At 72.4% G+C, this 56,769-nt stretch carries 50 protein-coding genes and 1 riboswitch (2 of these 51 only partly in view); of the genes, 10 read left to right on the top strand and 40 right to left on the bottom strand.

Translation table 11 applies throughout. From position 1 onward, the window contains the following. Nucleotides 1–61, top strand: the 3' portion of a protein-coding gene (locus tag ACFYQQ_RS36615) for a hypothetical protein (RefSeq protein WP_355790887.1). Its footprint begins 377 nt before the window's first position; 61 of the gene's 438 nt are visible here — the last part of the coding sequence; its start codon lies off the left edge, out of view; it ends in the stop codon at nt 59–61. 1 nt (nt 62) lies between these two features. On the opposite strand, the gene ACFYQQ_RS36620 is transcribed toward ACFYQQ_RS36615, so the two are convergent. The 3 genes from ACFYQQ_RS36620 to ACFYQQ_RS36630 all read right to left on the bottom strand — a co-directional run bounded on the left by ACFYQQ_RS36620 (nt 63) and on the right by ACFYQQ_RS36630 (nt 3,938). Continuing rightward, the gene (locus ACFYQQ_RS36620) at nt 63–1,154 is read right to left on the bottom strand and encodes a phosphotransferase family protein (RefSeq protein WP_355790890.1); all 1,092 of its coding nucleotides are present in this window, start codon (nt 1,152–1,154) and stop codon (nt 63–65) included. 13 nt (nt 1,155–1,167) lie between these two features. Further along, a complete protein-coding gene (locus ACFYQQ_RS36625; RefSeq protein ID WP_355790893.1) occupies nt 1,168–2,298 on the bottom strand; it encodes a hypothetical protein in 1,131 nt (376 codons plus the stop codon). Nucleotides 2,299–2,765: 467 nt separating this feature from the next. Beyond that, nucleotides 2,766–3,938 (bottom strand): acyl-CoA dehydrogenase family protein, encoded by a 1,173-nt coding sequence (locus tag ACFYQQ_RS36630; RefSeq protein WP_356166441.1) that lies wholly within the window; start codon nt 3,936–3,938, stop codon nt 2,766–2,768. Between the two features lie 379 nt (nt 3,939–4,317). Between ACFYQQ_RS36630 and ACFYQQ_RS36635 the strand changes: the two genes are divergently transcribed. After that, nucleotides 4,318–5,568 (top strand): glycoside hydrolase family 18 protein, encoded by a 1,251-nt coding sequence (locus ACFYQQ_RS36635; RefSeq protein WP_356166444.1) that lies wholly within the window; start codon nt 4,318–4,320, stop codon nt 5,566–5,568. A 51-nt stretch (nt 5,569–5,619) separates the two neighbouring features. Here the strand turns inward: ACFYQQ_RS36635 and ACFYQQ_RS36640 are convergent, their stop codons facing one another. The 5 genes from ACFYQQ_RS36640 to ACFYQQ_RS36660 all read right to left on the bottom strand — a co-directional run bounded on the left by ACFYQQ_RS36640 (nt 5,620) and on the right by ACFYQQ_RS36660 (nt 11,029). Further along, the gene (locus ACFYQQ_RS36640) at nt 5,620–6,309 is read right to left on the bottom strand and encodes a helix-turn-helix domain-containing protein (RefSeq protein WP_356166671.1); all 690 of its coding nucleotides are present in this window, start codon (nt 6,307–6,309) and stop codon (nt 5,620–5,622) included. A 155-nt stretch (nt 6,310–6,464) separates the two neighbouring features. Continuing rightward, entirely contained in the window at nt 6,465–6,611 is a 147-nt protein-coding gene (locus ACFYQQ_RS36645; protein ID WP_355794440.1) for an SCO1431 family membrane protein, read from the bottom strand. Nucleotides 6,612–6,890: 279 nt separating this feature from the next. Continuing rightward, nucleotides 6,891–8,243: a peptidase C39 family protein gene (locus tag ACFYQQ_RS36650; protein ID WP_356166447.1), complete on the bottom strand. Its 1,353-nt coding sequence runs from the start codon at nt 8,241–8,243 to the stop codon at nt 6,891–6,893. Nucleotides 8,244–8,475: 232 nt separating this feature from the next. Beyond that, entirely contained in the window at nt 8,476–10,017 is a 1,542-nt protein-coding gene (locus ACFYQQ_RS36655) for an amino acid permease (RefSeq protein WP_355787683.1), read from the bottom strand. Nucleotides 10,018–10,072: 55 nt separating this feature from the next. Next, the gene (locus ACFYQQ_RS36660) at nt 10,073–11,029 is read right to left on the bottom strand and encodes a hypothetical protein (RefSeq protein WP_388906863.1); all 957 of its coding nucleotides are present in this window, start codon (nt 11,027–11,029) and stop codon (nt 10,073–10,075) included. A gap of 256 nt (nt 11,030–11,285) precedes the next feature. Here ACFYQQ_RS36660 and ACFYQQ_RS36665 point away from each other — a divergent pair, with 256 nt between their 5' ends. Then, nucleotides 11,286–11,951, top strand: coding sequence for a uridine kinase (locus ACFYQQ_RS36665; RefSeq protein WP_388906866.1), 666 nt, complete (start codon nt 11,286–11,288; stop codon nt 11,949–11,951). Between the two features lie 431 nt (nt 11,952–12,382). Then, nucleotides 12,383–14,245 (top strand): AAA family ATPase, encoded by a 1,863-nt coding sequence (locus ACFYQQ_RS36670; RefSeq protein ID WP_356166456.1) that lies wholly within the window; start codon nt 12,383–12,385, stop codon nt 14,243–14,245. Nucleotides 14,246–14,301: 56 nt separating this feature from the next. Here the strand turns inward: ACFYQQ_RS36670 and ACFYQQ_RS36675 are convergent, their stop codons facing one another. The 9 genes from ACFYQQ_RS36675 to ACFYQQ_RS36715 all read right to left on the bottom strand — a co-directional run bounded on the left by ACFYQQ_RS36675 (nt 14,302) and on the right by ACFYQQ_RS36715 (nt 21,754). Beyond that, nucleotides 14,302–15,390: a hemolysin family protein gene (locus ACFYQQ_RS36675; RefSeq protein ID WP_355784821.1), complete on the bottom strand. Its 1,089-nt coding sequence runs from the start codon at nt 15,388–15,390 to the stop codon at nt 14,302–14,304. Next, nucleotides 15,387–16,721, bottom strand: a complete 1,335-nt coding sequence (locus tag ACFYQQ_RS36680) for a hemolysin family protein (RefSeq protein ID WP_356166459.1) — start codon at nt 16,719–16,721, stop codon at nt 15,387–15,389. The genes ACFYQQ_RS36675 and ACFYQQ_RS36680 overlap by 4 nt, the downstream gene beginning before the upstream one ends. A gap of 234 nt (nt 16,722–16,955) precedes the next feature. Beyond that, the gene (locus tag ACFYQQ_RS36685) at nt 16,956–17,411 is read right to left on the bottom strand and encodes a PH domain-containing protein (RefSeq protein WP_355791323.1); all 456 of its coding nucleotides are present in this window, start codon (nt 17,409–17,411) and stop codon (nt 16,956–16,958) included. 21 nt (nt 17,412–17,432) lie between these two features. Then, a complete protein-coding gene (gene hisG, locus ACFYQQ_RS36690) occupies nt 17,433–18,290 on the bottom strand; it encodes an ATP phosphoribosyltransferase (protein WP_355791320.1) in 858 nt (285 codons plus the stop codon). A gap of 51 nt (nt 18,291–18,341) precedes the next feature. Further along, nucleotides 18,342–18,614 carry a phosphoribosyl-ATP diphosphatase gene (locus ACFYQQ_RS36695; RefSeq protein ID WP_119106228.1) on the bottom strand — a complete coding sequence of 91 codons (273 nt, stop codon included), beginning with the start codon at nt 18,612–18,614 and terminating at the stop codon, nt 18,342–18,344. A 34-nt stretch (nt 18,615–18,648) separates the two neighbouring features. After that, complete coding sequence (ribH, locus tag ACFYQQ_RS36700; protein ID WP_055517738.1) at nt 18,649–19,134, bottom strand: 6,7-dimethyl-8-ribityllumazine synthase; 486 nt, start codon at nt 19,132–19,134, stop codon at nt 18,649–18,651. A 57-nt stretch (nt 19,135–19,191) separates the two neighbouring features. Further along, nucleotides 19,192–20,481, bottom strand: a complete 1,290-nt coding sequence (locus ACFYQQ_RS36705; RefSeq protein ID WP_355791315.1) for a bifunctional 3,4-dihydroxy-2-butanone-4-phosphate synthase/GTP cyclohydrolase II — start codon at nt 20,479–20,481, stop codon at nt 19,192–19,194. Then, on the bottom strand, nt 20,478–21,122 hold the full coding sequence (locus ACFYQQ_RS36710; protein ID WP_356166465.1) for a nicotinamide mononucleotide transporter family protein: 645 nt from the start codon (nt 21,120–21,122) through the stop codon (nt 20,478–20,480). The genes ACFYQQ_RS36705 and ACFYQQ_RS36710 overlap by 4 nt, the downstream gene beginning before the upstream one ends. Beyond that, a complete protein-coding gene (locus tag ACFYQQ_RS36715; RefSeq protein WP_355790218.1) occupies nt 21,119–21,754 on the bottom strand; it encodes a riboflavin synthase in 636 nt (211 codons plus the stop codon). Before ACFYQQ_RS36715 ends, ACFYQQ_RS36710 begins: the two co-directional genes overlap by 4 nt. A gap of 151 nt (nt 21,755–21,905) precedes the next feature. After that, nucleotides 21,906–22,036: riboswitch (FMN riboswitch) on the bottom strand. Nucleotides 22,037–22,448: 412 nt separating this feature from the next. On the opposite strand from ACFYQQ_RS36715, the gene ACFYQQ_RS36720 reads away from it, so the two are divergent. Next, complete coding sequence (locus ACFYQQ_RS36720) at nt 22,449–23,183, top strand: NAD(P)H-binding protein (RefSeq protein WP_355790221.1); 735 nt, start codon at nt 22,449–22,451, stop codon at nt 23,181–23,183. Between the two features lie 458 nt (nt 23,184–23,641). Here the strand turns inward: ACFYQQ_RS36720 and ACFYQQ_RS36725 are convergent, their stop codons facing one another. Continuing rightward, nucleotides 23,642–24,853: an ROK family transcriptional regulator gene (locus ACFYQQ_RS36725; RefSeq protein WP_356166471.1), complete on the bottom strand. Its 1,212-nt coding sequence runs from the start codon at nt 24,851–24,853 to the stop codon at nt 23,642–23,644. A 131-nt stretch (nt 24,854–24,984) separates the two neighbouring features. Here ACFYQQ_RS36725 and ACFYQQ_RS36730 point away from each other — a divergent pair, with 131 nt between their 5' ends. Beyond that, complete coding sequence (locus ACFYQQ_RS36730) at nt 24,985–26,196, top strand: MFS transporter (RefSeq protein WP_388906876.1); 1,212 nt, start codon at nt 24,985–24,987, stop codon at nt 26,194–26,196. On the opposite strand, the gene ACFYQQ_RS36735 is transcribed toward ACFYQQ_RS36730, so the two are convergent. Both ACFYQQ_RS36735 and ACFYQQ_RS36740 read right to left on the bottom strand, forming a co-directional pair. Beyond that, nucleotides 26,156–26,617, bottom strand: a complete 462-nt coding sequence (locus ACFYQQ_RS36735) for a hotdog domain-containing protein (protein ID WP_355794926.1) — start codon at nt 26,615–26,617, stop codon at nt 26,156–26,158. The genes ACFYQQ_RS36730 and ACFYQQ_RS36735 overlap by 41 nt on opposite strands. A gap of 88 nt (nt 26,618–26,705) precedes the next feature. Continuing rightward, the gene (locus ACFYQQ_RS36740) at nt 26,706–27,971 is read right to left on the bottom strand and encodes an alginate lyase family protein (protein WP_356242182.1); all 1,266 of its coding nucleotides are present in this window, start codon (nt 27,969–27,971) and stop codon (nt 26,706–26,708) included. A 121-nt stretch (nt 27,972–28,092) separates the two neighbouring features. Between ACFYQQ_RS36740 and ACFYQQ_RS36745 the strand changes: the two genes are divergently transcribed. Next, entirely contained in the window at nt 28,093–29,514 is a 1,422-nt protein-coding gene (locus tag ACFYQQ_RS36745) for a solute carrier family 23 protein (protein ID WP_355794696.1), read from the top strand. 164 nt (nt 29,515–29,678) lie between these two features. Further along, nucleotides 29,679–30,353 carry a DUF5995 family protein gene (locus tag ACFYQQ_RS36750; protein ID WP_355791270.1) on the top strand — a complete coding sequence of 225 codons (675 nt, stop codon included), beginning with the start codon at nt 29,679–29,681 and terminating at the stop codon, nt 30,351–30,353. Between the two features lie 63 nt (nt 30,354–30,416). On the opposite strand, the gene ACFYQQ_RS36755 is transcribed toward ACFYQQ_RS36750, so the two are convergent. The 9 genes from ACFYQQ_RS36755 to rpe all read right to left on the bottom strand — a co-directional run bounded on the left by ACFYQQ_RS36755 (nt 30,417) and on the right by rpe (nt 40,008). Further along, nucleotides 30,417–32,126, bottom strand: a complete 1,710-nt coding sequence (locus ACFYQQ_RS36755) for an NAD(P)/FAD-dependent oxidoreductase (RefSeq protein WP_355791273.1) — start codon at nt 32,124–32,126, stop codon at nt 30,417–30,419. Nucleotides 32,127–32,181: 55 nt separating this feature from the next. Beyond that, nucleotides 32,182–32,967 (bottom strand): carbon-nitrogen hydrolase family protein, encoded by a 786-nt coding sequence (locus tag ACFYQQ_RS36760; protein ID WP_355791276.1) that lies wholly within the window; start codon nt 32,965–32,967, stop codon nt 32,182–32,184. Between the two features lie 355 nt (nt 32,968–33,322). Next, a complete protein-coding gene (locus ACFYQQ_RS36765; protein ID WP_037621108.1) occupies nt 33,323–33,775 on the bottom strand; it encodes an Lrp/AsnC family transcriptional regulator in 453 nt (150 codons plus the stop codon). A gap of 10 nt (nt 33,776–33,785) precedes the next feature. Beyond that, nucleotides 33,786–35,288, bottom strand: a complete 1,503-nt coding sequence (locus ACFYQQ_RS36770; RefSeq protein ID WP_355791044.1) for an amino acid permease — start codon at nt 35,286–35,288, stop codon at nt 33,786–33,788. Between the two features lie 338 nt (nt 35,289–35,626). Continuing rightward, nucleotides 35,627–37,069, bottom strand: a complete 1,443-nt coding sequence (locus ACFYQQ_RS36775) for a GuaB1 family IMP dehydrogenase-related protein (RefSeq protein WP_355791053.1) — start codon at nt 37,067–37,069, stop codon at nt 35,627–35,629. Nucleotides 37,070–37,176: 107 nt separating this feature from the next. Continuing rightward, entirely contained in the window at nt 37,177–37,560 is a 384-nt protein-coding gene (locus ACFYQQ_RS36780; RefSeq protein ID WP_355791047.1) for a barstar family protein, read from the bottom strand. Then, the gene (locus ACFYQQ_RS36785; protein ID WP_356166492.1) at nt 37,557–37,979 is read right to left on the bottom strand and encodes a ribonuclease domain-containing protein; all 423 of its coding nucleotides are present in this window, start codon (nt 37,977–37,979) and stop codon (nt 37,557–37,559) included. Before ACFYQQ_RS36785 ends, ACFYQQ_RS36780 begins: the two co-directional genes overlap by 4 nt. A 220-nt stretch (nt 37,980–38,199) precedes the next feature. After that, complete coding sequence (locus ACFYQQ_RS36790) at nt 38,200–39,243, bottom strand: sugar-binding transcriptional regulator (RefSeq protein ID WP_388906884.1); 1,044 nt, start codon at nt 39,241–39,243, stop codon at nt 38,200–38,202. A gap of 78 nt (nt 39,244–39,321) precedes the next feature. After that, the gene (gene rpe / locus ACFYQQ_RS36795; protein ID WP_355790159.1) at nt 39,322–40,008 is read right to left on the bottom strand and encodes a ribulose-phosphate 3-epimerase; all 687 of its coding nucleotides are present in this window, start codon (nt 40,006–40,008) and stop codon (nt 39,322–39,324) included. Between the two features lie 155 nt (nt 40,009–40,163). Between rpe and ACFYQQ_RS36800 the strand changes: the two genes are divergently transcribed. After that, entirely contained in the window at nt 40,164–42,329 is a 2,166-nt protein-coding gene (locus ACFYQQ_RS36800) for an MMPL family transporter (RefSeq protein ID WP_355790157.1), read from the top strand. 262 nt (nt 42,330–42,591) lie between these two features. On the opposite strand, the gene ACFYQQ_RS36805 is transcribed toward ACFYQQ_RS36800, so the two are convergent. Both ACFYQQ_RS36805 and fmt read right to left on the bottom strand, forming a co-directional pair. Further along, nucleotides 42,592–44,022: a transcription antitermination factor NusB gene (locus tag ACFYQQ_RS36805; protein ID WP_356166501.1), complete on the bottom strand. Its 1,431-nt coding sequence runs from the start codon at nt 44,020–44,022 to the stop codon at nt 42,592–42,594. A gap of 90 nt (nt 44,023–44,112) precedes the next feature. After that, nucleotides 44,113–45,045: a methionyl-tRNA formyltransferase gene (gene fmt / locus ACFYQQ_RS36810; protein ID WP_388906889.1), complete on the bottom strand. Its 933-nt coding sequence runs from the start codon at nt 45,043–45,045 to the stop codon at nt 44,113–44,115. Nucleotides 45,046–45,407: 362 nt separating this feature from the next. On the opposite strand from fmt, the gene ACFYQQ_RS36815 reads away from it, so the two are divergent. Beyond that, a complete protein-coding gene (locus tag ACFYQQ_RS36815; RefSeq protein ID WP_356166507.1) occupies nt 45,408–45,950 on the top strand; it encodes a hypothetical protein in 543 nt (180 codons plus the stop codon). A 406-nt stretch (nt 45,951–46,356) separates the two neighbouring features. On the opposite strand, the gene ACFYQQ_RS36820 is transcribed toward ACFYQQ_RS36815, so the two are convergent. From ACFYQQ_RS36820 to carB, 9 genes are all read right to left on the bottom strand, one after another. After that, nucleotides 46,357–48,504: a primosomal protein N' gene (locus tag ACFYQQ_RS36820; RefSeq protein ID WP_356166510.1), complete on the bottom strand. Its 2,148-nt coding sequence runs from the start codon at nt 48,502–48,504 to the stop codon at nt 46,357–46,359. Nucleotides 48,505–48,653: 149 nt separating this feature from the next. Further along, complete coding sequence (gene metK / locus ACFYQQ_RS36825; protein WP_355793032.1) at nt 48,654–49,862, bottom strand: methionine adenosyltransferase; 1,209 nt, start codon at nt 49,860–49,862, stop codon at nt 48,654–48,656. A 228-nt stretch (nt 49,863–50,090) separates the two neighbouring features. Further along, on the bottom strand, nt 50,091–51,305 hold the full coding sequence (gene coaBC / locus ACFYQQ_RS36830) for a bifunctional phosphopantothenoylcysteine decarboxylase/phosphopantothenate--cysteine ligase CoaBC (protein WP_356166513.1): 1,215 nt from the start codon (nt 51,303–51,305) through the stop codon (nt 50,091–50,093). Between the two features lie 146 nt (nt 51,306–51,451). Continuing rightward, on the bottom strand, nt 51,452–51,724 hold the full coding sequence (gene rpoZ, locus ACFYQQ_RS36835; protein ID WP_019059732.1) for a DNA-directed RNA polymerase subunit omega: 273 nt from the start codon (nt 51,722–51,724) through the stop codon (nt 51,452–51,454). A 38-nt stretch (nt 51,725–51,762) separates the two neighbouring features. After that, nucleotides 51,763–52,320, bottom strand: coding sequence for a guanylate kinase (gene gmk / locus ACFYQQ_RS36840; RefSeq protein WP_355780877.1), 558 nt, complete (start codon nt 52,318–52,320; stop codon nt 51,763–51,765). A 38-nt stretch (nt 52,321–52,358) separates the two neighbouring features. Then, the gene (locus ACFYQQ_RS36845; RefSeq protein ID WP_010988268.1) at nt 52,359–52,682 is read right to left on the bottom strand and encodes an integration host factor; all 324 of its coding nucleotides are present in this window, start codon (nt 52,680–52,682) and stop codon (nt 52,359–52,361) included. Between the two features lie 288 nt (nt 52,683–52,970). Then, nucleotides 52,971–53,813 (bottom strand): orotidine-5'-phosphate decarboxylase, encoded by an 843-nt coding sequence (pyrF, locus tag ACFYQQ_RS36850; RefSeq protein WP_355780880.1) that lies wholly within the window; start codon nt 53,811–53,813, stop codon nt 52,971–52,973. Further along, nucleotides 53,810–54,916, bottom strand: a complete 1,107-nt coding sequence (locus tag ACFYQQ_RS36855; RefSeq protein WP_355780883.1) for a quinone-dependent dihydroorotate dehydrogenase — start codon at nt 54,914–54,916, stop codon at nt 53,810–53,812. Before ACFYQQ_RS36855 ends, pyrF begins: the two co-directional genes overlap by 4 nt. A 55-nt stretch (nt 54,917–54,971) precedes the next feature. After that, nucleotides 54,972–56,769: the 3' portion of a carbamoyl-phosphate synthase large subunit gene (gene carB, locus ACFYQQ_RS36860; RefSeq protein ID WP_356166520.1), read on the bottom strand. Its footprint extends 1,511 nt past the window's final position; only the last 1,798 of its 3,309 coding nucleotides appear in the window; the start codon falls outside the window, past its right edge — the gene reads right to left on this strand; it ends in the stop codon at nt 54,972–54,974.

Here is a 56,769-nt window from a genome sequence, read left to right on the forward strand (position 1 = left end):
CGTCGGCGGTCCGGGCTCGCGCCCGATGAGGGTCCCCGGCATGCGGCGTCACGCCGCCTGAGTCAGTCCTCGTAGCTGCCCTGCACCATGGCTCGCAGGCTGCCGTGGTGCAGGATCAGTGTGTCCGGGTCGGCCGGGACGGCGGTCTCGCCGAAGTGCACCTGCCGGTGGGCGACGCGCAGCATGACGATCGCCTGCCGCAGCGCCGCGTAGAGGACGTAGAAGTCCATGTGGCGGGGTGTGTGGCCGGTGAGCCGGGCGTAGCGCCGTTCCACCCGGTCGCGGCGCAGGAAGCCGGGCAGCCCGGGCTGTCCGAGGCGCTCGGTCAGGTCCTGGAAGAAGCGGTGGAGGTAGATCGTCCAGCCGAGGTCGACCTCGCGCGGGGCCAGGGCCGCCATCTCCCAGTCGAGGACGGCCGCGGGTTCGAAGCCGTCGTAGACGACGTTGCCGATGCGGGCGTCGCCCCAGGTGAGCACCGGCTCTCCCGGCTCGCGCGGCCACAGCTCCTCCAGCCGGTCGAAGGCACTCTCGATGAGCGGTGAGCGCGGCAGGCCCTCGACGACCCAGTCGTAGTAGGCGCGTTGGGCCGTGACGTGCTCGCGCAGCCCGCCCGTCCCCCATGAGCGCAGGTACGGTTCCCGGCGCACGTCGATCCCGTCGTGCAGCCGCGCGAGGAGTCCGACCGTGGCGGCCTCCAGGTACTCGCGCTCCTCGTCGCTCGCGGCGTGCAGCCAGTTCCCCTCGTACGTGTAGGGCATCACGTCGGGCGGCACCCTGCCTTCGACGCGCTCCATGACGAAGAACGGCGCCCCGAGGGGTGCCGGGTCCTCCTCCAGCCACACCACTCGCGGCACCGGCAGCGTGGTGCGCTCGGCGACCAGGCGCATCGTGTGGAACTGCCGCGGCATGTCGTAGACGGGGAAGACCGCGTACGCGGCCGGGTCCGCCGCCAGTCGCAGCGCGCAGGCGCGGACGGGCGCCCGGGGGTGTTCCAGGTCGAAGAGCAGGGTCTCGCTGGACATGCCGTTCGACTCGGGGACGGTCACATGGGCGGCTTCGGCGCCCGGCAGCCGGGTGGTGAGCCAGGCGTTCAGCCGGCGGGTCAGCTCCTCCGGGTCCCGGGTCGTCGTGCGCGGACGGGGTGCCGTGGTCATCTCGCCACTCCCTTCAGGGCGCGACCGAGTCGAATCCGGTGAAGCCGCTGGGGTCGTGCCGGCCGAAGGAGGCGTGCTCGAAGATCCCGTGGCCGACCTGTCCGTCGAGCGTGAAGCGGGCCGCGTGGTCGGTCACGCCGTACGCGGCGAGCGGGTGCGCTCCCGGTCCGGCGAGGTCGTAGCGGCGGCGGTCGGTCCAGCCGCGCCCGCGCCAGGTGCCGTGCTGCCAGTCGTCGGCGGGCGGATAGCCGGCGCCGACCGCGAGCGGGGACGAGGTGAGCACCCGCACGCCCAGTTCGAGGGGCGCGCGGTGCCTGGGGTGGGTGAGGTGGACGACGGCGGACTCGGGGTGGCGCGTGCCGGGCCGGTAGGTGATGTCGGCCCGGGGCCAGCCGAGTTGGAGGTCTCGCTCACCGTGGCGCACGAGGGTCGCGTCGTTGAGCGAGCGGTGGCCGTCGGCGTCCTCCTCGGCGACGACCATCAGGAAGCGGTCCTCGAAGCGGACGGGCGACCAGATCCAGTGGAATCCCTCGGTCGGACTCTCCTCGGCGGTCCGGCCGCCCTCCTCGCCCGGGATCGGGCGCACGCCCCAGCTGCGGTCCCGGGTGCCGGTCCACTCCCCGCCGGACAGGGCGATCTCCTCGCCGCCGACCCGGATCCAGCCGTCGCAGTGCCCCGCCTGCACGAACCGCCTGCCCTCCAGCGTGAGCCGGCCGCCGCGCCGCTGGAGGTGGTGCGGTTCCCACAGTGCGGGGAAGTCCGCCGTCCAGTTGATCTCGCAGGACAGCCCGTCCGGGTCGCCGGGATCGGCGGCGCAGACCAGGACGAAGTCCTTGAGCGGGCGTTCGACGACGATGCGGAGCGGGCCGACGGACAGATTCATCCGGGTGTCGTCCCGCAGGGCGTCCGAGGCCCGTACGGCGTGCAGGGTGTCGCCCAGCCGCAGGGTCACATAGGCGTCGGTGACCCCCGTGTTCGGATACACGCCGAGGCCCATGATCAGTAGGGCCCGGCCTCCGTGGTCGAAGACGTGGAAGATGCCGCGGTCGTACGCGTTCCGGTCCCCTGTCGCCACGTGCTTCATGGACAGCGGGACCTGGTGCACGGGGTACTCGTCGAGGGCGATGGGGCGGTCGTCCGGCACGCAGGCCTCCTCGGGCGCACGGCAGTTGACGTCGCCCGGAGCGGTGCGGTGTCCCGGCGGCACAGCTGACGGTACGTCAGGTGGCGCCGCGGGGCCAGAGACGGGACGGCGGGCCCGGGGCGCCCGGGCCCGGGGCGCCGGCGCCCGCCCGAACACCCCGGTAGGGGCCCACCGCGAACTCAAGCCCGAATTCCCGCGCCGGTTACCTGCCCGCCGGTGCGCGCGTTGCCCGGGTATGACCCCCAGCTTCCCGGCCACCGGGCGTCGGCGCCGCATCTACGTCCCGCCCCCGGCGGCACCGGTTCCCCCGGGGCCTCAGCAGTACCAGGACCCGCCCATCTACCGCGCGCTGATCCGGACCTGGGCCGACCGCGGCCGCACGCTCCCGGGGCACGCCGACCCGGAGTGGGCCCGGCTGGCGGCGCCACCGGCCGGCCTGAGCCAGTTCGGCTCGGGCCGGGACCCGTTCAGCGTGAGTCCGGACCCGCGAGGTGACGGGCGATGACCATCCGCTGGATCTGATTGGTGCCCTCGACGATCTGGAGCACCTTGGCCTCGCGCATGTAGCGCTCCGCCGGGAAGTCCGCCGTGTACCCGTACCCGCCGAGCACCTGGACGGCGTCCGTGGTGACCTTCATGGCGGCGTCCGTGCACAGCAGCTTGGCCATGGCCGCCTGCTTGGAGAAGGGCCGCTCCGCGTCGCGCAGCCGGGCGGCGGCCAGGTACAGCGCCCGGCCGGCCTCGATCTGCGTCGCCATGTCGGCGAGCATGAAGCGCAGCCCCTGGAAGTCGGAGATCGGCCGCCCGAACTGCTGCCGTCCGTTGGCGTACGCGACCGCCTCGTCCAGTGCCGCCTGGGCGACGCCGATCGCGCAGGCCGCGATGCCGAGCCGCCCCGAGTCGAGGGCCGAGAGCGCGATCGCGAAGCCCTGCCCCTCCTCGCCGATGCGCCGGTCGTCGCCGACCCGGACGCCGTCGAAGTGGACCTGCGCGGTGGGCGAGCCCTTCATGCCCATCTTCTTCTCGGGTGCGGCGGCGCTGAGGCCCGCCGCGTCGCCGGGCACCAGGAAGGCGGAGATGCCCCGGGGGCCCTCCCCGCCCGTGCGCGCGAGGACGGTGTAGAAGTCGGCGACCCCGCCGTGCGTGATCCAGGCCTTGGTGCCATTGATCACCCACTCGTCGCCGTCCCGGACGGCCTTCGTGCGCAGGGACGCGGCATCCGATCCGGACGAGGGCTCCGAGAGGCAGTACGCGCCGAGGAGACCGCCGCCGAGCATGGCCGGCAGGTGCTCGGCCCGCTGCTCCTTGGTGCCGTAGTTCGCGAGCGCGTGGCAGGACAGGGAGTGCACGCTGACGCCGAGGCCGACGGTCAGGCGGGCGGCGGCGAGCTCTTCGAGGACCTGGAGGTACACCTCGTACGGCTGGTCTCCCCCGCCGTACTCGGAGTCGTACGGGAGTCCGAGCAGGCCCGATCCGGAGAGGAGCCCGAAGACGTCGCGCGGGAACCGTCCGGCGTCCTCCTCGGCGGCCGCCTTCGGTGCGATCTCGCGCTGCGCGATGTCGCGGACGAGCGAGATCAGATCCCGCGCCTCGTCCGTGGGCAGTTGACGGTCCACCGGCTGCGGGGCGCGGTCAGGCATGTCGACGCTCTCCTCCCTGTCGGGCACGTCGGCGGCGCACGCCTGGGATGGGGCGGGTCCACCGGGTCTTTCAGTGCCCAGCCGATGCTGCCCGTCCGGGTCGCGGAAGGTGCTGATCAGCGGCTGTGGCGCTGTGAGTATGCCCGATCGGAGGCACCGAGTCACCAGTTAACGACCGCTTACTAAAAGAAAGGGAAATTGGTCCGAACCATTGACGCACTGGTCTAGTCCTCCTACTGTTCCTGCAACGCGTCACCGCGTTCATGCCAAACGGCAACCGGGGGCCCGGACCGCGCCTCTCCGCATCACCTCAGGCACCTCCCACGCGGGTCCGGCAGCACGGCCCCCACACGTTCCCCTCCCCCCACGAGGAGACACGATGTCCCTACCGCACCGCTCCCGTCTCAGGGCGCTCCTGTCCGCCGCGTGTTGCGCCGCCCTCGGCGCCGGACTGCTCGCCGGCGCGGGCGCCGCGGCGGCCGACGAGTCCGGCACCGCCACGGCCGCGCGTCAGACCACCGCCGCGGCCGGCTCCAAGGTCGTCGGCTACTTCACCGAATGGGGCGTCTACGACCGGAACTACCACGTCAAGAACATCGAGACGTCCGGTTCGGCCGCCAAGCTCACCCACATCAACTACGCCTTCGGCAACGTCACCGGCGGCAAGTGCGCCATGGGCGACGCCTACGCGGCGACCGACAAGGCGTACACCGCGGCCCAGTCCGTCGACGGCGTCGCCGACACCTGGGACCAGCCGCTGCGCGGCAACTTCAACCAGCTGCGCAAGCTCAAGAAGCTGCACCCGAACCTCAAGGTGCTCTGGTCCTTCGGCGGCTGGACCTGGTCGGGCGGCTTCACCGAGGCCGCGAAGAACCCGGCGGCGTTCGCCCAGTCCTGCTACGACCTGGTCGAGAACTCCAAGTGGGCCGACGTCTTCGACGGCATCGACATCGACTGGGAGTACCCCAACGCCTGCGGTCTCACCTGTGACACCAGCGGCCGGGCCGCCTACAAGAACCTGATGGCGGCGCTGCGCGCGAAGTTCGGCAGCGGCAACCTGCTCACGTCGGCGATCCCGGCCGACGCGACCAGCGGCGGCAAGATCGACGCGGCCGACTACGCGGGCGCCGCGCAGTACGTCAACTGGTACAACCCGATGACGTACGACTTCTTCGGCGCCTGGGACGCGACCGGCCCCACGGCCCCGCACTCGCCGCTGAACTCCTACACCGGGATCCCGAAGGCGGGTTACCACACCTCCGCGACGATCGCGAAGCTCAAGGGCCTCGGCGTCCCGGCCTCCAAGCTGCTGCTCGGCATCGGCTTCTACGGGCGCGGCTGGACCGGCGTGACCCAGTCGGCACCCGGCGGCACGGCCACGGGCCCGGCGGCGGGCACGTACGAGCAGGGCATCGACGACTACAAGGTGCTCAAGACGAAGTGCCCGGCGACCGGCACCGTCGGCGGTACGGCGTACGCCAAGTGCGGCAGCGACTGGTGGAGTTACGACACCCCGTCGACCATCGCCGGGAAGATGAACTACAAGAACGCGCAGGGCCTGGGAGGCACCTTCTTCTGGGAGCTGAGCGGTGACACCTCGAACGGCGAGCTGATCAAGTCGATCAACTGAGCTGTTCGGCACCACACTTGGGGCGGGGGTCCGGCGGCTCCCGCCCCTTGGTCAGCCGTCCCGGCGGGCGGCGGCCGGAGTCACGTACGACGGGTCGATCTCCTCGACGGCCCGCAGCGCGCCGCCCAGCATCTTCACGAGCAGTTCGCGCATGGTGTCGCGTGACAGGTCCCGGCGGTCGATCCAGTCCAGGGTCGCGCCCTCGACACTGCACAGCCAGGCGAGCAGCGCCGCCCGGGGCAGCGGCGCGACGGCCGGCGGGCCGCCTCCGGCCCCGGCCGGGCGCATGGGTCCCCACGCCCCCTCGGCGATCGTGGTGATGATCGCCTCGCGCACGCCGTCACGGATGGCCTGCACCTCCGCGTCGAAACCGACGCCGCCGCTGATGATCGTGCGGTACGCGGCCTGGTGGTGCTCGGCGAAGCGGAGATAGGCGTCGATGGTGCGGTGCACGCGCTGGTCGGGGGGCAGGTCGAGACCGCCGGCCGCGCGGGAGACCAGGTCGGCGACCGAGTCCTCGACGATGGCCAGGTAGTAGCCGCGCTTGGACTGGAAGTAGTAGTAGATCAGCCCTTTGGCGACCTGCGCCTGCCGGGCGATGTCGTCCATCGACAGCGCGTCGTAGGACCTGTCGGCGAACAACTTCCGTCCGACCGCGATGAGTTCGGCGCGGCGGGCCACCGAGCGGTCGGTGCCTCGCGCACGTGGGCGGTCGAGACCGCGCTGCTGGCTGCTGTTCAATTCGGCCCTGGTCTCCAACTGCCGACGGGACATCGGCAGTATGGCAGAGCCAGGTCAGCCGCCTGTTCGACGCCGACCGGCGGCTCCTGGGGCGCACCGGCCGCTTCGGCCGCGGTCGCGGTCTCGCGAGCCGGCGCCGGCGTCGCCGCCTCGGGTCACAGCAGTCCGAGCTGGGTGACGAGCATCGCCAGGACCACGACGAGGAGCCAGCCGACGGCGTGTTCGAGGATCTTCGGCCCGTCTTCGCGGGGTCCGCCGGTGCGGGCACGGGCACGGGCGGCGGTGGCGGAGGTCGCGGTCATGGCTTCTCGCAGACGTGAGTGGTGCGGTGGCTCCCCGCCCGCCGGCTCCCCACCGACCCGACCACCTTGCCACCGGAGGAGGCCGTCGCGGTAGAGAGCTTGGTCACGCCGGCGCTTCCCGGGGTTCTCGGGCCCTGCAATCCCATACGTACGTGCGGGGTGTGCGACCCCTCACACGTCACGCCCGGCTCCGGACCGGCTGGTGGACCCCGGTCCGGAGCCGGGCGCGGGGCGGCCCCCGGCGACGTGGGACCGCCCCGACGCCCCGCCGGACCCCTTCTACCGGACGCCCACCGCGGCGAGCGCCTTGCGCTGGCGCGCCGAGGCGTGTGCGGGGAAGTACAGGTAGCAGACCCCGCCGGTGCCGGAGACGACCTTGCCGGAGGCGTTGTAGCGCTTGGTGCGGAGCCAGATGTTCTCGAATTCGCGCCTGTTGTAGACCCGGCGCACGGCGTCGTCGCTCGGTGACGCCGGGTCGTTGGCGATCACGTCGCCGTCCGCGGTGAAACCGATGACGGTCATCAGGTGGCCCGAGGTGCCGTAGCCCGCCCCGGTCAGCTCCGTCTTGAGGAACGACTGCGACGTTATGGCCGGGATGCCGGCCGCGATCAGCGTCTCCAGGTCGGTGAGCGAGCCGAGCCGGGTCACCACGCCCTGGAGGTCCTTGTACGTCGCCGCGTAGGCGGCGTTGAAGGGCCAGTTGCCGCAGCCGTCGTACTGGTAGTCGTAGGTGAACCGGGCCGCGTGGCACACCTGCGGGTCCCGGTAGGCCGGGTCGACCCAGGCGAGCTGCTCCGCCGTGGGCCGGCGCCCCCAGTACTCGATGATCATCTGGGAGGAGGTGGGGCTGCACCAGGCCTCGCCGCCGTTGTCGTACTGCGGGTACTGGCCGGCGTGGATCTCCTGCGAGTACCGCGGGACGCTCAGCTCACCGGCGAGGCCGGGCGTGGAGGCCGGGACGGTGAAGCGGTCGGGGACGTCGGAACCCATCACGCCGGCCCGCCACACCGTCGGCGTCAGGTCCGTGCCCGGGGTGCGGTACAGCGTGAGCCGCAGCCGGCAGGAGACCAGGCGCAGGCCGGAGGCGGCGTCGTCGACGGCGAAGGTGTCCGTCCAGACGGTGCTCTTGCCGTCGCTCTGGTCGTCGACGGAGGTCCGCCTGATGTCCTGGTCGCCGGACGCCCAGCGGCCCATCACGTACCAGGGGGTGTCCGTGCCGTCGGAGTAGGTGCCCGTCAGCTCGATCTGGAGCCAGGTGCCGGCCGGGGTCCGCGCGTTCCACGAGGCGATGACCTCGGTGGCGGGGACGGTGAGCCGGTGGACCGGGGACGTCCAGGTCGCGTACTCCCAGGTGGCGGTCTTCTGGGTGTGCGGGTCGGTGTAGTCGGTGGTGCCCGCCGGGGTGGCGACGACGATGCCCGGCCGGGCGCCCGGGACCGCGCGGGTCCCCCGGGCGGCGCCCGCGCGCCAGTCGGGGTACGAGGTCCAGGCGTGGTTGTCCACGAGGCCGCCCGGGGCTTTCGCCGGGCGCGTCGGGGTGGCGGCGGCCGCCGGCCCCGCCGCACCGGCGGCCGCCACGGCCACGGCGGCGGCGAGGACGGTTCTGCGGGACGGTTCGGAAGCTCTGGTCATGGGTGAGTGACCCCCAGTAGTCCGGAAGGGGCGGTTCGACAGCACGGCTGTGGCCCAACTATGGATGCCGGAGGCCGACTTCTGCCAGCACTTCGGGCCTCGCCGCGCCCACCAATATTGGTCGGGACCACTGGCATGACCTGCGTGTCCCGGTCCGGGCCGGGTCCGGGGCCGGACGGGCGGGGGCCCCGGCGCACGGGAGTGCCGTGTGCCGGGGCCCGGTGGCGGCGGGTCAGATGAGGTCCATGGCGGCGACCTCGTCGGGGCGGCCGTAGCTGACCGGCCCCTGGAAGCGGCGGCGGGCGGTGGCGAACCACCAGACGGTCGCGATCACCAGGACGGCGGCCAGGGCGATCGGCGCGTAGTTGAACGTGTCGACGGTGATCGGCGAGGCCTGCGGCAGCATGAACAGGACGCTGCTGAGGAGGATCCAGGTGACGGCGAGGACACCGACCGGCCTGCTCCAGCGGCCCAGGTGCCAGGGGCCGGGGCGGAACTCGTCGCCGAGCCGCAACCGCAGGAAGATCGGCACGGCGTAGGCGAGGAAGAGCCCCACGACGTTCACGCTGACGATCGCCGTGAACGCGGTGTGGGACCACCAGCCCGGCAGCACCAACGCGAGGGAGCAGCCGACCGCCAGCCAGACCGCCTTGACGGGTGTGCGGGTGCGCGGTGAGACCGAGTGCCACCAGCGCGAGCCCGGCATGGCCCCGTCCCGGGAGAAGGCGAAGATCTGCCGGGTGTTGCTGGTCAGGTTGGCCAGGCCGCAGAAGAGCATGGCCCCGATGACGATCAGCAGGATCAGCTTCGCGGTGGCCGGGCCGAGGCCGTCCAGGAGGATCTGCACGGGCGGCGCCGAGGAGCCCGCGACCCGGTCGTAGTCCTGGATGCTGAGGACGAGCGCGAGCATGAGGACCAGACCGGTGACCGCCGACCATCCGATCGCGCGGGTGATCCCCTTCGGCGCGTTGACCGTGGCGCGGACGGTTTCCTCCGACATGTGGAAGCTGCCGTCGAAGCCGGTGAAGGTCCAACTGGTGACCAGCAGGCCGAGCATGCCGCCGTAAATCCCGTTGGTGAAGCCGGTGTTGTTCGCGAAATGCGTGACGAACGACGTCGGCTGATGATGGTCGGGCATCACGGTGAGCGTGCCGACGATGACGACGAGTCCGATCAGCAGCCACCACACGGAGATGCGGTTGAGGAGTGCGACCACCCGCACGGTGTAGGTGTTGGCCAGTCCCTGGAGCACGATGATCAGCGCCGTGATCAGGACCGTCTGGTGGGCGGTGGGCTCGTACGAGGGCCACTGCAGCGCGACGAACGCCTGGATGAAGGTGGCGGCCGCGTATCCGGTGGCGGCCGTGCCGCCGACCTGGCCGACGAAGTTGAGCCAGCCCGTGTACCAGGACCAGGCGCCCTTGTGCCGTCTGGCGAGTTTCCCGGCGGAGAAATAGAGAGCTCCGCTCGTCGGGTAAGCGGAAGCGACCTCCGCCATCGCGGCCCCGATGAAGAGCACCATGACGGAGACGCCGATCCAGCCGAAAACGAGAATGCGCGGGCCGCCCGCGTTCATTCCGTATCCGAAGGAGGAGAAAATACCCGAGACGATGTTGATGATGGTGAACGAGATCGCGAAATTGTCGAACGCCTGGAATCGGCGGGTGAGTTTCCGTGGATATCCCATCGCATGGAGCGTGGCGTCGTCGTCGAGCGCCGCGGCGTCCGCGCCGCCGCGGGCTCTCGTGCGCGGGGCCGATAACCGTTCTGACACAGCCGGGCCTTTCTCGTGGGGGGGGGAGGTGGGGCGGAGGACCGGGACGGATGGGTCAGGCCGCTCCGGGGACGGGCAGCCCGCAGGTCCGCCGGGCTCGGGAGAGCTGGTCCTCGGGATCGCCGAACACGCTCCAGGGCATCCGGGACGCGTACGGGCCCATGGCCATGAGGACGGCCCGCGCCTCGAACTCGCGCTGGGCCATGACCAGTGCGTGCGCCAGGTACGCCAGGTCGAGCACGGGCGTGAAGCGGTAGCCGGCCACGTGCGGCAGCCAGTTCTGGTAGACGGCGAGCGCGGCGGACCGCCACTGCGGCTGCTCCCAGACGCGGTCGGCGAGCAGCTGGGAGGGGTCGTAGCTCTCGACCAGGGCCACCAGCGGCAGCAGCCGCAGAGGTGAGGAGACCGGCGCCCGCTGGCTCAGGAAGGCCGCGACGTCCCAGGCCGCGTTCACCGAGCCGCCGTGCCGGGTGAAGAAGAACGCCAGGAAGCGGTGGTGCCCCTCGCGGTGCCAGGGGTCGAGCCGCAGGATGTGCGAGAACAGCTGCCAGGGGCCGGACGGCGCGGTGAGAAGTCCCTGCGGGGCGGGATCGCGGATGTCGTGGAGCCGGGCCATGGCCAGTTTGGCCACCGACGGCGTGGGGTCGTACGGCGCCGTCGTCGCGGCGCGGTCGCAGGCCGCCACCGCGATCCGCTCCAGCGCCTCGGCCCGCTCGTCCCGGGCGTCGGCGGCCCGCAGCGCCCGCAGCACGGCCACCCGCGCCCACAGCAGGGCCGCTTCGGGGCCCTGCTCCTCGGCCAGCCAGCGTTCCGCGAGATCGGAGTCGGCGGCCTCGGAGGCAAGGACCAGGGAGCGGTGGGCGCGCAGTCCGAAATCGCGGCGCGTCTCGGCCAGCGCCTCGTGGGCACTGAGATACCGGCCGGCTCTCACATCGGTGCAGACGCTCGCGAGCCTGCGGTCGTCGGCAGCCGGATGCCACACGTACTGCCCCTCGAACAACCCCGCGGTCATGTTCCCCTGTCCGTCCCCGTACGACACCGCTGCGCCGTGTCCGCCGACGGTGCCGCATTTCGGTCAGGACGCGGCCGGCCCCGCACGGACAGCAACACGAAGACTACTCAGCATCAAGGGCAACCGGAACGGCACCGTGGAATTGGCAGGTTTTACCCCCCTCAGGCGCGGCGGCGGGAATGACCGACCGTTTATTCGTTCAATTCGACACCATCCGCCTTCCTCCGAATTCTTCCGGTATCGACCGCTGTAGAATGTGCGATCGGAATATGCCCCCCTCAGAGCACCCCCGGGAACCGCCATCCACGACCTCGCGACCCGCATCCGCCGGCTGCCGCCCTCCTGCGGTCCCGTACGCCTCGTCGGCGTCGACGGACACGCGGGCTCCGGGAAGACGACCTTCGCCGGGCGGCTGGCGGCGGCACTCGGCGGCGCACCCGTCCTGCACCTCGACGACATCGCCACCCACGAGGAGCTCTTCGCCTGGACCGGGCGCCTGCTGCGGGAGGTCGTCGAACCCCTCGGCCGCGGCGAGGACGCGCGCTACCGGCCCTACGACTGGCGGGAGCGGCACTTCGGGACGGCCAGGGCGCTGCCGCCCGCGCCCGTCGTCCTGATGGAGGGGGTCGGCGCCGGCCGCCGGGAGCTGCGCCCGCACCTCGCGGCGCTGCTGTGGATGGAGCTGCCCCGCGAGGAGGCATGGACGCGTGGGCGGGGACGGGACGGAGCGGCCCAGGAGGAGTTCTGGGACGGGTGGGTCACGGCGGAACACCGGCACTTCGCGCAAGACCCCTCCCGGCCCTTCGCGCAGCTTCTGGTACGACAGCGGCCCGAGGGCTACGAGGTGCTGCTGGGGCCTGCTGGTACCGCGGAATCGGACCACTTGCTCACTCACGGTGACGGACCGTCCGCAGTGTGCTGAACTTGTGAAGAGCCTTGCGGCCGAACTTCTCCAAGTGCTCCAACTCGGCTTGACCGGGGGGCCGTACAGGTCTTACGTTCTGAATGTGCGGCCGTTCGAGGCCGCCCTCAGACGCGAAGCCCCCGGTTGTTCCCCCGTGATCGGGGCTTCGTTCTGCTCCCGATCCAATTTCCGGACGCTTTGAGCCCTCATTTGCTCACCCTGGGTCACCGCCACGTGTGCGCCCCGTCCGCTCCCACCTCGCAGAACGAGGCGTGCGGCACCCTACGGCCGACCCCTGCTCCGCAGGTACGATGCCCTTCGGTGCGACTTCGGACGGCGGCTCTGCGCACCGGGCAACTCCCGTCCGCGGCACAGCGGTTCGACGAAGGCTGTCGGCGGGCACCGGCCCGGCGGCACACCCATCGGGGGCACGGTTTGTGGGGGACGTGATGGACTTCGGCACGCAGGGCCCACAGGCCCCGGCCGACCTCGCCTGGCTGCGGGGCGTCGACGCCTACACGATGGGCGCCTATCCACAGGCGGAGGAGGAGTTCCGCGACGCGGTCCGGATCGACCCGGGGATGGCCGACGGCTGGCTCGGGCTGCACGCGCTGCGCGTGGACACGACGACCGCGCTGCTGCGCATGTTCCGTCACCGGGACCGCTTCGGCGAACAGCGCTCCCGGCACCGCCGCACCCTCAACTCCTGGTACTGGCTGGGCTGGTGGGTGCAGCCCGTGCTGGAGAGCCCTCGCGACCTGCTCCTCGCGCACGCCTCGCACTGGCTCGACGGCCGGCACGTCCCGGAACTGGACCGGGCGCTCGCGAGCCTGCCGCCCGTCGACGCCGACCCGCAGGTGCGTTTCCTGCACGCCTGCCGCGCCTACCTGGTCAAGGACTGGGAGCAGCTGGTCCGGCACACGGACCCGCTGATCGACGACCCCATGCTCGGCATCGAGGCCGGCCTCTTCGGCGGGATGGCCCGGGTGCGCCTGGAGATGTACGGGCACGCCGAGCCGCTCCTGTCCTCGGCCCTGATGCGCTGCCGCAGCGAGCAGCCGCAGCGCAAGGAACTGCGCTACTGGCTGGCCCGGGCGCACGAGGGCACCGGGCGGTCCGCGGCCGCCCTGCCGCTCTACCGGGCCGTGCACCGGGTGGACCCGGCGTTCATGGACACCTCGGCAAGGCTGGCCGCGATCTCCGAGGGCGACGGGTACGACGACGCGGCCGACTTCGCGGCGATCACCCTCGCCGGGGTGGGGCAGGACGTGCTGGAGGGGCCGGACGGTGTGGACCCCCTCTTCGGCACGGAGGGACGGGAGTTGAAGCTCTCCGAGCCCGAGCCTCCGCCACCCGGGGCACCGCCTCCCGAGAGGGACCCGGTGCGGGAGAAGACCGTGATCCCGGTGCAGTCGCCGCCGACCGGGCCCACCGATCCGGCACTGCTGGAGGAGGCGCTCGCGGAGCTGGAGGGGATGGTCGGTCTCGAACCCGTCAAGCGCCAGGTGAAGGCGTTGTCCGCGCAGTTGAACATGGCGCGGCTCCGGGCCGGCCAGGGCTTACCCGTGCAGCCTCCCAAGCGCCACTTCGTCTTCTCCGGCCCCTCGGGCACCGGCAAGACCACGGTGGCCCGCATCCTGGGCCGGGTCTTCTACGCCCTCGGCCTGCTCGGCGGCGACCATCTCGTGGAGGCCCAGCGCGCCGATCTGGTGGGCGAGTACCTCGGCCAGACAGCCGTGAAGGCCAACGAGCTGATCGACTCGGCGATCGGCGGCGTCCTGTTCGTGGACGAGGCCTACTCGCTCTCCAACTCGGGCTACGGCAAGGGCGACGCGTACGGCGACGAGGCCCTGCAGGTGCTGCTGAAGCGGGCCGAGGACAACCGCGACCATCTCGTCGTCATCCTCGCCGGCTACCCCGAGGGCATGGACCGCCTGCTGGCCGCCAACCCGGGCCTGTCCTCCCGCTTCACGACCCGCGTCGACTTCCCCTCGTACCGTCCCCTCGAACTCACCTCCATCGGCGAGGTGCTGGCCGCCGACAACGGCGACGTGTGGGACGAGGAGGCGCTCGACGAGCTGCGCTCGATCGCCGGGCACGTGGTCGACCAGGGCTGGATCGACGAGCTGGGCAACGGCCGCTTCCTGCGCACCCTGTACGAGAAGAGCTGCGCGTACCGCGATCTGCGGCTCACCGGCTACCCCGGGACGCCGTCGCGCGACGACCTGTCGACCCTGCGGCTGCCGGATCTGATGCAGGCGTACGGGGAAGTGCTGTCCGGGCGGGGGCCGCAGGACCCGTCGGCTCTCTGACACCACGGCCCTGCCCACCGGAGGGGCCGCTCTCGCGGCCCTCCGGTTCGAGCGGGTCAGCCGGCCAGCGCCTGCTCCTGGGCCGCGCTCACGCGCGGCTCCGAGACACGCACCGGCTGCGGCGCCTCGCGGTGCGCCGGGTCGCGGACCTCGCCGACCAGGAGCTCCAGGACGTCCTCCAGGGCGACCAGGCCGAGCACCTTCCCGGACGCGTCGGCGACCTGGGCGAGGTGGGTCGCGGCGCGCCGCATCACCGTCAGGGCGTCGTCCAGCGGGAGTTCGGCCCGCAGGGTCGTCATGGGCCGCCAGACGTGCTGCGGCACCGCCCGCTGGGACTCCTCCAGGTCGAGTACGTCCTTCACGTGCAGGTAGCCCATGAAGGCGCCGTTCTCCGCGGCCACCGGGAAACGGGAGTAGCCGGTGCGGGCGGTGAGCGCGACGACCTGGCCGGGGGTGACCGAGGGACCCACGGTCACCAGGGAGGCCCGGCCGAGGAGGACGTCCGTGACCGGGCGGGAGCCCAGCTCCAGCGCGTCCTCCAGGCGCTCCTGCTCCTCGGGGTCGAGGAGCCCGGCCTGACCCGAGTCCTCCACCAGGCGGTTGAGCTGCTCGCTGGTGAAGACGGCCTCGACCTCGTCCTTGGGCTCGACGCGGAACAGCCGCAGGATCAGGCGCGCGCAGGCACCGAGGGCCACGGTGACCGGACGGCACAGGCGCGCGAAGGCGACCAGCCCCGGGCTGAGCCACAGCGCGGTCTTCTCGGGCGCCGCCATCGCCAGGTTCTTCGGGACCATCTCGCCGATGACGAGGTGGAAGAAGACGACGAGGGCGAGCGCGATGACGTAGCCGAGGGGGTGGATCATCCCCTCGGGCAGCCCGGCCGCCTCGAAGCCGGGCTCCAGGAGGTGGGCGACGGTGGGCTCGGCGACCGCGCCGAGGGTGAGGGAGCAGACGGTGATGCCGAACTGGGCGGCCGCCATCATCTGCGGAAGCCGCTCCAGGCCGTACAGCACCTGGCGTGCCCGGGCGGTCCCGAGCGGTTCGATCTGGCTGCGCCGTACGGAGACGAGCGCGAACTCGGCGCCGACGAAGAAGCCGTTGGCGAGCACGAGCAGGGCGGCGAACAGGAGTTGGAGCAGGGTCATCGGACCGCCTCCGCGACAGCCGGGGCGTCCGCGGTCCTGACCAGCCGGACACGCTCGGCGCGGTAGTGGCCGACCTGGCGTACCGACAGGCGCCAGCCCGGGAGTTCCGCCTTGTCACCGGGGGCCGGGATGCGGCCGAGCAGGTCGGCGACGAGGCCGGCGACGGTCTCGTACGGGCCTTCGGGCACGTCCAGGCCTATGCGCTGGAGGACGTCGACCCGGCAGCTGCCGTCGGCGTCCCACGCGGGCCGTCCGTCCTCCGGCGGCGCCGCCGCGAGTTCCGGCACGTCCTTGGCGTCGTGCTCGTCGCGGACCTCGCCGACGAGTTCCTCGACGATGTCCTCCAGGGTGACCACACCCGCCGTGCCGCCGTACTCGTCGACGACGACGGCGATCGGCTGCTGGCTGCGCAGCTGCTCCAGGAGCGGCTGCACGGGCAGGGTCTCCGGGACGAGCAGCGGTGCCTGGGCGATCCGGCCGACGGGGGTGCGCAGCCGGTCGTGCGAGGGCACCGCGAGGGCGTCCTTGAGATGGACCATGCCGACGATCTCGTCGATCCGCTCCCGGTAGACGGGGAACCGCGAGAGGCCGGTGGCCCGGGTGAGGTTGACGACGTCCTCGGCGGTCGCCGAGGACTGGAGCGCGCTGACCTTCACGCGCGGGGTCATGACGTGCTGCGCGGTCAGCTCGCCCAGGGACAGGGTCCGCACGAAGAGGTCGGCCGTGTCCTGTTCCAGCGCGCCGGCCTGGGCCGAGTGCCGGGCCAGCGAGACGAGCTCACCGGGGGTGCGGGCGGAGGCCAGCTCGTCGGCGGGTTCGACGCCGAGGGCGCGTACCAGCCGGTTGGCCACGGTGTTCAGCGCGGCGATCACCGGGCGGAACAGGCTGGAGAAGGCGTGCTGCGGGCCCGCGACGAAACGCGCGACCTGGAGCGGACGGGACACCGCCCAGTTCTTCGGGACGAGTTCGCCGATCACCATCTGCACCGCCGAGGCGAGCAGCATGCCGACGACCACGGCGACGCCGGAGACGGCGCCCTCGGGGACGCCGATCGCGGTGAAGGGTCCGTGCAGCAGTTCGGCGAGCGCCGGTTCGGCGAGCATGCCGACGACCAGCGAGGTGATGGTGATGCCGAGCTGGGTGCCGGAGAGCTGGAAGGACAGCTCCTTGAGCGCGTTCACGACCGTACGGGCGCGGCGGTCGCCGTCGGCCGCGGCGCGCTCGGCGTCGGGGCGGTCCACCGTGACGAGGCCGAACTCGGCCGCCACGAAGAAGCCGTTGGCGAGGATCAACAGGAACGCCGCCCCGAGGAGCAGCAGGGGGATGGTCATGATGCCGCCGCCTCGCTGTGTCGGGAGGGGGCGGCGCAGGTACTACAGGACGATCCGTCCATCGCTGGAGGGAGTCACTCCTCGGGTAGCAGGAGCCCCCGGGCACCGGTCGGAGCCACAGGGGCGGAGGCGCAACGAAAACGCCTCCGTCACCAGATTAATCAAGACACGGGCCGGAACGTCAGGGGAGAATCCCCCGAGCCCGCCCCGATTGTCTGTGAGACCGCTCTCGGTCTACCCCTCGGACTGCCCGGGGTCGTGGACCGCGTGGGCCTCGGCGAGGGCGCGCAGGGCGCGGGCGTCCTCGATGGCCCGCTGCTTGGCGATGCCGGGCTGGATGCCGAGGGCGGGCATGCTCGTGCCGTCGCTGAGGTCCAGGAACACCCAGGGATCGCCGGGACGCAGGTTGACCTGGAGGATCTCCGGCCATGCGAGGCGCCGCCTGCCGACGATGTTGACGACGGTCACCCCGGCGTCGTCGGCGACGACCTTGGGCCGGGCGAGCAGGAAGAGGACCGCGCACAGCAGCGCCGCGGTGAAGACGAAGCTCAGGCGCTCCCCCGGGCTGAGCTGCTCCAGGAGCATCGCGACGGTGGTGATGACCACGAAGATCGCGACGCCCGCGGTGAGCAGGACGGCCCGGGTGCGCGAGGGCCGGAAGGTGACAGGGAGCACGGGCAGTTGCGCCATGGGTGTGGTTCCGTCTCCCGGTCAGAGCCGGCAGGCGTGGATGGCGGTGGTCAGGATGGCGCGGGCGCCGAGCTCGTACAGGTCGTCCATGATCCGCTGGGCCTCCTTGGCGGGGACCATCGCGCGGACGGCGACCCAGCCCTCGTTGTGCAGCGGGGAGATGGTCGGCGACTCCAGGCCGGGGGTGAGCGCGACGGCCCGCTCCAGGTGCTCGGCGCGGCAGTCGTAGTCCATCATCACGTACGTCCGGGCGACCAGGACGCCCTGGAGGCGGCGCAGGAACTGCTGGACCTTCGGCTCGGTGGCCTCGTCCACGTCCGCGCCGACCCGCCGGACGACGACGGCCTCGGACTTCATGATGGGCTCGCCGAAGACCTCCAGGCCCGCGTTGCGCAGCGAGGTGCCGGTCTCGACGACGTCCGCGATGACCTCGGCGACGCCGAGTTCGATGGCGGTCTCGACGGCTCCGTCGAGGTGCACGACGGAGGCGTCGACGCCCTTGTCGGCGAGGTACTTGTCGACGATGCCCTCGTAGGAGGTGGCGACGGTCATGCCGGTGAGGTCCTCGACCGTCCCGGCCGTGCCCGGCTTGGTGGCGAAGCGGAAGGTGGAGCGGGCGAAGCCGAGCGGGAGGATCTCCTCGGCGTTGGCCCCGGAGTCGATGAGCAGGTCGCGGCCGGTGATGCCGATGTCGAGCCGCCCGGAGGACACGTAGATCGCGATGTCGCGGGGGCGGAGGTAGAAGAACTCGACCTCGTTGACCGGGTCGACGATGCGCAGCTCCTTGGACTCCCGGCGCTGCTGGTAGCCGGCCTCATGCAGCATCTCCGCCGCAGGGCCTGACAGGGAACCCTTGTTGGGGACGGCGATGCGCAGCATGAGGTCGGCTTCCTTTGTTCGTTCGTACGGTGCGGGAGCGGGAGGGACGGCTCAGAGGTGGGCGTAGACGTCGTCGAGGGAGATGCCGCGGGCGACCATCATCACCTGGACGTGGTAGAGCAGCTGCGAGATCTCCTCGGCGGCTGCCTCCTTGCCCTCGTACTCCGCGGCCATCCACACTTCGGCGGCCTCTTCGACGACCTTCTTGCCGATGGCATGGACCCCCTTCCCGACCAGTTCGGCGGTGCGGGAGGTGGCGGGGTCGCCGCTGGCGGCCTTGTGCTGGAGCTCGGTGAAGAGCTCCTCGAAAGTCTTCTTGGACATGGTGCTGCCTACCCTACGCGCAAGCGCCGGTGCCTCAGCGCCAGGGTTCGGATACCGAGCGCAGTGTGGCCGCGGTCGCCACGGCGGCCGTCACCGCCTCGTGGCCCTTGTCCTCGTGGGAGCCCTCGATGCCCGCACGGTCGAGCGCCTGCTCCTCCGTGTCGCAGGTCAGTACGCCGAAGCCGACGGGGACGCCGGTGTCGATGGAGACCTGGGTCAGTCCCTGGGTGACGCCCTGGCACACGTACTCGAAGTGCGGGGTCCCGCCGCGGATGACGACACCGAGCGCGACGATCGCGTCGTAGCCGCGGCCCGCGAGGACCTTCGCGACGACCGGGAGCTCGAAGCTGCCCGGGACCCGGAGCAGGGTCGGCTCGTCGATCCCCAGTTCGTGCAGGGCCCGCAGGGCGCCGTCCACGAGGCCGTCCATCACCTTTTCGTGCCACTGTGCCGCGATGACCGCGACGCGCAGGTCGCCGCAGTTGCGTACGGACAGTTCAGGTGCACCCTTGCCGCTCACGTCTCTCCTCAGCGTTCTTTCTCGTACTGCTCGTGCTGTTCGTGCTGTTCGGTGCTGCTACTGGTTGTTGCAGGCGGACACGGCGGTCGTGTCCAGCCAGGGCAGGTCGTGCCCCATCCGGTCCCGCTTGGTGCGCAGGTAGCGGAGATTGTGTTCGCCCGCCTGGACGGGCATCGGCTCCCGGCGGTTGACCTTCAGGCCGTGCCGCACGAGCGCCTCGGTCTTCTCCGGGTTGTTGGTCATCAGGCGCAGGCTGCGGACGCCGAGGTCCTGGAGGATCTGCGCGCCGGCGCCGTAGTCGCGGGCGTCCGCGGGCAGCCCCAGTTCCAGGTTGGCGTCGAGGGTGTCACGGCCGCGCTCCTGGAGTTCGTAGGCGCGCAGCTTGGAGAGCAGTCCGATGCCGCGCCCCTCGTGTCCGCGCAGGTAGACGACGACTCCGCGGCCCTCGGCCTGGATGTTGAGCAGGGACGCCTCCAGCTGGGGGCCGCAGTCGCAGCGCAGCGAGTGGAAGACGTCGCCGGTGAGGCACTCGGAGTGGATGCGGACGAGGACGTCCTCGCCCTCGCCGATGTCGCCGTGGACCAGGGCGACGTGCTCGACGCCGTCCACCGTGGAGCGGTAGCCGAACGCCGTGAACTCGCCGAAGGCGGTGGGCAGCTGGACCTCGGCCTCGCGGCGCACGGTCGGCTCGGCGGTGCGGCGGTAGGCGATCAGGTCCTCGATGGAGATGATCGTCAGGCCGTGCTTGCGGGCGAAGGGGATCAGCTCGGGCAGCCGCAGCATGTGGCCGTCCTCGCCGGCGATCTCGACGATCGCTCCCGCGGGGCGCAGCCCGGCGAGGCGGGCGAGGTCGACGGCGGCCTCGGTGTGGCCGTTGCGGACCAGGACGCCGCCGGGCCTGGCGCGCAGCGGGAAGATGTGGCCGGGGCGCACGAAGTCGCCCGCCTCGGAGCCGCCGTCCGCGAGCAGCCGCAGGGTGGTGGCGCGGTCGGCCGCGGAGATGCCGGTGGTCACGCCGTGCGCGCCGCTCGCGTCGACGGAGACGGTGAAGGCCGTCTTCATCGACTCGGTGTTGTCGTCCACCATCTGCGGGAGCTGGAGGCGGTCGAGTTCGTCGCCCTCCATGGGCGCGCAGATCAGACCGCGGCACTCGCTCATCATGAAGGCGACGATCTCGGGGGTCGCCATCTCGGCCGCGATGACGAGGTCGCCCTCGTTCTCGCGGTCCTCGTCGTCGACGACCACGACCGGGCGGCCGGCCGCGATGTCGGCGATGGCCCGCTCGACCGGGTCGAGCGCGAAGTCCTCGATGTTGTCGGTGCTGTACCAGACGGGCGCCGTGGTCATGCCGGGGCTCCTTCCAGAGTGGGCCGCGCATCCCGGCGGGAGCGCAGCCACCAGTCGCGCATGCCCCACAGGACGAGCGCGCCGTAGACGACGTAGACGAAACCGGAGAAGGCGAAGCCGTTGGCGAAGTTGAGGGGGACGCCAACCAGGTCGACGAGCAGCCAGGCGAACCAGAACTCGACCATGCCGCGCGCCTGGGCGTACATGGCGACGACGGTGCCGACGAAGATGTACGCGTCCGGCCAGGGGTCCCACGAGAGCGTGGGGTAGGCCGTGAAGAGGCCGCCGACCGCGAGGGTGCCGGCCGCTGCGGCGCCGACCAGGCAGGCGCGTTCGCGCCAGGTGGCGAAGCGGATGGCGACGGAGCCGTCCTGCGCCTGTCCCCGGCCGCGGTTCCACTGCCACCAGCCCCAGAGGGCGACCACCATGACCACGACCTGCTTGCCGGCGCTGCCGGTGAAGTGGGCCGTGGCGAAGGCGGCGAACAGGATGACGCCGGACAGGAACTGCACGGGCCAGGTCCATATGGAGCGCCGCCAGCCGAGGGCGAGGGCGATCAGACCGATCGTGTTGCCGATCATGTCGGACCACTTGATGTGCTGGTCGAACAGCGTGAACGCCTCGGAGTTCAGCCAGTTCACGACGTCACCCCGGGGAGGCCGGGCAGCCCGGCCGGCTGCTCCGCCCGCGCGCCGAGCAGCCGCTCGACGTACTTGGCGATGATGTCGACCTCGAGGTTGACCGGGTCGCCGGCCTGCTTGAGGCCGAGCGTGGTCAGCGCGAGGGTGGTGGGGATGAGGCTGACGGTGAAGTGGGCGGGGCCCGCCTCGACCACGGTGAGGCTGATGCCGTCGACCGTGATGGAGCCCTTCTCGACCACGTACCGGGAGAGGCCCGCGGGCAGGGAGATCTTCACGATCTCCCAGTTCTCGGAGGGCCGGCGCTCCAGGACCGTGCCGGTGCCGTCGACGTGGCCCTGCACGATGTGGCCGCCGAGACGGGCGCCGACGGCGGTGGGGCGTTCGAGGTTGACACGCGATCCGACGGACAGGGCGCCGAGACCGGAGCGGTCCAGGGTCTCCGCCATCACGTCGGCGGTGAACTCGCCGCCCTCGTGGTCCACGACGGTCAGACAGACGCCGTTCACCGCGATGGAGTCGCCGTGCTGGGCGTCCTGAGTCACGACGGGTCCGCGGAGCCTGAAGCGGGAGGCGTCGCCGAGGTTCTCGACGGCGGTTACCTCGCCCAGCTCTTCGACGATTCCGGTGAACACTTCCCGGGTCCTCCCTGCCTCTTGGGGCACGGACTCCGGGGCCTGTCGATGACGACAGAATCAACGGACGACGACATCAGGGGCGACGCCGGACGGAAGTCCGTCCACGAGGGAACGGACCTACTACGGCGGCGTGCATGATGCCCGCCCGCCGCGCACTGCCTCCCATCCGGACTTTCACCGTCGGTCCAGGAATTTCACCTGGTCAACCGGCCACTGGATGCGGCCGGGTCGCGGACTGTAACCGCCGGTTCGGAATTACACCGACCCCGGAGTGCGCTGCTTCTGGTACAGGGCCAGTGTGCCACGACTGATCCGCACCCATGCGGGTGAACCCCTGTGTGGTGGCTCACAGGACGTTTCCATGGACTTCTGCGCGCGGCTCGGGCCAGGTCAACTCCGTTACGGGTGACGGGTTCCGCGTTTGGTCCATACCTATTGACGCTCTGGTCTAGTCCTCTTAGGGTCGGCGATCACGGCCTCGTTGAGCCCGGCCCCCGAACGGCCCGGCGGCGGTGACGAAAGGCCCTTGCCCGCCGCCGGGTCCCACCATGGAGAGGGCGGCCCGGGAAGCGACCGGGACGCCGGACCGGCGGGCCCGGCCGGGGATGTCACATTTCACGGCCGCTTTCCCGTCCTGTCGGTGCGAGGGCGTTCCAGTCGGGGACGCCCGGCGTCCGGAAGGCTGAACGACATGAGCACAGTCCTGGTGACCGGCGGCACCGGAACCCTCGGCCGGCTCGTCACCGAGCGGCTGCGGGCGGGCGGCCACGAGGTGCGGGTCCTCAGCAGGCACGCGCAGCCGTACGCCGTCGACCTGCGCGCCGGCGGGCCCGGCCTGGACGCGGCCGTCGCCGGTGTGGACACGATCGTGCACTGCGCGAGTGCCCCGCGCGGTGACGAGCAGGCGGCCGCGCACCTCGTCGCGGCGGCCCGGAAGGCGGGTGTGCCGCATCTGCTCTACATCTCGATCGTCGGGGTGGACGCGGTGCCGCTCGGCTACTACCGGTCCAAGCTCGCCGTCGAGAAGCTCGTCGAGGAGTCGGGGCTCGGCTGGACGATCCTGCGCGCGACCCAGTTCCACGACCTGGTGGTACGACTGCTCGACGGGCTGTCCAAGGTGCCGGTGCTGCTGCTTCCGGCCGGGGTGAGCGACCAGCCCGTCGAGGTCTCCGAGGTCGCCGACCGGCTGGTCGAACTGGCGGTCGGGGCTCCGGCGGGGCGCGTCGAGGACATGGGCGGGCCCGAGGTCCGGACGTTCCCCTCGCTGGCGCGGGCGTACCTGCGGGCCACCGGGAAGCGGCGCCCGATGGTGGGGGTGCGGCTCGCGGGCAAGGCGTACCGGGGCATGCGGGCCGGGGGCCACCTGACCCCGGAACACGCGGTCGGGAAGGGCACCTTCGAGGAGTACCTGGCGCGCCGCTTCTGAGCGGTCCGGCCCGCCCCTCGCCGACCCCCGGGGTTCGCCCGTACGCCGCCTTCCCTGCCGAGGGTCCCCGTACGGAGCTCGGGGACCGGCATAGCGGTGCGAGGCGGGCGCCGATGCGTCGGCGCGAGCTCGGGCAACCAGGCCCGCCACGCCAGCCCGGGAACTCAACGCGTCAGCCCGGGCCAGGGGACCCGGCGCGTCAGCCCGGGCTAGGGGACCCGGCGCGTCAGCCCGAGGCCGGGGGCCCAGCAAGTCAGAAGCCCGGAACCCTGTGCGTCAGCCCGAGCCCCGGAACCCAGCACGCCAGAAGCCCGGAACCCGGTGCGTCAGCCCGAGGCCGGGGACCCGGCCCGTCAGCCCGAGGCCGGGACCCCAGCCCGTCAGCGAGCCCGGAACCCGCGCGTCAGGCCGAGCCCCCGGGGGCCCGGCCCGTCAGCGCGAGTCGGGAAACGACCGCGTCAGTGCGAGCCCGGGAACGGCGTCGGCCGGCCCCCCGGCGGGAACAGCGCGTCCTGGGCGCCGTCGCGGGCCGTCAGGAGCGCGCCGCGCAGGACGGCCGCTCCGCCGAGGGAGCTCGCCCGGACCTCCGTCGGCAACGGCGACATACGCACGAGCCGCCGCGACACCCGCGCGGCCAGCGCCTGCCCGCCCGCCTGCCCGGTCTCGCCGCCGAGGACCACGCAGCCGGGGTCCAGCACGGCGATGACGGACGCGGCGCCGATGGCGACGCGGTCGGCGAGGACGTCGAGGAACCGGTCGGCTCCCGGGTCACCGGGGGTCGCCACCGCCCGCCGCACCAGCGCCGCGGCGTGCGGCTCGTGCGGCGGCGCGTCCGCGGTGACGCCGTGCTCGGCCGCGAGGGCGGCGATGGCGGCGGACCCGGCGAGGGAGTGGAAGCCGCCCTCGCAGTCGGTCGCCGAGGGCAGGGTCGTGGTGCCCGGCACCGGCAGGAAACCGATCTCGCCCGTGCCGCCGGAGGCCCCGCGGCGGAGGGCGCCGTCGAGCACGACGGCGGCACCGGTGCCGTGGCCGAGCCAGAGCAGTACGAAGGTCTCGCGGTCGCGGGCCACCCCGTCGCGCTGCTCGGCGAGGGCCGCGAGGTTGGTCTCGTTCTCCACCAGGACCCGGGCCGGCAGGCGTTCCTGGAGGGCCGCGATCAGCCGCCGGTGCCACTCGGGCAGGCCCGAGGAGTCGCGCAGTTCACCGGAGGCCGGATCGATCAGGCCGGGGGCGCCGATGCCGACCGTGTGCAGCCGTTCCGCGCCGGCCTCCTTGGCCGTACGTTCCACCAGGGAGACGGCCTGCTCCACGGCGGCGCCCGTCCCCGCGTCGCCAGCGATCGGGAGCGACGCCCGCCCGAGCTCGGTGCCGAGCAGGTCGGCGACGACGACCGTGACCCCCTCGGTCCTGACGTCGAGGGCGGCGAGCTGCGCCCGGTCGGCGACGATGCCGTACACCCGGGCGTTCGGGCCGCGGCGCTGTTCCCCGGACTCCCCCACGACCGCGATCAGACCGGCGGCGGTGAGGCGTTCGACGAGGTCGGCGACGGTGGGCCGGCTCAGTCCCGTGAGCTGCTTCAACCGGCCGGCCGTCAGGGGGCCCTCCTGCTGCAGGAGCCGCAGGGCGAGCCGGTCGTTGATGGCCCGGGCGGTGCTCGGAGATGCGGGCATGCCGGGATCCTTCCAGATGCGGAGGGCCCGCGGCCCCGGGCCACCGGCTCTGCATCGTCTATTTATCAGGCAGGGTTCCTGATAGTTTACGTCGGCAGCACGGGAGGACGTCCGGGAGGGGCAGCGACAGCATGAGCGAAGTGATCTACGACAAGCGCGAGTTGAGGCGGGCGCGGTACGCCGTGGCCGCCGTGTTCGCGGTGCACGGCGCGGTCACCGGCTCCTTCGCCACGCGCGTGCCGTGGATCCAGGACCACGCCGGCATCGGTGCGGGCCAGCTCGGCATCGCGCTCGCGTTCCCGGCGATCGGGGCGTCCGTGGCCATGCCGCTCGCGGGCTGGATCACGCACACCTTCGGCGCCCGCACGGCCCTGCGCGGGCTGCTCGCCCTGTGGACGCTCTCACTGGTCCTGCCGGCCCTCGCGCCGAACCTGCTCACGCTGTGCCTCGCGCTCTTCACGTACGGGGCCACGGCGGGGATGGCGGACGTGGCCATGAACGCGCTCGGGGTCGAGGTCGAGAACCGCCTCGACCGGTCGATCATGTCCGGGCTGCACGGCATGTGGAGCGCGGGCGCCCTGGCCGGTTCGGCGGCCGGCACCCTCGCCGCGCACCTCGGCTCGGACGCGCGCCTGCACCACGTGCTGGCGTCGGCGGTGCTGACCGTGCTCGGCCTGGTCGCCTGCCGATGGGTGCTCGACCTCAAGCCCACGGAGGACGAGGAGCCGCCGCCGCGGTTCGCGCTGCCGCCCAAGTCGGCGCTGCTCATCGGCGCGGTCGGGTTCTGCGCGGTGTTCGCCGAGGGCGCGAGCCTGGACTGGTCGGCGGTCTATCTGCGGGATCAGCTGGACACCTCGGCGGGGCTCGCGGCGGCCTCCACGACCGGCTTCACGCTCACCATGGCGATCGCGCGGCTCGCCGGCGACAAGGTCGTGGACCGCTTTGGGGCGGTGCGCACCGTGCGCGTCGGGGGCGTCCTCGCCACGCTCGGCGGTCTGCTGGTGGTGTTCGCGGGGAATCCGGCCGCCGCGATGGCCGGCTTCGCCCTGATGGGCCTCGGCATCGCGGTCGTCGTGCCGCTGGCGTTCGCCGCGGCGGGCCGCAGCGGCCCCAACCCCAGCCTGGCCATCGCGGGCGTCGCCACCATCACCTACACCTCCGGGCTGGTGGCGCCCAGCGCGATCGGCACGCTGGCGCAGGCGACCAGCCTGATGGTGTCGTTCGGCCTGGTGACCGTGCTGGCCTGCGGCCTCGCCGTCTTCGCGGGCGTCCTGCGCGCCGGAGACCGCAACCGCGCGCAGGTCAGTCCCCCGAGCGCAGCAGTTCCCGGCCCACGGTCCTGAACCGCGCGGTCCACGGCGTCGGGCGCAGCGTGCCGGCGTCGAGCCGGACGAGCACCCGGATGCCCTGCGCGTAGGTCACGGCGCCGTCGGCCGAGCAGAAGCGGAAGCCGTACGTCAGTCCGGTGTTCCCGAGTCGCTCCAGCCAGAGGTGGACGGCGTACTCGCCGGGCCGGTCCACCGGGGCCTCGTAGCTGATGCGCAGTTCCCTGACCGCATTGCAGAAGTCACCCGCCGCCTCCCAGTCGCCCTCGAAACCGAAGCCGCGCTCGTGCCAGAAGGCGGTCCAGGCGCGCTCGACCAGGACGGGATAGCGGGCGTTGTGGAGCAGTCCGAGCGCGTCCAGGTCGTCGAAGTGGACGGTGACGGGGACGAGCCGGCCGTGGGTCGGGGCGGGTACGGCGGGCGGTGCTTCGACGGTCACGGGCGGGGCTCCTGAGGGTGCCGGACGGAACGGTGGAACCGCCCCATACTAAGCAACCGCTCAGCAGCCCCCGACGGGGCGGTGCAGGTCAGCCCGCTATCGAGTCCAGCTGCTCCGCGGCGGGCCGCAGCTCCCAGAGGTCTCCGCCGGGCGGTGTCTCCAGCCGTGGCAGCGCCGCGCGGGCGGCCCGGTCCCCCGCGTCGGCGGCCGCGTGCACGACGTCGCTCGCGGCGAAGCGGTGGAACTCCAGCTCCGGGTACGGCCAAGGCCGCGCCCCCGTCGCGGCGGGCAGCAGGAAGTCGACCGCCTTGAACAGGCTCTGCCCGTCCGGCCCTTCGTACGCCCAGAGGTTCACGCCGACGTGCCGGCCGACGGCCGCGAGCCGGGTGTAGGCGACCAGGTCGAAGGTCGAATAGTGCCAGCTGCGGGTGCGGGCGAGCTCCTGCGGCTGGCTGCCGTCGGCGGCGATCTGCGGGTCGATGCGCGCGGACCGGGCGTCCAGGACGGTCCGCCGGGCGAGGTCCCGGTCGCCGGTCGCACTGGCGAGGGCGGCGAGCAGCAGGTCGTAGAACGTGCCGTGGTTGTTCTTCGCCGCGCCCTCCTCCTTGCCGAAGGCGCTGTCGGTCAGCCAGTCGCGGAACCCGGTGTTCCAGTCGCGCATCGCGGACCGGTCGCCCTTCGTCCAGCCGGGGGCGCCCGTGTCCAGGATCGCGACGGCGTCGAGCACGCTGGTGTACGACTGCGAGAAGTCGATGATGCCGATGGCCCGGCCGTCGTACCGGCAGGGGATGAACTGCCCGTGGTCCAGGTTCGGGTTCATCCGGGTGTCGGGGGCGAGGAACCAGGTCCGCAGCACCGAGGCCGCCTTCTCGGCGTACCGCCGCTGTCCCGTGTAGTACCAGGCCAGGGACAGGTCGTAGGCGGAGTCGAAGACCTTCTCCGCGTCCTGCCGGTCGGTGCCGGTGTCGACCTCGGGATTGCGCTGCCCGTCCCGCTGGACGTAGGGGCAGCCCCAGGGGTTGTCCGCGGTCCTGGGCTGCGAGGGCCACCAGTACGGGGCCTGGCTCAGGTAGTCGTGCACGTCGCCGCCGGGCGCCGGGCGGGGTTTGTCGACGACCGTCCAGGGACCCTGGTCCAGCCAGCCGTCGGCGCGGGCCGTAAGGCTCCGCAGCGCGCGCACGAGCCGGGGATCGCCGCGGTCCAGCCGGGCCTTGGCCCGCTGGAGTCCGGCACCGTCCAGGACGACGGTCCCCGGGACCCGGGGCGCCGGGTGGGCCGTGGCGGAGGGGGTGACGCCGGCGGCGAGGGCGGCCACGGCCACCAGGACGACGCCCAGGCGCGATCGTGCACGCATCGAGCACTCCGATCAGATATATGAACGCAGTTCACGAGTGGGATTGGGTGAGCGTAGGACCCCCGCACAGCCATGACAATGGTCCGGACACATTCACGTACGAAGAAAGCGAAGCCTCACCATGGATCTCGGCGTGCGCTGGAAGCTGCACGGTGACGGGCGTACGCCCGCACCCGGAGCGGTGGTCCGCCCCGACGAACGCCTGTCGTGGCCCCGCACGTTCGGGCTCGGCGCCCAGCACGTGGTGGCGATGTTCGGGGCGTCCTTCGTGGCACCCGTGCTGATGGGCCTCGACCCCAACCTCGCGATCATGATGTCCGGCGTCGCGACCGTCATCTTCCTGCTCGCGACCCGCGGCCGGGTGCCCAGCTACCTCGGCTGCTCCCTGTCCTTCGTGGGCGTCGCCGCGGTGATCCGCGCCCAGGGCGGCACGAGCGCCACGGTGACCGGCGCGGTCCTCGTGGTGGGCGTCGCGCTGTTCCTCGTGGGGCTGGCCGTGCAGCGGTTCGGGGCGCGGATCATCCACGCGGCCATGCCGCCGATCGTCACCGGCGCGGTCGTCATGCTGATCGGCTTCAATCTCGCGCCCGTGACGGCCACCACCTACTGGCCGCAGGACCAGTGGACGGCGCTCCTCGTCATGCTGTTCACGGGTCTGGCCGTGGTGTGCCTGCGTGGATTCTGGTCCCGCGTGGCGATCTTCCTGGGCCTGGTCTTCGGCTACGCGATCTCGTGGGTCTTCGACCGGGTCTTCGGGCGGATCCACTCCGTGGACGCGAGCGGCAAGCTCACCGACCATTGGCGGCTCGACCTCTCCGGGGTCGGCTCCGCGGACTGGATCGGCCTGCCCTCCTTCCACGGGCCGAGCTTCCAGTGGTCGGCGATCCTCGTCGCGCTGCCGGTGGTGATCGCGCTGGTCGCCGAGAACGCCGGGCACGTGAAGGCCGTCGGCGAGATGACCGGCGACCCGCTGGACGACAAGCTGGGCACCGCGATCTCCGCGGACGGCGTCGCCTCCGTGCTCTCCACGGCCGTCGGCGGCCCGCCCAACACCACGTACTCCGAGAACATCGGCGTGATGGCCGCGACCCGCGTCTACTCGACGGCCGCCTACTGGGCCGCCGCCGGTTTCGCGCTCCTCTTCGGCCTGTGCCCCAAGTTCGGCGCGGTCGTCGCCGCGATCCCGGGTGGCGTCCTCGGCGGCATCACCGTGATCCTGTACGGCATGATCGGCCTGCTCGGCGCGCAGATCTGGCTGAACGCGGGTGTCGATCTGCGCAACCCGCTGAACCTGGTGCCGGCCGCCGCGGGCATCATCATCGGCGTCGGCGACGTCACCATGACCTTCACCGACACCTTCTCGCTGAGCGGCATCGCGCTCGGCACCCTCGTCGTGATCACCGGCTACCACGCCCTGCGGGCCATGGCCCCGGCCCACCTCAGGACGCAGGAGCCGCTGCTCGACTCCGGCACCTCGTCCTACGACGCCGCGGACGCAACGGCGGAACCGGAGCCCGCCAGGAAGCGGCACGCCGACTCCTAGGCCTGCGCGGCCCGGAAGGTCCCCGAAGTGCCGCCGCGGCGCCGGGCACGCACGGCTGAGGCGGGACGCTTCGCCCACTCCCCCGGTGGGCGCCGTTCCCCCGTTCTGGGGAAGCGTCCGGCCCGGCGGCCCCGCCGCCGGGCCGGGACTGGCACCCTGCCCCCATGGCGCAGTTGGAAGTGTTCACCGGACCTGTCGACGCGGTCGTCCTCCGTATGCGCGCCCTCGACGCGGACCTGCCGGAGCGGGACGGCGTCGCCGTCTTCAACCGCGTCTACCTCGCCGTCACCGAGGAGGTGGCCCGGCGCCTGGGCACCGGGCACTTCCCCGACGCCGAGGCCGCGACCGCTCTCGACGTGCGGTTCGCGCAGCGCTACCTGGCGGTGGCCGAGGAGGAGCACCGGCCCGCCTGCTGGCGGCCGCTGTTCCAGTTCCGCCGCCATCCCGGCGTACGGCCGCTGCAGTTCGCGCTGGCGGGCATCAACGCGCACATCGGGCACGACCTGGCGTTCGCGGTGGTGGACACCTGCCGTGGCCTCGGCTGCGAACCGGCCGATCTGGAGGACGAGTTCGAGCGCGTGGGTGATCTCCTCGTCTCGCTGGAGGAGCGGATTCGCGAGGAGCTGATGCCGGGCCCCGACCTGCTGCAGATCGCCGACCCGCTCACGCATCTGCTCGGCTCCTGGAGCCTGGAGCGGGCCCGCGACGCCACGTGGTCGGCGGCCCGCGCCCTGTGGGCCCTGCGCGGACTCCCGGACCTGGCCGAGGAGTTCGGCCGGCGGCTCGACGCGGCGGTGGGCCTGACGGGCCGCATGCTGCTCACGCCACTGCCGGACTGAAGCCCGCCCGGCCGGGCCCCGTACCGGGGGCGGGGAACCGGCCGGCTCCCCGCCCCTGTGCGGTCAGTCCTCGGGCAGTTCCACGGGCGCGATCTCGTCGTAGACGTCGCCGGGGCCCGGGTTGGTCGGGTCGGTGGCGCCGCCCAGCTGGCGCATCACGCCCCAGACCGCGTTCAGCGCGGTCTGCACGGCGCCCTCGGCCCAGCCGGCCGTCCAGGAGATGTCGTCGCCCGCGAGGAAGATCCCGCGCTTGTCCTCGGGCAGCCGGTCCTGCATGAAGTGGGTGAACAGGCGCCGCTGGTAGCGGTAGTGGCCCGGCAGGTTGGCCTTGAACGCGCCCATGAAGTAAGGCTCGTTCTCCCAGGACACGGTCACCGGGTTGCCGATGATGTGCTTCCGGATGTCGACCTTCGGGTAGATCTCGCCGAGAGACTTGAGCATGACCTCCATCCGCTCGTTCGCGGACAGCGGCAGCCACTTCAGGCTGTCGTCGCACCAGGTGTACGACAGGCAGATGACCGCCGGCTTGTCGGGGCCGTCGTCCAGGAGGTACGTGCCGCGCGTCATCCGGTCGGTGAGCGTCATCGACATGACGTCGCGGCCAGTCGGATCTCCGTTGTCGTCGACGGCCTTGTCCAGCCAGAACGGCCGGTCGACCGGCACGAAGAGCTTGCTCGACTCCATGTAGTGCGTGCGCTCGATCGCCGTCCAGTGGTCGATCGGGAAGAGCGAGTCGTCGCAGGCGATCTTCGAGAGCAGCATCCAGGACTGGGCGGTGAAGATCGCCGCCCGGTACGTGCGGATGTCGCCCTTGGCGTCCGTGACGGTGATCCGGTTGCCAGCGGTGCGGCCGAGCCGGGTCACGGCCGGGCGCGGGTCACCGCCGTGCAGCGTCGCGAGCGAGGTGCCGTACGCCCAGTGCACGATCTTCTCCGGCTCGCGCTCCCACAGGCGCAGCGGCAGCTGCTGGGAGCCCCCGACGATGCCGCGGTGGTGGTCGTCGGCCTCGGTGTAGACGACGCGCAGGATCTCCAGGATGGAGTTCGGGAAGTCGGTGTCCCAGCCGCCGGTCCCGAAGCCGACCTGGCCGAAGATCTCGCGGTGCCGGAAGGACTTGAAGGCGTCGGAGTCGCAGAGGAAGCCGTAGAAGGTCTGGTTGTCGAGCTTCTCGACGAGCTTGGACCAGATCTCGCGGATGCGCGGGACGTCGCGCTCGCGCATGGCCTGGTTCATGTCGGAGAAGTCGGCGCCGTCCTCCAGGCAGGCGTTCCACGCGGCGGCGACCTGGCGGTACACCTCGGGCAGGTCCTCGACCGTCTCGGCGTAGTGCGACTCGCCCTTGAGGTCGACCACGGTCGACGGCGTGGACTCGGCCAGCGGGTTCGGGAACGGCCGGGTCTCCAGGCCCACCAGGTCGATGTAGTGCTGGAGGGCGGTGGAGGACGGCGGGAAGCGCATGGCGCCCATCTCGGCCGTGAGGGAGGGGTCGCAGCCCTCGAAGCCGACGGTGCGCAGCCGGCCGCCGATCTGGTCGGCCTCGTACACGACGGGCTTGAGGCCCATCTTCATCAGCTCGTACGCGGCCACGATGCCGGAGAGGCCGCCGCCGATGACCGCGACCTCGGTGCCGTGCTCGGTGGCGGGTATCTGGCCGAGGCCCGCGGGGTGCGCGAGGAAGTCGTCGTACGCGTACGGGAAGTCCGGGCCGAACATGGTGATCGGCGGCTGCTGCGCGTCGGCGTGGGGGACGGCGGTGGGCACCGTGGACGTCATGGGGTACGGACTCCTTGCGGGAAAGCTGGGTGCGGGGAGAGGGCGGCGGCAGGACTCAGACGAGCGACCCGTAGAGGCCGGGGCGGCGGTCCTTCAGGTACGGGTTCGCCTCGCGTGAGGCCGCGAGGAGGACGGGGTCGGCGTCGGCGACGACCAGTTCCTCGCCGCGGCCCGCCCGGGTACGGGCGACTCCGTCGGGGCCGGCCAGCACGGACAGCCCGACGAACTCGAACTCCCCTTCCCGGCCCGCGCGGTTGACGTAGGCGACGTACATCTGGTTCTCGAAGGCCCGCACGGGGACGACGGACTCGGCGACGAACTGGAAGGGGTGCATCTGCGCGGTCGGCACCAGGAGGAGGTCGGTGCCGGCCAGGGCGTGCGCCCGGACGTTCTCCGGGAACTCGACGTCGTAGCAGATCATGAGGCCGACCCGCAGTCCGCCGAGGTCGGCCTGGACCGGGGGCTGGTCGCCCGGGGTGAAGTGGTCGCGCTCGAAGCAGCCGAAGAGGTGGGTCTTGCGGTAGTTCGCCAGGGGGCCGTCGGCGGTGACCAGCTGGACGGAGTTGTAGACCCGCTCGCCGTCGCGCTCGGGATAGCCGTAGGCGACGGCGACGCCGTGCCGGGCGGCGATCGCGGTGATCGCGTCGGCGGAGGCGCCGTCGGCGGGCTCGGCGAGGCGGGCGATGTCGTCGCCGATCGCGTAGCCGGTCAGGAACATCTCCGGTGCGACGAGCAGCCCGGCGCCCGCGGCGGCGGCACGGCCCGCGGCGTCGTCGAGAACCTTGATGTTCTCGTCGACGGAGCCGGGGCGGCCGGAGCTCTGGAGCAGGGCTGTGCGCATGCGTGTTCCTCACCGGGACGGAGGGGGTTCGGGGGGCGGGCGACCAGCGAGGTCGCCCCGATAGACGGTACGGTCGCCGGGCTCGGCGGGACAAGGAGCAGCCGTTGCGCGCCGGTGAACGATTCGTTGCGTACGGGCGGGGTCCGACGGCGATTCGTTGCGCGCCTCGGGGCGCGGGCCGTCGTCTTCGCCGGGGGCGTGTCCGCGGAGGGTCCCCGGGGGGCCTGCGACGGGCCGGACCGCACTCCGGTACCGGCCCGTACGCGACCGGCGCACTAGCGTCCCGGCGACCGACCGGACGCGGCCCAGGTGGCACCCGGCTCAGTCCCGCCCCCGTGACCCGTCGGCCCCCGTCCTAGGTCGGCGAGCCCGACGAGAAGCGCCTCAGCAGCGGTGACAGGACGAGCACGGACTTGGTCCGCTCCACGAAGGACTCGCCCGCGATCCGCTCAAGGACCCGCTCGAAGTGCCGCATGTCCGAGGCGAAGACCTGGACGACCGCGTCCGCCTCCCCGGTGACGGTGGAGGCGGCCACGACCTCTTGGTAGCGCTCCAGGCCCCGCTGGATGGTCTCCGGCGAGGTGTTGCGCCGGCAGTAGATCTCGACGAACCCCTCGGTCTCCCAGCCGAGCGCCGCCGGGTCGACCCGGACGGTGAACCCGGTGATCGCCCCGGTGGCCCGCAGCCGGTCCACGCGCCGCTTCACGGCGGGGGCGGACAGGCCGACCAGTTGCCCGATGTCGGCGTAGGAGCGGCGGGCGTCCTCGGCGAGGGCGTGCACGATGCGTTCGTCGAGATCGTTCAGCAAGGCGGGTGGTTCACTTCTCTGGGATGGCTGCGGTGTCAGCGATGGCCGGGGAGCCGGGGGAGGCCAGCTTCGAGCGCCGGTGGCCGTAACTGAAGTAGAACACGAGCCCGACGGCCATCCAGACCCCGAAGACCACCCAGGTGACGGCCGAGAGGCTGCACATCATCCAGACGCAGAACGCGAAGCCGAGCACGGGCAGCAGCGGCGACAGCGGCACCCGGAACGTGCGGTCCATCTCCGGGCGGGTGCGGCGCAGCACCACGACCGCGATGTTGACCAGCGCGAAGGCGAAGAGCGTGCCGATGCTGGTGGCGTCGGCGAGCTGACCGAGCGGGATCGCGGCGGCGAGGACACCGCAGAACAGCGAGACGATCACCGTGTTGGCGCGGGGCGCGCCGGTCCTCGGGTGGACGCGGGAGAAGACCTTGGGCACGAGCCCGTCGCGCGACATGGCGAAGAGGATGCGGGTCTGGCCGTAGAGGACGGTGAGGACCACGCTGGCGATGGCGATGACGGCGCCGGCAGCGAGCAGGGTGCCCCAGACGGTCTGCCCGGTGACGTCCTTCATGATCCCGGACAGCGCGGCCTCCGAGTCGCCGAACCCCTGCCAGGGCATGGCGCCGACCGCGACGGCCGCGACGACGACGTACAGCGCCGTCACGATGACGAGCGAGAGCATGATCGCGCGCGGCAGGTCGCGCTGGGCGTTCTTCGCCTCCTCGCCCGCGGTGGAGGCGGCGTCGAAGCCGATGTAAGAGAAGAAGAGCGTGGCTCCGGCGGCGCTGACGCCCGCCATGCCGAGCGGCATGAAGTGCTCGTAGTTGCCGGACCGGAAGCCCTGGACGCCGATCGCGCAGAACATCAGCAGCGCGGCGATCTTCACGACCACCATGATCGTGTTGGCGCGGGCCGACTCCTTGGCACCGCCCAGCAGGAAGGCCATCGCCAGCAGGACGACGATGAGCGCGGGCAGGTTGAAGACGCCGCCGTCGCCGGGCGGCGCGGAGAGGGCGTCCGGGATGGTGACGCCGACCGTGCCGTCGAGCAGTTCGTTCAGGTACTCGCCCCAGCCGACGGCGACGGCCGCGACCGAGACGCCGTACTCCAGGACGAGACACCAGCCGCAGATCCAGGCGATCAGCTCGCCCATCGTTGCGTACGCATACGAGTACGAGGACCCGGAGACCGGGATGGTGCCCGCCAGCTCGGCGTAGGAGAGCGCCGAGAACAGGGCCGTGAGTCCGGCAATCACGAAGGACAGCGTGACCGCGGGACCGGCCTTGGGGACGGCCTCGCCGAGGACGACGAAGATGCCGGTGCCGAGGGTGGCACCGATGCTGATCATGGTCAGCTGCCAGAGGCCGAGGGAGCGGCGCAGGGTGCCGCCCTCTCCCTGGCCGCCCTCGGCGACCAGGCGTTCCACCGGCTTGCGCCGCATGAGGCGGGCGCCGAGTCCGGGGGACGGTGGGCCGGAGGGGGTCCGGGACTGCGGGGGTGCGCCTTGGTCGAGCACGCTGGCTCCTTCATCGCTGCCGGTCGGGCGGGCTGGGACCGGCGGCATCCCCGGACGACGGGGACCCACCGAGCGGGGTCCCCGCCACACCATGTACAGCGCTCGACCCTATGAGCCGGGGCTTCACGGGCGTAATGCAGCAACCTTGCGCGTCTCCGCAAGATCGTTGCGTTCCTCGCGGTGCAGCGCACGTTCGTTGCGCGGGGGCTTTCGACCGTTGCGCGGCGTTCCCGGAAGGCCTCCGGGCGGGGTGCCGCCCTCCCCCGCGCCGGCCCGTCGGGGGGTACGCCGACGGCCCCCGTGGTCGCTCCACGGGGGCCGTCCGGGGTGACGGTGTGTCAGTTCCAGCTGGCGTGCAGCGGCTTGCCCTCGGCGTAGCCGGCGGCGCTCTGGATGCCGACGATGGCCTTCTCGGCGAACTCCTCCAGGGAGTTGGCGCCCGCGTAGGTGCAGGACGAGCGGACGCCCGCGATGATCGAGTCGATCAGGTCCTCGACCCCGGGCCTGGCCGGGTCGAGGAACATGCGCGAGGTGGAGATGCCCTCCTCGAACAGCCCCTTGCGGGCGCGGTCGTAGGCCGACTCCTCGCTCGTCCGGTTCTTGACGGCGCGGGCCGACGCCATGCCGAACGACTCCTTGTAGAGGCGCCCGTTGGCGTCCTGCTGGAGGTCGCCCGGCGACTCGTAGGTGCCCGCGAACCAGGAACCGATCATGACGTTGGACGCACCGGCGGCCAGCGCCATGGCGACGTCGCGCGGGTGACGGACACCGCCGTCGGCCCAGACGTGCTTGCCGTACTTCTTCGCCTCGGCGGCGCACTCCATGACCGCGGAGAACTGCGGGCGGCCGACGCCGGTCATCATGCGGGTCGTGCACATGGCGCCGGGGCCCACACCGACCTTGATGATGTCCGCGCCCGCCTCGACGAGGTCCCTTACGCCCTCGGCGGCGACGATGTTGCCCGCTGCGATCGGGACCTGCGGGTCCAGGGCGCGCACCGTCCTGATGGCGGCGATCATCGACTCCTGGTGGCCGTGCGCGGTGTCGATGACGAGGGTGTCGACGCCCGCGTCGAGGAGCTGCTTCGCCTTGCCGGCCACGTCGCCGTTGATGCCCACGGCGGCGGCGATACGGAGCCTGCCCTGCGCGTCGGTCGCCGGGGTGTAGAGCGTCGCGCGCAGGGCGCCCTTGCGGGTGAGGATGCCCGCGAGCCTGCCGTCCTTGTCGACGGCCGGGGCGTACCGGCGGTTGGCGCCGTCGAGGCGGTTGAAGGCCTCGCGCGGCTCGATGTCCGCGTCGAGCAGCAGCAGGTCCCTGGACATGACCTCGGAGAGCTGCGTGAAGCGGTCGACGCCGGAGAGGTCGGTGTCGGTGACCACGCCGACCGGGCGGCCGTCGCCGTCCACGACGACGCCCGCGTTGTGCGCCCGCTTCGGCAGCAGGGCCAGCGCGTCGGCGACGGTCTGGTGGGGGGCCAGGATGATCGGGGTGTCCAGCACCAGGTGGCGTCCCTTGACCCAGGAGACGACCTCGGTGACGACCTCGATCGGGATGTCCTGCGGAATGACGACGAGGCCACCGCGACGGGCGACGGTCTCGGCCATCCGGCGCCCGGCGATCGCGGTCATGTTGGCGACGACGAGCGGGATGGTGGTGCCCGTGCCGTCCGGCGAGGCGAGGTCCACGCCCTGGCGGGAACCGACCGCTGAGCGGCTCGGCACCATGAAGACGTCGTCGTACGTCAGGTCGTACGGGGGCTGGATGTCGTTGAGGAAACGCACGTGCTGCACATCCCAGTCGATCAGAGGTGGCCCCCGGACAGGTCAGCCAGGGGGAAGAGCACGTACTTCATTGTCCCATGACACCGCGTGTGCACGGCCCGGACAGATCATCCAGGCTGGTCAGCGGGTGGTTGGTCGGATCCTCCAAGGTCCAGGACGACCGAGAGCGCGGCGCCCCCCGGATACGGCCCCGCGGCGGACGCCAGGACCTCCTGCGCGATCGCCCACTCCCCCGGCCGTGCGCCCGCGTACTCCCGCCAGCCGCCGACCACGAGCAGCCGGCCCGGACTCGCGGGCCCCCAGTCGGGGTCGCCGAGGCAGTCCGCGAGGGCGTCCCAGTTGCGGCCGAACCAGTCGGGCAGGCCGAGCGCGCGCACGCAGCGCTCCATGAAGGCGTCCCGGCCGGTGACGCCGGTGAGGTCGAGCGGGGTCACGCGCCAGCCGGCCGCGCGCAGGGCGTGTGCGGCCTCCTCCAGCGGGCCGGGGGTCACCTCAGCACCGCCCTGAACGACGCGTAGTGATCATCGGTGTAGTAGAACTCAGCGCTCTGCCCGGTGACAACACGACGGGCTCCGCGGTCGCTCTCGCCCGGCGTCCGGACGGTGTACTCGTGGTAGTAGCCCCGCGGCCGGGCCGGCAGTTCGCGCTCGAAGTTCCCGAAGACGGCGCCGTCCTTGGCGTACGGGAACGGGCCGCCCCTGTCGATGAGGGCGAGCGTCTCGCGGGCCTCGGCGGGCAGCCGGGACTCAGGCACGGCGGGCAGGTCCCCCGCCCAGGCGGGAGTGGAGACGGCCGGGGAGGGCGCCGCGTCCGGCGGAGTGCCCGTGTCCGCCGGGGAGCAGCCCGCCAGCAGGACCGCCAGGCAGACGAGGAGGCCGGCGAAGAGGCGGGGAACGGACCGGGGCGACATGCCGCCGATGCTCCCACAGCCACCCCCGCCTGCCGCGCCGCCCCGCACGCCGTCGCACCGGCGGTCGGTCCGCGAGGGCCGGCCGGTCCGACGTGAGACCCCCTACGGCCCTGGTCGGGCACTGCCCGGTTCGCGGCCCTTCAGGGCCCCGGACGCGGAAGGACCCGCAGCCCCGAGGGTCTGCGGGTCCGGTACGGCCGGCGGCTCACCGACGCGTCGGTCAGGGGCCGTCCGGGTCCGCCCGGTTGAGAGCGGGACGCGGAGCCGGACCCGCCGTCATCAGGTAGTCCGCCGCCGACGTGTCCGTCACCAGGCTGGTGACGAGACCGGAGCGCAGCACCGCGTCGATCGCGGCGGCCTTGCGCTGGCCGCCCGCGATCGCGACGACCTCGGGGATACGGCGCAACTGGTCCGCCTTGACGGTGATGCACCGCTCGCCGAGGTCACGTCCGACCCGGCGCCCCTCGGAGTCGAAGAGGTGCGCCGACATCTCGGCGGCGACCCCGAGCGAGGCGTAGTGCCCGCGCTCCTCGTCGCTGAGCATGTCGTGCACCGTCGAGATGCCCGGCTCCCAGGACCCGATGGAGACGCAGGCGACCGTGACTTTGTCGAAGTACTCGAAGGCGCGGGCGAGCCCGGTCTGGTTGCGCAGCGCCGCCGCGGTGGCCGCGTCCGGCAGCAGCATCGGCGCGTAGATGGGATGGGCGTCCCCGCCCGACACCTGGGCGGCCCGCCGTACCGCCTCCACCGAACCGCGCTCGGCGGTCCCGGCGTCGTAGACACCCGTCAGCTGCACCACCGTGCACGGGGGCAGCCTGGACAGCTCGGCGGCCATGTGGATGGTGGAGCGGCCCCACGCGAGGCCGAGCACGTCCCCCTCGTTGACCAGCTCGGCGAGCAGGTCCGCGGCGACCTCCCCGAGGTTCTCGGGGTCGGGCGACTCCTCGGCGTCGGCCGGGGACTCGACCACGACGGCGTGCCTGAGGCCGTAGCGGGCGCGCAGCGCGTCCGAGCGCTCCGCGTCCAGCTCGGCAGGTACACGGATCTCGATCCTCACGAGATCCCGTTCGAGAGCGGTCTCCAGGACCCGGGCCACCTTGAAGCGGCTGACACCGAACTCCTCGGCGATCTGGATCTTGGACTTGCCCTCAAGGTAGAAGCGGCGGGCCATGGCCGCCGCCTGGACCAGCTCAGCGGGCCCCATCCGCATGGCTGACCGGCCCGCCGACATACCCGACACGGCGATCTCCTCACTGCTGTTCACACTCTGGATTCGCCGTTCATCCTTGCAGATCCGGCGTACTTGATCCGCCCCGATGGGCGGCGTTCACGTTCCCTTGGTTCAGTGGTCGCACGCCCAGGAGGCATGGGCGGTCACCGCCTCCGCCTGCGTGCGCAGTGCACGTACCGCCTCGGCCGGGTCGGAGGCACCGTAGACCGCCGATCCGGCGACGAAGACGTCGGCGCCGGCCTCGGCGCAGCGCTCGATGGTGGAGGCCGAGACGCCCCCGTCGACCTGGAGCCACAGTTCGAGGCCGTGCTTGCTGATCAACTCGCGGGTGCGGCGGATCTTCGGGAGCATGATGTCGAGGAACGACTGGCCGCCGAAGCCCGGTTCGACGGTCATGATCAGCAGCATGTCGAGCTCGGGGAGCAGATCCTCGTACGGCTCGATCGGGGTCGCGGGCTTCAGCGCCATGGAGGCCCGGGCGCCCTTGGCCCGGATCTCGCGGGCGAGCCGCACCGGCGCGGCGGCCGCCTCGGCGTGGAAGGTGACCGAACCGGCCCCCGCTTCCACGTACTGGGGCGCCCACCGATCGGCGTCCTCGATCATCAGATGGCAGTCCAGCGGAGTGTCCGTCGCCCGGGCCAGGGACTCTACGACCGGTACCCCGAGCGTGAGGTTCGGTACGAAATGGTTGTCCATGACGTCGACGTGGAGCCAGTCGGCTCCCTCCACCGCCTTTGCCTCCTGGGCGAGGCGCGCGAAGTCGGCGGACAGGATGCTGGGGTTGATCTGCACGGCCATGACCCAAGACTGCCATGCCCGGCCCCGGTTGCTCCCCCCGGTCCGGACCTGGGCCGCAGCGCGGAGTTTCTGGGCCGTTCGGCGGATGTCGCGGAATGGCCGGACATGCCATGCTGGTCGGCTCACCGGCTCCAGAAGCGGCTACGGGGGTGGCCATGACGGACGGGAAGGAGCGCCGGGTGCGCCAGGGACTCATCGGGTTCGTGTGCGGGCGGCGCAGCAAGTGGGTCGTCGTCGGCCTGTGGCTGGTGCTGCTCGTGATGGCGGCGCCGCTCGCGACGAAGCTCACCGACGCCCAGGACAACGACGCCGCCTCCTGGCTGCCGGGCACCGCCGAGTCCACCCAGGTCCTGCACCTCTCGGAGGGCTTCAGGCCCGAGCAGATCCCCGCGGTCGTCGTCTACGCGCGCGACAGCGGCCTGACCGGCGAGGACCGGCGGCAGATCAGCGAGGACGTCCGCGAGATCAAGGCGCTGACCGCCCACGGGGTGCGCGGCCCCGAGACGCGCGGACCCGTCTACGACGACCGGACGGCACCCCGGGCGGCCGAGATCTTCGTGCCGATCACGATGGACGAGAAGGGCTGGAAGGAGATCGCGCCCGCGGTCGACTCGATCCGTGACCGGGTGGGCGAGGGCGGCGACGGGCTGGCCGTGCACATCACCGGGCCCGGCGGTACCTCCGCCGACTTCTCCGAGGCGTTCGAGGGCATCGACTCGACGTTGCTGTTCGCCGCGATGGCCGTCGTCATCGTGATGCTGCTCCTCACCTACCGCAGCCTGACGCTGATCGTCGTCCCGCTGATCGCGGTGGTCGTCGCGCTGTTCACCTCCCAGGCGCTGATCTACCTGCTGGCGGAACACGCGGGCCTGACGGTCAACGGGCAGAGCGCGGGCATCCTCACGGTCCTCGTCTTCGGCGCCGGCACGGACTACGCGCTGCTGCTCGTCGCCCGCTACCGCGAGGAGCTGCGCCGGCACGAGGACCGCCACGAGGCGATGGCCCTCGCCCTGAACCGGGCGGGACCGGCGGTCCTCGCCTCGGGTGCCACCGTCGTGCTCAGCATGCTGGTGCTGCTGGCCGCCGAGATGAACTCCACGCGCGGTCTGGGCCCGGTGGCCGCGATCGGCGTCGCGGTCGCCCTCCTCGCCATGATCACCCTCTTCCCGGCCCTGCTGCTGGTCTTCGGCCGCTGGATCTTCTGGCCCTCCGTCCCCCACCTCGGCTCGCCCGACCCGACCGCACGCGGCCTCTGGGCCCGGATGGGGGGCCGCATCTCCCGCCGTCCGCGCGTCATCTGGATCGGCACGGCCCTCGCCCTCGCGGTGCTCTCCCTCGGCCTGCTGCAGATCCGCGCCGAGGGCATCGGCAACGCCGACGCGTTCACCGGCAAGCCGGACTCGATCGCCGGGCAGGAGGTGTCCGCGCGGTACTTCCCGGCGGGCAGCGGCGACCCCCTCGTGATCGTGGCCGACGAGACGAGCAACGCCGAGGTCCGCAGCGCGGTCGCGCAGACCAGGGGTGTGGTGCCCGACAGCATCACCGTGCCCCCGGGCACGAGACCCTCGCACGACGGCAGGGTCCTCTTCGAGGCGACGATGACCGCGCCGTCCGACAGCGAGGCCGCCAAGCAGACGGTGGAGCGCGTACGGGACAACGTGCACGCCGTGCCCGACGCCGACGCCCGGGTGGGCGGCGGCACCGCGGCCCTGCTCGACATGGACGCGGCGACGACGCACGACAACCTGGTGATCATCCCGGCGGTCCTGGCGGTCGTCCTGCTGATCCTGATGCTGCTGCTGCGCGCGGTGGTGGCGCCCCTGCTGCTGATCGGGACGGTCGTCCTGTCCTTCACGGCGGCGCTGGGCGCCAGCGCGCTCGCCTTCCGCCACCTCTTCGACTACGCGGGCGAGGCGACGGACTTCCCGCTCTTCGTCTTCGTCTTCCTGGTGGCTCTGGGCATCGACTACAACATCTTCCTGACCACCCGCATCCGCGAGGAGGCGGCCCACCAGGGCACCCGCCCGGGCGTCCTCACCGGTCTCGCCGCGACCGGCGCGGTGATCACCTCGGCGGGCCTGGTCCTCGCGGGCACCTTCGCCGCCCTGGGCACGCTGCCCATGGTCGCCTTCGCCGAGATCGGTTTCGCGGTCGCGCTGGGCGTCCTGCTGGACACCTTCATCGTCCGCTCGGTCCTCGTGACGTCCCTGTTCCTGGACGTCGGACCGAAGGTGTGGTGGCCGCACCGGCTGTCCCGCGAGGACGCGGCGGAGCACCGGAACCCGGCCCCCACGGAACCGGCTTCACGGCCGGGCGGCTAGGGCCTGTCCGGCGGATCATGCCGGAGACGCGGGGTCTGGCACGCCCGTCTGCGGCGTTGTCGTCGGTTGCCGACTCCCCCACTCTCGGCTCCGCTCGAGCGGGGGCCCCCATCGCGTCGACGCCCTCCTCCGCCTTGCAGCCGAACGCACCAGACCCCGCTCACCTGGGCTGCAAGGCACTGCCGATTTCCTCCGACTTGATCCGCCGGACAGGCCCTGGGGGTGTCGTCGGGGCCCGACGACACCCACGGGGCCCCTCCGCTCACGCCGTCCGGCGGATGAGCGCCAGGTACATGGCGTCCGTGCCGTGCAGATGCGGCCACAGCTGCACGTCGGGGCCGTCGCCGACTGCCGGGACCCCCGGCAGGAGCGGACGGGCGTCGAGCAGCTCGGCCGCACCGTCGTAGTGCTTGAGCACGTCGTCGACGACCGCGCGGGTCTCGGCGAGGTGCGGTGAGCAGGTCGCGTACCCGACGACGCCGCCGACCCGCACGGAGTCGAGCGCCGTGCGCAGCAGCCCGCGCTGGAGCGGCGCGAAGCCCTCCAGGTCCTCGGGCCGGCGCCGCCAGCGGGCCTCCGGACGGCGGCGCAGGGCACCGAGGCCCGTGCAGGGCACGTCCATCAGGACCCGGTCGAAGGTGCCGGGACGCCACGGCGGGCGGGTGCCGTCGGCGGTGACGACCTGGTACGGGCCGGGGTTCCCGGCGAGCGCCTTGGCGACGAGTCCGGCGCGGTGCGGCTGCTTCTCGGCGGCGAGCAGCACGGCCCCGCGCTCGGCCGCGAGCCCCGCGAGCATGGCCGCCTTGCCGCCGGGGCCGGCGCAGCCGTCGAGCCACTTCTCGTCCGGTCCGTCGAGCGGCGCGTTCGCCAGCGCGAGGGCCACCAGCTGGCTGCCCTCGTCCTGGACCCCGGCGCGCCCCTCGCGCACGGCGTCGATGGCGCCCGGCTCGCCGCCCTCGGTGAGCCGCACGGCATACGGGGACCAGCGGCCCGGCAGCGCGTTCTCCTCGCCGAGCACGTCGAGGAGTTCGCCGGCGCTCGACCGTCCGGGCCGGGCGACGAGGGTCACCTCGGGCCGTTCGTTGTCGGCCTCCAGCAGGTCCTCGATCCCGGCGCGGCCACCCCCGAGGGAGTCCCACAGCGCGGAGACGATCCAGCGCGGGTGCGAGTGCACGACGGCGAGATGGTCCTCGGCGTCCTCGTCGTACGGCGGCGCGACCTGCTCCAGCCAGGCGTCGAGGTCCTGCTGCGCGATCTTGCGCAGGACGGCGTTGACGAACTTGGCGCGCCCGTCGCCGAGTACGACCCTGGCCAGCTCCACCGAGGCGGAGACGGCGGCGTGCGTCGGGATGCGGGTGCCGAGGAGCTGGTGGGCGCCAAGGCTGAGCACGTCCAGGACCGGCGGGTCGACCTCGCGCAGCGGCCGGTCGACACAGGCCGCGATGACCGCGTCGTACGTGCCCTGCCTGCGCAGCGTCCCGTACACCAGCTCGGTCGCCAGCGCCGCGTCCCGCCCGTCGAAGCCGCCCTTCTCCCGGGCCTTGCGCAGCAGCGGCGGCAGGACGAGGTTCGCGTACGCGTCCCGCTCGTCCACGGCCCGCAGCGCCTCGAAGGCGAGGATGCGGACGGGGTCCTTCTGGGGACGACGGTAGGGCTTGCCCGGCCTGCTCGGCCGACGGGACTGCTCGCTCACAGGAAAGGTGCTCCGGATCCGGGAAAAGGTGCGCCTCTCAGCGTACGCCGCGCCCGGACACCCGGACCCCGGTCACCCCCGTCCGCCTCGTCAGGAGCCGAGCCGCTCCCCGGAGGGGATACGCACCCCGCGTGCCCAGTCCGCGGCGCGCATCGGCTTCTTGCCCTGCGCCTGGACCCACAGCAGCTCGACGGCGTACGAGCCGGTGCCGACGTGCACGCTGTTCTTGCCCACCGCCAGCTCCCCGGGGGCGAGTTCGGTGCGCTCGGGCACGGCGGCCACGTGGATCAGCTTCAAGCGCTCGCCGCGGAAGACGGTCCACGCGCCCGGCGCCGGCGTGCAGCCCCGGACGACGCGGTCGATGCGCAGGGCCGGTGCGGACCAGTCGACGTGGGCGTCCTCGACGGTGATCTTCGGGGCCAGGGAGATGCCCTCGGCGGGCTGCGGAACGGCCTTGACGGTGCCGTCCTCGATCCCGTCCATGGTGGCGGCGAGCAGTCCGGAGCCGGCGAAGGCGAGCCGCGTGAGCAGGTCCCCGCTGGTGTCGGTGGGACGGATCTCCTCGGTGACCGTGCCGTAGACGGGGCCGGAGTCCAGGCCCTCCTCGATCAGGAAGGTGGACGCGCCGGTGATCTCGTCGCCCGCCATGATCGCGTGCTGCACGGGGGCCGCGCCCCGCCAGGCCGGCAGCAGCGAGAAGTGGAGGTTGACCCAGCCGTGCGCCGGGATGTCCAGGGCGACCCTCGGCAGCAGCGCGCCGTACGCCACGACGGGGCAGCAGTCCGGCGCGATCTCCCTGAGCCGCGCCAGGAACTCCTCGTCCCGCGGCTTCACCGGCTTGAGGATCTCGATGCCGGCCTCCGCCGCGCGCTCGGCGACGGGACTCGCGACGAGCCTGCGGCCCCGCCCGGCCGGTGCGTCGGGCCGCGTCACGACGGCGGCGACCTCGTGCCGGCCGGAGGCGAGCAGAGCGTCCAGGGCGGGAACGGCGACCTCGGGGGTACCTGCGAAGACGAGCTTCATGGGTGGCGGCTGGCCTCTCGGGCGGAAGTGCGGTCAGGCCCGCGCGGGCCGGCGGAGCGGTGCCGTGCGGGGCGGCGCACCAGTCTATGAGCCCCGCGCCCGCCGGGGACGGTCAGCCCCACGAGGCGGCGGCGTCGCCCGGCCGGGTGGCCGGCCCCGCCGGGGACGCACCCCGCGGGAGGCACCTCTGCCCCGCCGGGGTCCTCGGGGGCGTGCGTCGAGATGCGCGCCCCGTGCATATGCCCTTACGCCCCCGCAGCGTGACCACTGACCCCGTAACGCGTTGTCAAGAGAGAGTTGACTCAACGGGCCGCGATCGCGGCCCGGTCCTTTTCCGCAACGCCGGTTCGAGAGGCTTGTTCATGGCCGACCACGCAACCCACGACGCCCAGGCTCGGGCCAGCCTGCACTTGCTGGTGCGGGACATCGAGCGGGTCCGCCGGCAGGTGGACGCGCTGCGCACGCTCACCGCCCAGCTGGGCAACGTCTACCGCCCGCGCCGCTCCGGCCCCTCGACGGGCTTCGTCGTCTACGGGCGTGCCCCCGCGCCGACCGTCCGCCTCGCCCAGGAGCTGCGGGACAGCGTCGAGACCCTGGTGACGGCCGCCGTGGACTTCGACCGCTCGCTGGGCTTCTCGTGGGACGCGGTGGGCTCCGCGCTCGGCGTCACCAAGCAGGCGGTGCACCGCCGTTACGGCGCCCGCCGCGCCGCCGCCCAGGCCGCCGCCGAGGCCGAGCGCGCCACCGAGCCGTCGAGCACCCGCACCGTCGCCGTCAACACCGGTATCCCCTCGGTGCCCACCGTCCCGGCCGCCCGTTCCATGCCGACCCAGCCGACCGCGGGAAGCCCCACCCTCCGCGAAGAGGTCAGGCCGACGGCCTTCCCGAGCCCGCGCAACGGCTGACGCCCGCCCTCCACCGCCTCCCGGCCCACCACCGGGAGGCGTCCCCGTCTCCGGCCAGGGGCGCCCCCACGGACCCGTCCAGCGCGTCGCGTGCGAGACCGGCCGGCCTCCGATCTCCGGCCGCCGACTCCTGGCGTACCCCCGACGGATGACTCCCGATGCCGTCCGCGCGCCCGTCCGGCCCGCCGCGCGCCCCTACTCGTCGTGAGGGCCGACCTGACCGCTCGGGCGTACGGGCCGACCTGACCGCTCGGGCGCCGGTACCTCGCTGGACCCGCCGGCCCCCGCACGCGCCACCCGCGTCCCCCGGCCACACGTACCGGCGGACCACCCGGCGCCACCGATCGCCGTCAGCGGTCAGCGGTCAGCGGTCAGCGGTCAGCGGTCAGCGATCAGCGGTCAGCGATCAGCCGATGTCCAGCGGATCGATCCGGATGCGGACCGGCTCCTGCCCGCCACGGGCCATCCGCGCCGCCTGCGCGGTCTTCAGCGCGGCCGCCAGCGCGGCGCCGCTGCCCGGCGGTACGCGGATCAGCACCCGCTCCCAGTGCTCACCCGGGGGCGGACCCCCGACCCGCCGCGGACGCCCCGGCTCCGTGAAGGGGACCGGCACCGGCCCCAGCACCTCGGCGTCGCCCGGGAGCTCGGCCGCGGCGAGGAAACCCGCGAGCCCGTCGGCCGTACCGGACACGGCGGCCATCCGGGACACCGGGGGAAATCCGAGCTCGGCCCGCTCGGCGAGCTCCCGCACCGCGTGCCCCACGGGGTCCCAGCGGACGAGCGCCTGCACGGGCCGCAGCGTCGGCTCGGCGACGACGACCACGGTCCCACCTGCTCCCTGGGCGCGGACGAGCGCCGCGGCGCCCAGCCAGCGCCGCAGGGCCTCCTCCCCCGCCCGCAGGTCGGGCCGCCCGAGCATGGCCCAGCCGTCGAGCAGCAGGGCGGCCGCGTACCCGCCCTCGGCGACGGGCTCGGCGCCCGGTGTGCTCACGACGAGCGCGGGGGCCTCGGACACCGTGTCGAGCACCTGCTCGCGCCCGGAGGTCCGCACCGGAACGGCCGGGAACGCCCGCCCCAGCTCCTCGGCGGTCCGCCGCGCCCCCACGACCTGCGCCCGCAGCCGGAACCCCCCGCACTCGGGGCAGTGCCAGGCGGTCTCGTCCCGGCCGCACCAGCCGCAGCGCAGGGCCTCGGCGTCCTGGGCCTCCAGCGGCCCGGCGCAGTGCCGGCACCGCGCGGGCGCCCGGCACTGGGCGCAGGCCATCCGGGGCACGTATCCGCGCCGCGGCACCTGGACGAGGACGGGCCCCTGCCGCAGCCCCTCCCTGACGATCTGCCAGGCGAGGGTCGGCAGCCGGGCGGCGCGCGCGGCCTCGTCCCGGGCGAGATCCCCGTCCCCGACGGTCCGCACCAGGGGCGCGCAGGCCCTCACCTGCTCCCGCTCGGCGACCAGGGGCAGGGCCCACCCGCTCTCGACGAGCTGGGCCGCCTCCACGGTGCAGCCCCAGCTCCCCAGCAGGAACGCGCACTTGTCGCGGGCGGCCCGCAGCTCCAGCACCTCGCGGACGTGCGGGAAGGGGGCGTTGTCGTCGCTGTGCGCCGCGTCCCCGTCGTCCCAGACGACCACCAGTCCCAGATCCCGTACGGGTGCGAACATCGCGGCGCGGGTCCCCACCACGGCGCGCACGGCTCCGCGCCGGACGGCGAGCCACTCCCGGTAACGGCGCTCCTGGCCCGCGTCCGCGGTCAGCAGCGCGTGCCGGCCCTCCCCCAGCAGATCCGTCAGGGCCGCGTCCACGCGCGCGGCGGGCCGGCCTGCCGGTACGACGACCAGGGCCCCGCGTCCGGAGGCCAGGGTGGCCTGGACGGCGCGGGCGATCTCCTCGGCCCACTGCGGGCCCGGCAGGGCGGTCCACACGGCGCGCGGCGCCCCGCCGGAGGCGAGGGCGCCGAGGAACTCCGCGCCTCGCACGTACCGCGTCCAGGTCCCCGGGTCGGGGGCGGCGGGCGGCGGGGGCGGGCCGGGCATGACGGCCGCCTCCGCGCGCGCGTGCCGGGGCGGGACCGCCAGCTGGAGCACGTCCGCGAGGCTGCCCGCGTACCGGTCGGCGACGGCGCGGGCGAGTCCGAGCAGGTCGGCTCCGAGCACCGGCTCGGGCGACACCACCTGGGCCAGGGCGGCGAGCGGTCCCGCGTAGTCGGACTCGGCGACGCGGTCGACGATGAAGCCGTCGATCAGACTGCCGCCCTCGCGGCGCCCGTCCCGCACATTGCGCCCGCCGGCACCGAACCGCACCCGAACCCGCACCCCGGGCCGGGCGATCTCGTCCAGCTCCTCGGGGACGGCGTAGTCGAAGTACCGGTCGAGGTGGAGCACGCCCTTGTCGACGACGACCCGGGCGACGGGGAGCTCCTTCGCCAGGGCGGCGCCCCGCCAGGTCCGCGGCTTCGCCTTCGGCACCTTGGCCTTGCGCACCGCCTCTCGGACCAGCGCAAGCTGCTCGGGCGGCGCCCCGTCCGCCGCCCCGCCCGCCCGCCCGTTCTCGCTGCTCACGCCTGCATTCCTACCAGACCCCACCGACAGCGACCCACGTCGCGGACCGGCGCCCCCGGCCGCCGGAACGGCCCCCGAACGCCCCCGAACGCACGGAAGGCCCGGCGTCCCCGTGGGGAGGCCGGGCCTCGTGACCGTGGACGGGAGGGCTACAGCCCCGCCGCCTTGCGCAGCGCGTCCACCCGGTCCGTGCGCTCCCACGTGAAGTCGGGCAGCTCGCGGCCGAAGTGACCGTACGCGGCGGTCTGGGAGTAGATCGGGCGCAGCAGGTCGAGGTCGCGGATGATGGCCGCAGGGCGCAGGTCGAAGACCTCGGTGATGGCGGTCTCGATGCGCTCGGCGTCGACCTTGGCGGTGCCGAAGGTCTCGACGAAGAGACCGACGGGCTCGGCCTTGCCGATCGCGTAGGCGACCTGGACCTCGCAGCGGGTGGCGAGGCCCGCGGCGACCACGTTCTTCGCGACCCAGCGCATCGCGTACGCGGCGGAGCGGTCGACCTTGGACGGGTCCTTGCCGGAGAAGGCGCCGCCGCCGTGGCGGGCCATGCCGCCGTACGTGTCGATGATGATCTTGCGGCCGGTGAGGCCGGCGTCGCCCATCGGGCCGCCGATCTCGAAGCGGCCGGTCGGGTTCACCAGGAGGCGGTAGCCCTCCGTGTCGAGCTTGATGCCGTCGTCCAGGAGGGCCTTCAGCTCGGGCTCCACGACGAACTCGCGGATGTCGGGCGCGAGCAGCGAGTCCAGGTCGATGTCGGAGGCGTGCTGCGAGGAGACGACGACGGTGTCCAGGCGGACCGCCTTGTCGCCGTCGTACTCGATGGTGACCTGGGTCTTGCCGTCGGGACGCAGGTAGGGGATGGTCCCGTTCTTGCGCACCTCGGACAGGCGCCGCGAGAGGCGGTGCGCGAGGTGGATCGGGAGCGGCATCAGGTTCGGCGTCTCGTCGGTCGCGTAACCGAACATCAGGCCCTGGTCGCCGGCGCCCTGACGGTCCAGCTCGTCGTCGTCGCCCTCGACGCGGTTCTCGTACGCCGTGTCGACGCCCTGCGCGATGTCGGGCGACTGCGAGCCGATGGAGACGGAGACGCCGCAGGACGCGCCGTCGAAGCCCTTCTTCGAGGAGTCGTAACCGATCTCGAGGATCTTGTCGCGGACCAGCTGGGCGATCGGCGCGTACGCCTTGGTCGTGACCTCTCCGGCCACGTGCACCAGGCCGGTCGTGATGAGCGTCTCCACGGCGACCCGGGACGTCGGGTCCTCGCGCAGGAGCGCGTCGAGAATGGTGTCGCTGATCTGGTCAGCGATCTTGTCGGGGTGACCCTCGGTCACGGACTCCGAGGTGAACAGGCGACGGGACACAACGCTCCCTGGGGTTGCAGCGGCTGCTGGCTGATCATTGGCGGACGGGACGGAGGCTGCGCCCGGCGTCGTCCGTGAACAGTTTATCGGTCGCGCTCGTCCGCGGGCCCACCCGTCTCGCCTCTCGGGAGTGCTGTGACCTGCGGCACGGGCATTCTGCCCAATGCGTGTCGCTCTCCGCCAGGGTCGCCACGCCCGAATCGGCGTGGTGTGTGCCGCCGGACGGAGCTAACGGGCCGGCGGGCGGAGGCGTCCGGCCACCAGGTCCCACACGATCTCGGCCAGTGCCTCCTTGGGCCCGTACGGCACCGGGGTCTCGCTGCCGTCCGCGCCGAGCACCACGGCCTCGTTCTCCTCGGAGCCGAAGGTCTTGCGCTCCCCCACCTCGTTGACGACGAGGAGGTCGCAGCCCTTGCGCTCCAGCTTGCCGCGGCCGTTGGCGAGGACGTCGTCCGTCTCCGCGGCGAAGCCGACGATCACCTGGTCCGGGCGGGCGCGGTCGGCGGAGATCTCCGCGAGCACGTCCGGATTGCGGACCAGGACGATCGGCTCGGGCTCCTGGCCGTCCTTCTTCTTGATCTTCCCGGTCGCGTACGCCGCCGGGCGGAAGTCGGCCACGGCGGCGGCCATGACCACGGCGTCCGCGTCGGAGGCGGCCTTGAGCACGGCCTCGCGCAGCTGCACGGCGGTACCCACCCGGACCACGTCCACGCCGGCGGGGTCCGGCAGGCCGGCGTTCGCGGAGACGAGTGTCACCCTGGCCCCGCGGGCCGACGCGGTGCGGGCGAGGGCGTAGCCCTGCTTGCCGGAGGAGCGGTTGCCGAGGAAGCGGACGGGGTCGAGCGGTTCGCGCGTGCCGCCCGCGCTGACGACGACGTGCCGGCCGGCGAGGTCGGGCGCGCTCACGCCGCGGGCGAGCACCCGGCGGCAGACCTCGAAGATCTCGGTCGGATCGGGCAGCCGGCCCTTGCCGGTGTCGACGCCGGTGAGGCGGCCGACGGCCGGCTCGATCACGACGGCACCGCGGCGGCGCAGCGTGGCCACGTTCTCCTGGGTGGCCGGGTGCTCCCACATCTCGGTGTGCATGGCGGGGGCGAAGACGACCGGACAGCGGGCGGTGAGCAGGGTGTTCGTGAGGAGGTCGTCGGCGAGGCCGTGGGCGGCCTTGGCGAGCATGTCGGCGGTGGCGGGCGCGACGACCACCAGGTCGGCGTGCTGTCCGATGCGGACGTGCGGGACCTCGTGGACGTCGGACCAGACCTCGGTCGAGACGGGGTGGCCGGAGAGCGCGGACCAGGTGGCGGCGCCGACGAAGTGCAGTGCGGACGCGGTCGGGACGACGCGCACGTCGTGACCCGACTCCGTCAGCCTGCGCAGCAGCTCACAGGCCTTGTACGCGGCGATGCCGCCGCTGACGCCCAGAACGACCTTCGGCTTGTCCACCAGGGTCTCCCCGCACTAGAGAACGTACGACGCGCTCGGAGGAGCACGACTCCATGCTGCCGCACCGCCCGGAGGCGGTTCCGGCGCCCCGGCACACCGCAGGCCCGACAGTCACGCTGCCGGGCCTGGGATGAGCGGTCGGGCGATCAGGTCGCGGGGCCCTCGACGGCCTCGGACGTCAGCAGGCCCGCGTTGATCTCGCGCAGGGCGATGGAGAGGGGCTTCTCGTGGACGTGCGTGTCCACGAGGGGACCGACGTACTCGAGGAGACCCTCGCCGAGCTGCGAGTAGTAAGCGTTGATCTGACGGGCGCGCTTGGCCGCGTAGATCACCAGGCTGTACTTCGAGTCGGTGGCCTCGAGGAGCTCGTCGATCGGAGGGTTGATGATGCCCTCGGGAGCGGTGATGGAAGAGGACACGCTCTGCCTTCCGAAAGGTGGGATGAGATCAGTGAAGATCACACAACGTTCATCAAGGCTAGCAGCTCGCGCGCCACGTCCTCGACGGAGGTGTTGACCAGGGTGATGTCGAACTCGGACTCGGCCGCCAGTTCGATCTTGGCCGCGGCCAGTCGGCGCTCGATGACCTCGGGCGGTTCGGTGCCGCGCCCGGTGAGCCTGCGCACCAGCTCCTCCCAGGAGGGCGGGGCCAGGAACACCAGCTGGGCGTCCCGCATGGACTCGCGGACCTGCCGGGCTCCCTGGAGGTCGATCTCCAGGAGGACCGCCTCGCCCGCCTCCAGCCGCTCCATCACGGCGGCACGCGGCGTGCCGTAGCGGTTGCCGGCGAACTCGGCCCATTCGAGCAGCTCGCCGTTGGCGATCAGCTTGTCCATCTCCTCGTCGCTGACGAAGAAGTAGTGGACCCCGTGCTTCTCACCGGGGCGGGGCTTGCGGGTCGTCGCCGACACCGAGAGCCAGACCCCGGGGTGTTCCTTGCGCATATGGGCGACGACCGTGCTCTTGCCGACCCCGGAGGGGCCGGAGAGCACGGTCAGCCGCGAACGTTCACTCATGCAGCGATTATCCAGGTTCTCAGGAGTGCCCGAGAACGTCAGCCGGCGGTGCTGCCGAACTCGCGCTCCAGGGAGGCGATCTGGTTGGAACCGAGACCCCGCACGCGGCGGCTCTCGGAGATCCCGAGTCGCTCCATGATCTGCTTGGCGCGGACCTTGCCCACGCCCGGCAGGGACTCGAGGAGAGCGGAGACCTTCATCTTGCCGATGACGTCGTTCTCCTGACCCTGCTTGATGACCTCGTGAAGGGAGGCGCCGGAGTGCTTGAGTCGATTCTTGACCTCGGCCCGCTCCCGGCGAGCCGCGGCGGCCTTTTCGAGCGCGGCTGCGCGCTGTTCAGGGGTAAGGGGCGGAAGAGCCACGCCTACGTCACCTCGGATGTCGAACTGTCGGATACGGACCGGTGAGGAACCTAGTCGCCCCACACCTGGGGAGACACGGGCTACAGGCTCGCCCGATCTCCCCCACTGCCTGGAGGGCGTGGGAGGTGCCCTCACTCGACGGAGACTAGCGGGCAAGTCCGCCGGAGTCAGCGAGAACAGCGGAAAAGTCCTGGTCAGCCTCCGTCGAGCCTGACATTCCCGACATTACGCCCCGGATTTGAGGATGTATTCAGACTCAAGGCGGCCGAGAGACGCTCATCGACGGACTCAAACGGTCGCGACGGCCGTCCGGATCTCCTCCGCGAAACGGTCCGCGGAGCTCCGGAGCGCGGCGACGTCGGGTCCGTGCCGCAGCACACCCCGGCTGACGTTCGGCACCACCCGGCGCACCGCCGCGCCGAAGACGCCCGGCAGATCGGCCGGCGTGGCCCCCTGGGCGCCGATGCCGGGCGCGAGGAGCGGACCGTTGATGTCCAGGTCGTAGGAGGAGAGATCGCCGAGCGTGGCACCCACGACCGCCCCGAAGGAGCCCAGGGGCGTCTCTCCCGCGTTCTCGGCGGCGAGGTGGGCCAGCATGGTCGCCCCGACGCTGCGGCCGTCCGCACGGACCGCGTGCTGCACCTCGCCGCCCTCCGGGTTGGAGGTCAGGGCGAGGACGAAGAGCCCGGCGCCGCTCTCCCGCGCCAGCTCCACCGCGGGCTTCAGCGAGCCGTAGCCGAGGTACGGCGACACCGTGAGCGCGTCCGAGAACAGCGGGGCGTCCTTGCGCAGGAAGGTCTCCGCGTACGCCGCCATGGTGGAGCCGATGTCGCCGCGCTTGGCGTCCATCACGACCAGCGCGCCGGCCGCCCGCGCCTCCTCGACGGACTTCTCCAGGACGGCGACGCCGCGCGAGCCGAACCGCTCGAAGAAAGCGCTCTGCGGCTTCAGGACGGCGACCCGATCGGCGAGCGCCTCGACGACGGTGCGGCTGAAGCGCTCCAGGCCCGCGAGATCGTCGTTCAGGCCCCAGTCGGTGAGCAGGGAGGCGTGCGGGTCGATACCGACGCACAGCGGGCCCCGGTCGTCCATGGACCGGCGCAGCCGGGCGCCGAAGGGCTCCAGGGTCATGCGGACTTCCTCACGTCGGCGCCGACCGCGTCGGCGAGGGTGGCGTACGGGCTCGTCCGCAGGCGGGCGGCGAGACCCTTGTGGATGGCGCGCCCCCAGAAGGGGCCCTCGTAGACGAAGGCGCTGTAGCCCTGGACCAGGGTGGCGCCGGCCAGGATCCGCTGCCAGGCGTCCTCGGCGTTCTCCACGCCGCCGACGCCCACCAGGGTGATCCGGTCGCCCACGCGCGCGTAGAGGCGGCGCAGGACCTCCAGGGAGCGTGCCTTGAGCGGGGCGCCGGACAGGCCGCCGGTCTCCTTGACGAGGGCGGGGTCGGACCGCAGGCCGAGCCCCTCACGCGCGATGGTGGTGTTGGTGGCGATGATGCCGTCCAGGCCGAGCTCCACGGCGAGGTCGGCGACGGCGTCGACGTCCTCGTCGGCGAGGTCCGGCGCGATCTTGACGAGCAGCGGCACCCGCCGGTCGGTGACCGTCCGGTCGGCGGCCTCGCGGACGGCGCTCAGCAGCGGGCGCAGGGCCTCGGTGGCCTGGAGGTTGCGCAGGCCGGGCGTGTTCGGCGAGGAGACGTTGACGACCAGGTAGTCGGCGTGCCGGGCGAGCCGCTCGGCGGACTTCACGTAGTCGCCGACGGCCTCCTCCTCCGGGACGGCCTTGGTCTTGCCGATGTTGACGCCGACGATCGTCCGGAAGACCGGCGTGCGGGCGGCCAGGCGCTCGGCGACGGCCGCCGAGCCGTCGTTGTTGAAGCCCATGCGGTTGATGAGCGCCCGGTCCGGCACGAGGCGGAACAGCCGCTTGCGCGGGTTGCCGGGCTGCGCCTCGCCGGTGACCGTGCCGATCTCGACGTGGTCGAAGCCGAGCATCGCCATCCCGTCGATGGCGACCGCGTTCTTGTCGAAGCCGGCGGCGAGGCCGAAGGGGCCGTGCATGCGCAGGCCGAACGCCTCGGTGCGCAGTTCCTCGTACCGGGGGGCCAGCGCCGCCGCGACGAAGGTCCGCAGCACGGGGACGCGGACGGCGAGACGGATCCAGCGGAAGGCGAGGTGGTGCGCCTGTTCCGGGTCCATCCGCTTGAAAACCAGGCGGAAGTAGAGCTTGTACATGTCTCCGTGTCCTCATGAAGAGGGGGACACCGTTTCCGGTGTCCCCCTCGGGCTGCTAGTCGCGGGCCGCGATCAGATGCTCGGCGTGTTCCTGCAGGGAGCGCACGCCGACGTCGCCGCCGTTGAGCGCGTCGATGCCCTGGACGGCGGCGGCGAGCGCCTGCACCGTCGTCAGACACGGGACGGACCGGGCCACGGCCGCCGTGCGGATCTCGTAGCCGTCGAGGCGGCCGCCGGTGCCGTAGGGCGTGTTGACGATGAGGTCGACCTGGCCGTCGTGGATGAGCTGGACGATGGTCTTCTCGCCGTTCGGGCCGACGCCCTCGGACTGCTTGCGCACGACCGTGGCGTTCAGGCCGTTGCGCTTGAGCACCTCGGCGGTGCCGGACGTGGCGAGCAGCTCGAAGCCGTGGGCGACGAGTTCGCGCGCCGGGAAGATCATCGAGCGCTTGTCGCGGTTGGCGACCGAGATGAAGGCGCGGCCCTTGGTGGGCAGCGGCCCGTAGGCGCCGGCCTGCGACTTGGCGTACGCGGTGCCGAACACCGAGTCGATGCCCATGACCTCGCCGGTGGAGCGCATCTCCGGGCCGAGGACGGTGTCGACGCCGCGGCCGTGGATGTCACGGAAGCGCGACCACGGCATGACGGCCTCCTTGACGGAGATCGGCGCGTCGAGCGGCAGGGTGCCGCCGTCGCCGTTCGCCGGGAGCAGGCCCTCGGCGCGCAGCTCGGCGACGGTCGCGCCGAGCGAGATGCGGGCGGCGGCCTTGGCCAGCGGCACCGCGGTCGCCTTCGAGGTGAAGGGCACGGTGCGCGAGGCGCGCGGGTTGGCTTCGAGGACGTAGAGGATGTCCCCGGCCATGGCGAACTGGATGTTGATCAGGCCGCGGACACCGACGCCCTTGGCGATGGCCTCGGTGGAGGCGCGCAGCCGCTTGATGTCGAAGCCGCCGAGGGTGATCGGGGGCAGGGCGCACGCCGAGTCGCCGGAGTGGATGCCGGCCTCCTCGATGTGCTCCATGACGCCGCCGAGGTAGAGCTCCTCGCCGTCGTACAGGGCGTCGACGTCGATCTCGATGGCGTCGTCCAGGAAGCGGTCGACCAGGACCGGCCGGGAGGGGCTGATCTCGGTGGACTCGGCGATGTACGACTCCAGGCGCGTCTCGTCGTACACGATCTCCATGCCGCGGCCGCCGAGCACGTACGACGGGCGGACGAGGACCGGGTAGCCGATCTCGTCGGCGATGGCCTTGGCGCCCGCGAAGGTGGTGGCGGTGCCGTGCTTGGGGGCCGGGAGGCCGGCCTCGGCGAGCACGCGGCCGAAGGCGCCGCGGTCCTCGGCGGCGTGGATCGCCTCGGGCGAGGTGCCCACGACCGGTACGCCGTTGTCCTTGAGCGCCTGCGCGAGGCCCAGCGGGGTCTGGCCGCCGAGCTGGACCACGACACCGGCGATCGGGCCGGCGAGGGACTCCGCGTGCACGATCTCCAGCACGTCCTCGAGCGTCAGCGGCTCGAAGTACAGGCGGTCGGAGGTGTCGTAGTCGGTGGAGACGGTCTCCGGGTTGCAGTTGACCATCACGGTCTCGTAGCCGGCGTCGCTGAGCGCGAAGGACGCGTGGACGCAGGAGTAGTCGAACTCGATGCCCTGGCCGATGCGGTTCGGGCCGGAGCCGAGGATGACGACCGCGGGCTTCTCGCGGGGCGCGACCTCGGTCTCCTCGTCGTAGGAGGAGTAGAAGTACGGCGTCTTCGCGGCGAACTCGGCGGCGCAGGTGTCGACCGTCTTGTAGACCGGGCGGACACCGAGGGCGTGCCGGACCTCGCGGACGACGTCCTCGCGCAGGCCGCGGATC

Origin of the sequence: Streptomyces sp. NPDC005496 (assembly GCF_042872045.1) — a bacterium.
GTDB lineage: Bacteria > Actinomycetota > Actinomycetes > Streptomycetales > Streptomycetaceae > Streptomyces.

Bases quoted from the DNA above. Each gene is read 5' to 3' on its own strand.
- ACFYQQ_RS36755 (WP_355791273.1), bottom strand. From the start codon at position 32,126: ATGACGTCCACGGTGCCCACCGCCGTCCCCCACGCCGACGCGCAGCAG.
- ACFYQQ_RS36705 (WP_355791315.1), bottom strand. From the start codon at position 20,481: ATGACCACGGCGCCCGTCTGGTACAGCACCGACAACATCGAGGACTTC.
- ACFYQQ_RS36725 (WP_356166471.1), bottom strand. From the start codon at position 24,853: ATGCCCGCATCTCCGAGCACCGCCCGGGCCATCAACGACCGGCTCGCC.
- ACFYQQ_RS36685 (WP_355791323.1), bottom strand. From the start codon at position 17,411: ATGGCGCAACTGCCCGTGCTCCCTGTCACCTTCCGGCCCTCGCGCACC.
- ACFYQQ_RS36760 (WP_355791276.1), bottom strand. From the start codon at position 32,967: ATGCGCACAGCCCTGCTCCAGAGCTCCGGCCGCCCCGGCTCCGTCGAC.
- ACFYQQ_RS36620 (WP_355790890.1), bottom strand. From the start codon at position 1,154: ATGACCACGGCACCCCGTCCGCGCACGACGACCCGGGACCCGGAGGAG.
- ACFYQQ_RS36785 (WP_356166492.1), bottom strand. From the start codon at position 37,979: ATGTCGCCCCGGTCCGTTCCCCGCCTCTTCGCCGGCCTCCTCGTCTGC.
- ACFYQQ_RS36750 (WP_355791270.1), top strand. From the start codon at position 29,679: ATGGCGCAGTTGGAAGTGTTCACCGGACCTGTCGACGCGGTCGTCCTC.
- ACFYQQ_RS36680 (WP_356166459.1), bottom strand. From the start codon at position 16,721: ATGACCATCCCCCTGCTGCTCCTCGGGGCGGCGTTCCTGTTGATCCTC.
- ACFYQQ_RS36695 (WP_119106228.1), bottom strand. From the start codon at position 18,614: ATGTCCAAGAAGACTTTCGAGGAGCTCTTCACCGAGCTCCAGCACAAG.
- ACFYQQ_RS36815 (WP_356166507.1), top strand. From the start codon at position 45,408: ATGGCCGACCACGCAACCCACGACGCCCAGGCTCGGGCCAGCCTGCAC.
- ACFYQQ_RS36675 (WP_355784821.1), bottom strand. From the start codon at position 15,390: ATGACCCTGCTCCAACTCCTGTTCGCCGCCCTGCTCGTGCTCGCCAAC.
- ACFYQQ_RS36730 (WP_388906876.1), top strand. From the start codon at position 24,985: ATGAGCGAAGTGATCTACGACAAGCGCGAGTTGAGGCGGGCGCGGTAC.
- ACFYQQ_RS36720 (WP_355790221.1), top strand. From the start codon at position 22,449: ATGAGCACAGTCCTGGTGACCGGCGGCACCGGAACCCTCGGCCGGCTC.
- ACFYQQ_RS36855 (WP_355780883.1), bottom strand. From the start codon at position 54,916: ATGTACAAGCTCTACTTCCGCCTGGTTTTCAAGCGGATGGACCCGGAA.
- gmk (WP_355780877.1), bottom strand. From the start codon at position 52,320: ATGAGTGAACGTTCGCGGCTGACCGTGCTCTCCGGCCCCTCCGGGGTC.
- ACFYQQ_RS36635 (WP_356166444.1), top strand. From the start codon at position 4,318: ATGTCCCTACCGCACCGCTCCCGTCTCAGGGCGCTCCTGTCCGCCGCG.
- ACFYQQ_RS36630 (WP_356166441.1), bottom strand. From the start codon at position 3,938: ATGCCTGACCGCGCCCCGCAGCCGGTGGACCGTCAACTGCCCACGGAC.
- ACFYQQ_RS36645 (WP_355794440.1), bottom strand. From the start codon at position 6,611: ATGACCGCGACCTCCGCCACCGCCGCCCGTGCCCGTGCCCGCACCGGC.
- ACFYQQ_RS36800 (WP_355790157.1), top strand. From the start codon at position 40,164: ATGACGGACGGGAAGGAGCGCCGGGTGCGCCAGGGACTCATCGGGTTC.
- hisG (WP_355791320.1), bottom strand. From the start codon at position 18,290: ATGCTGCGCATCGCCGTCCCCAACAAGGGTTCCCTGTCAGGCCCTGCG.
- ACFYQQ_RS36740 (WP_356242182.1), bottom strand. From the start codon at position 27,971: ATGCGTGCACGATCGCGCCTGGGCGTCGTCCTGGTGGCCGTGGCCGCC.
- pyrF (WP_355780880.1), bottom strand. From the start codon at position 53,813: ATGACCCTGGAGCCCTTCGGCGCCCGGCTGCGCCGGTCCATGGACGAC.
- ACFYQQ_RS36650 (WP_356166447.1), bottom strand. From the start codon at position 8,243: ATGACCAGAGCTTCCGAACCGTCCCGCAGAACCGTCCTCGCCGCCGCC.
- rpe (WP_355790159.1), bottom strand. From the start codon at position 40,008: ATGGCCGTGCAGATCAACCCCAGCATCCTGTCCGCCGACTTCGCGCGC.
- fmt (WP_388906889.1), bottom strand. From the start codon at position 45,045: ATGAAGCTCGTCTTCGCAGGTACCCCCGAGGTCGCCGTTCCCGCCCTG.
- ACFYQQ_RS36670 (WP_356166456.1), top strand. From the start codon at position 12,383: ATGGACTTCGGCACGCAGGGCCCACAGGCCCCGGCCGACCTCGCCTGG.
- ACFYQQ_RS36745 (WP_355794696.1), top strand. From the start codon at position 28,093: ATGGATCTCGGCGTGCGCTGGAAGCTGCACGGTGACGGGCGTACGCCC.
- ACFYQQ_RS36660 (WP_388906863.1), bottom strand. From the start codon at position 11,029: ATGACCGCGGGGTTGTTCGAGGGGCAGTACGTGTGGCATCCGGCTGCC.